Source organism: Geomonas oryzae, from assembly GCF_004117875.1.
Taxonomy (GTDB): Bacteria; Desulfobacterota; Desulfuromonadia; order Geobacterales; family Geobacteraceae; genus Geomonas; species Geomonas oryzae.
In genome coordinates this window covers 1-44,895 of sequence record NZ_RAHW01000012.1, presented here as the reverse complement: position 1 = coordinate 44,895, position 44,895 = coordinate 1, and the positions used below count along the sequence as shown (strand labels likewise).

Annotated in this window: 43 protein-coding genes and 2 rRNA genes; 10 read left to right on the top strand and 35 right to left on the bottom strand. The window is 61.7% G+C overall.

The genetic code is table 11. The annotated features are described in order from the left end of the window. Positions 1–525: 525 nt before the first annotated feature. The 17 genes from D6Z24_RS21230 to D6Z24_RS21150 form a co-directional block, all read right to left on the bottom strand. Positions 526–1,812, bottom strand: a complete 1,287-nt coding sequence (locus tag D6Z24_RS21230) for a homocysteine synthase (RefSeq protein ID WP_129128508.1) — start codon at positions 1,810–1,812, stop codon at positions 526–528. Positions 1,813–1,921: 109 nt separating this feature from the next. Next, the gene (malQ, locus tag D6Z24_RS21225; protein WP_129128507.1) at positions 1,922–3,409 is read right to left on the bottom strand and encodes a 4-alpha-glucanotransferase; all 1,488 of its coding nucleotides are present in this window, start codon (positions 3,407–3,409) and stop codon (positions 1,922–1,924) included. 293 nt (positions 3,410–3,702) lie between these two features. After that, on the bottom strand, positions 3,703–5,601 hold the full coding sequence (ftsH, locus tag D6Z24_RS21220; RefSeq protein ID WP_129128506.1) for an ATP-dependent zinc metalloprotease FtsH: 1,899 nt from the start codon (positions 5,599–5,601) through the stop codon (positions 3,703–3,705). Between the two features lie 144 nt (positions 5,602–5,745). Further along, on the bottom strand, positions 5,746–6,621 hold the full coding sequence (gene cas6 / locus D6Z24_RS21215) for a CRISPR system precrRNA processing endoribonuclease RAMP protein Cas6 (RefSeq protein ID WP_129128505.1): 876 nt from the start codon (positions 6,619–6,621) through the stop codon (positions 5,746–5,748). A gap of 8 nt (positions 6,622–6,629) precedes the next feature. Further along, on the bottom strand, positions 6,630–7,427 hold the full coding sequence (locus D6Z24_RS21210; RefSeq protein ID WP_129128504.1) for an HD domain-containing protein: 798 nt from the start codon (positions 7,425–7,427) through the stop codon (positions 6,630–6,632). Further along, positions 7,420–7,794 (bottom strand): PilZ domain-containing protein, encoded by a 375-nt coding sequence (locus D6Z24_RS21205; RefSeq protein ID WP_129128503.1) that lies wholly within the window; start codon positions 7,792–7,794, stop codon positions 7,420–7,422. Before D6Z24_RS21205 ends, D6Z24_RS21210 begins: the two co-directional genes overlap by 8 nt. A gap of 72 nt (positions 7,795–7,866) precedes the next feature. Further along, positions 7,867–9,150: a class II fructose-bisphosphate aldolase gene (locus tag D6Z24_RS21200; RefSeq protein ID WP_129128502.1), complete on the bottom strand. Its 1,284-nt coding sequence runs from the start codon at positions 9,148–9,150 to the stop codon at positions 7,867–7,869. A gap of 86 nt (positions 9,151–9,236) precedes the next feature. Continuing rightward, the gene (locus D6Z24_RS21195) at positions 9,237–10,166 is read right to left on the bottom strand and encodes a DUF4140 domain-containing protein (RefSeq protein WP_129128501.1); all 930 of its coding nucleotides are present in this window, start codon (positions 10,164–10,166) and stop codon (positions 9,237–9,239) included. 84 nt (positions 10,167–10,250) lie between these two features. Then, positions 10,251–10,721 (bottom strand): FKBP-type peptidyl-prolyl cis-trans isomerase, encoded by a 471-nt coding sequence (locus D6Z24_RS21190; protein ID WP_129128500.1) that lies wholly within the window; start codon positions 10,719–10,721, stop codon positions 10,251–10,253. 31 nt (positions 10,722–10,752) lie between these two features. Continuing rightward, positions 10,753–11,994 carry a DUF1015 domain-containing protein gene (locus D6Z24_RS21185; RefSeq protein WP_129128499.1) on the bottom strand — a complete coding sequence of 414 codons (1,242 nt, stop codon included), beginning with the start codon at positions 11,992–11,994 and terminating at the stop codon, positions 10,753–10,755. Positions 11,995–12,096: 102 nt separating this feature from the next. Next, positions 12,097–12,903 (bottom strand): NlpC/P60 family protein, encoded by an 807-nt coding sequence (locus D6Z24_RS21180; protein ID WP_129128498.1) that lies wholly within the window; start codon positions 12,901–12,903, stop codon positions 12,097–12,099. Between the two features lie 41 nt (positions 12,904–12,944). Beyond that, positions 12,945–14,061, bottom strand: a protein-coding gene (prfB, locus tag D6Z24_RS21175; RefSeq protein ID WP_129128497.1) for a peptide chain release factor 2 whose coding sequence is annotated in 2 segments (ribosomal slippage) — positions 12,945–13,991 and positions 13,993–14,061 — 1,116 coding nt in all. Because the reading frame shifts where the segments join, the coding sequence is not laid out codon by codon here. A 56-nt stretch (positions 14,062–14,117) separates the two neighbouring features. Next, on the bottom strand, positions 14,118–15,659 hold the full coding sequence (gene lnt / locus D6Z24_RS21170) for an apolipoprotein N-acyltransferase (RefSeq protein ID WP_129128496.1): 1,542 nt from the start codon (positions 15,657–15,659) through the stop codon (positions 14,118–14,120). After that, positions 15,656–16,513, bottom strand: a complete 858-nt coding sequence (locus D6Z24_RS21165; RefSeq protein WP_129128495.1) for a hemolysin family protein — start codon at positions 16,511–16,513, stop codon at positions 15,656–15,658. Before D6Z24_RS21165 ends, lnt begins: the two co-directional genes overlap by 4 nt. A gap of 42 nt (positions 16,514–16,555) precedes the next feature. Continuing rightward, complete coding sequence (locus tag D6Z24_RS21160; RefSeq protein WP_129128494.1) at positions 16,556–17,263, bottom strand: diacylglycerol kinase; 708 nt, start codon at positions 17,261–17,263, stop codon at positions 16,556–16,558. Between the two features lie 17 nt (positions 17,264–17,280). Next, complete coding sequence (gene ybeY / locus D6Z24_RS21155) at positions 17,281–17,679, bottom strand: rRNA maturation RNase YbeY (RefSeq protein WP_129128509.1); 399 nt, start codon at positions 17,677–17,679, stop codon at positions 17,281–17,283. Beyond that, complete coding sequence (locus tag D6Z24_RS21150; RefSeq protein ID WP_129128493.1) at positions 17,633–20,008, bottom strand: HD family phosphohydrolase; 2,376 nt, start codon at positions 20,006–20,008, stop codon at positions 17,633–17,635. Before D6Z24_RS21150 ends, ybeY begins: the two co-directional genes overlap by 47 nt. Positions 20,009–20,255: 247 nt before the next feature. On the opposite strand from D6Z24_RS21150, the gene eno reads away from it, so the two are divergent. Together eno and D6Z24_RS21140 are read left to right on the top strand one after the other, a co-directional pair. Next, positions 20,256–21,545: a phosphopyruvate hydratase gene (eno, locus tag D6Z24_RS21145; protein ID WP_129128492.1), complete on the top strand. Its 1,290-nt coding sequence runs from the start codon at positions 20,256–20,258 to the stop codon at positions 21,543–21,545. A gap of 152 nt (positions 21,546–21,697) precedes the next feature. After that, entirely contained in the window at positions 21,698–22,609 is a 912-nt protein-coding gene (locus tag D6Z24_RS21140; RefSeq protein ID WP_129128491.1) for an RluA family pseudouridine synthase, read from the top strand. On the opposite strand, the gene D6Z24_RS21135 is transcribed toward D6Z24_RS21140, so the two are convergent. Continuing rightward, positions 22,606–23,271, bottom strand: coding sequence for a protein-L-isoaspartate(D-aspartate) O-methyltransferase (locus D6Z24_RS21135; RefSeq protein ID WP_129128490.1), 666 nt, complete (start codon positions 23,269–23,271; stop codon positions 22,606–22,608). The two genes, D6Z24_RS21140 and D6Z24_RS21135, sit on opposite strands and share 4 nt — an antisense overlap. Positions 23,272–24,020: 749 nt before the next feature. Between D6Z24_RS21135 and D6Z24_RS21130 the strand changes: the two genes are divergently transcribed. Further along, the gene (locus D6Z24_RS21130; protein WP_129128489.1) at positions 24,021–24,515 is read left to right on the top strand and encodes a BCAM0308 family protein; all 495 of its coding nucleotides are present in this window, start codon (positions 24,021–24,023) and stop codon (positions 24,513–24,515) included. An 88-nt stretch (positions 24,516–24,603) separates the two neighbouring features. Here D6Z24_RS21130 and D6Z24_RS21125 read toward each other — a convergent pair whose 3' ends face one another. Continuing rightward, entirely contained in the window at positions 24,604–24,831 is a 228-nt protein-coding gene (locus D6Z24_RS21125; protein WP_129128488.1) for a DUF3820 family protein, read from the bottom strand. A 3-nt stretch (positions 24,832–24,834) separates the two neighbouring features. Beyond that, a complete protein-coding gene (gene rpsA, locus D6Z24_RS21120) occupies positions 24,835–26,037 on the bottom strand; it encodes a 30S ribosomal protein S1 (protein WP_129128487.1) in 1,203 nt (400 codons plus the stop codon). 248 nt (positions 26,038–26,285) lie between these two features. Between rpsA and D6Z24_RS21730 the strand changes: the two genes are divergently transcribed. The 3 genes from D6Z24_RS21730 (at position 26,286) to D6Z24_RS21110 (ending at position 28,477) form a co-directional block, all read left to right on the top strand. Further along, complete coding sequence (locus D6Z24_RS21730; protein ID WP_198419594.1) at positions 26,286–26,462, top strand: GSU3473 family protein; 177 nt, start codon at positions 26,286–26,288, stop codon at positions 26,460–26,462. A 112-nt stretch (positions 26,463–26,574) separates the two neighbouring features. Further along, the gene (locus D6Z24_RS21115) at positions 26,575–28,035 is read left to right on the top strand and encodes an RtcB family protein (protein ID WP_129128486.1); all 1,461 of its coding nucleotides are present in this window, start codon (positions 26,575–26,577) and stop codon (positions 28,033–28,035) included. Positions 28,036–28,045: 10 nt separating this feature from the next. Further along, a complete protein-coding gene (locus D6Z24_RS21110; RefSeq protein ID WP_129128485.1) occupies positions 28,046–28,477 on the top strand; it encodes an archease in 432 nt (143 codons plus the stop codon). On the opposite strand, the gene D6Z24_RS21105 is transcribed toward D6Z24_RS21110, so the two are convergent. From D6Z24_RS21105 to D6Z24_RS21085, 5 genes are all read right to left on the bottom strand, one after another. Beyond that, positions 28,474–28,797: a transcriptional regulator gene (locus tag D6Z24_RS21105; RefSeq protein WP_129128484.1), complete on the bottom strand. Its 324-nt coding sequence runs from the start codon at positions 28,795–28,797 to the stop codon at positions 28,474–28,476. The two genes, D6Z24_RS21110 and D6Z24_RS21105, sit on opposite strands and share 4 nt — an antisense overlap. Next, positions 28,794–29,522: a BON domain-containing protein gene (locus D6Z24_RS21100; protein ID WP_129128483.1), complete on the bottom strand. Its 729-nt coding sequence runs from the start codon at positions 29,520–29,522 to the stop codon at positions 28,794–28,796. Before D6Z24_RS21100 ends, D6Z24_RS21105 begins: the two co-directional genes overlap by 4 nt. A 198-nt stretch (positions 29,523–29,720) precedes the next feature. Then, a complete protein-coding gene (locus D6Z24_RS21095) occupies positions 29,721–30,500 on the bottom strand; it encodes an amino acid ABC transporter ATP-binding protein (protein ID WP_129128482.1) in 780 nt (259 codons plus the stop codon). Then, a complete protein-coding gene (locus tag D6Z24_RS21090; protein WP_129128481.1) occupies positions 30,487–31,506 on the bottom strand; it encodes an ABC transporter permease subunit in 1,020 nt (339 codons plus the stop codon). The genes D6Z24_RS21095 and D6Z24_RS21090 overlap by 14 nt, the downstream gene beginning before the upstream one ends. 63 nt (positions 31,507–31,569) lie before the next feature. Then, entirely contained in the window at positions 31,570–32,364 is a 795-nt protein-coding gene (locus D6Z24_RS21085; protein ID WP_129128480.1) for an amino acid ABC transporter substrate-binding protein, read from the bottom strand. 298 nt (positions 32,365–32,662) lie between these two features. On the opposite strand from D6Z24_RS21085, the gene D6Z24_RS21080 reads away from it, so the two are divergent. Beyond that, positions 32,663–33,757, top strand: a complete 1,095-nt coding sequence (locus D6Z24_RS21080) for an AAA family ATPase (RefSeq protein ID WP_129128479.1) — start codon at positions 32,663–32,665, stop codon at positions 33,755–33,757. Positions 33,758–33,839: 82 nt separating this feature from the next. On the opposite strand, the gene D6Z24_RS21075 is transcribed toward D6Z24_RS21080, so the two are convergent. The 4 genes from D6Z24_RS21075 to mutL form a co-directional block, all read right to left on the bottom strand. Further along, positions 33,840–35,138 carry a DUF512 domain-containing protein gene (locus D6Z24_RS21075; protein WP_129128478.1) on the bottom strand — a complete coding sequence of 433 codons (1,299 nt, stop codon included), beginning with the start codon at positions 35,136–35,138 and terminating at the stop codon, positions 33,840–33,842. Positions 35,139–35,405: 267 nt separating this feature from the next. Next, on the bottom strand, positions 35,406–35,630 hold the full coding sequence (gene hfq, locus D6Z24_RS21070) for an RNA chaperone Hfq (RefSeq protein ID WP_012529414.1): 225 nt from the start codon (positions 35,628–35,630) through the stop codon (positions 35,406–35,408). 12 nt (positions 35,631–35,642) lie between these two features. Then, positions 35,643–36,557, bottom strand: coding sequence for a tRNA (adenosine(37)-N6)-dimethylallyltransferase MiaA (gene miaA, locus D6Z24_RS21065; RefSeq protein WP_129128477.1), 915 nt, complete (start codon positions 36,555–36,557; stop codon positions 35,643–35,645). 15 nt (positions 36,558–36,572) lie between these two features. Next, complete coding sequence (mutL, locus tag D6Z24_RS21060; RefSeq protein WP_129128476.1) at positions 36,573–38,510, bottom strand: DNA mismatch repair endonuclease MutL; 1,938 nt, start codon at positions 38,508–38,510, stop codon at positions 36,573–36,575. A gap of 143 nt (positions 38,511–38,653) precedes the next feature. On the opposite strand from mutL, the gene D6Z24_RS21055 reads away from it, so the two are divergent. Together D6Z24_RS21055 and D6Z24_RS21050 are read left to right on the top strand one after the other, a co-directional pair. Next, positions 38,654–39,562 (top strand): D-alanyl-D-alanine carboxypeptidase family protein, encoded by a 909-nt coding sequence (locus D6Z24_RS21055; RefSeq protein WP_129128475.1) that lies wholly within the window; start codon positions 38,654–38,656, stop codon positions 39,560–39,562. After that, entirely contained in the window at positions 39,504–39,920 is a 417-nt protein-coding gene (locus D6Z24_RS21050; RefSeq protein WP_129128474.1) for a secondary thiamine-phosphate synthase enzyme YjbQ, read from the top strand. The genes D6Z24_RS21055 and D6Z24_RS21050 overlap by 59 nt, the downstream gene beginning before the upstream one ends. Positions 39,921–39,955: 35 nt before the next feature. Here the strand turns inward: D6Z24_RS21050 and D6Z24_RS21045 are convergent, their stop codons facing one another. After that, entirely contained in the window at positions 39,956–41,500 is a 1,545-nt protein-coding gene (locus D6Z24_RS21045; RefSeq protein WP_129128473.1) for a SpoIIE family protein phosphatase, read from the bottom strand. Continuing rightward, positions 41,497–41,955, bottom strand: a complete 459-nt coding sequence (locus D6Z24_RS21040) for a response regulator (protein ID WP_129128472.1) — start codon at positions 41,953–41,955, stop codon at positions 41,497–41,499. The genes D6Z24_RS21045 and D6Z24_RS21040 overlap by 4 nt, the downstream gene beginning before the upstream one ends. A 730-nt stretch (positions 41,956–42,685) precedes the next feature. On the opposite strand from D6Z24_RS21040, the gene D6Z24_RS21030 reads away from it, so the two are divergent. Next, positions 42,686–43,000, top strand: coding sequence for a cytochrome C (locus D6Z24_RS21030; RefSeq protein ID WP_129128470.1), 315 nt, complete (start codon positions 42,686–42,688; stop codon positions 42,998–43,000). 58 nt (positions 43,001–43,058) lie between these two features. Here D6Z24_RS21030 and D6Z24_RS21025 read toward each other — a convergent pair whose 3' ends face one another. From D6Z24_RS21025 to D6Z24_RS21010, 4 genes are all read right to left on the bottom strand, one after another. Further along, positions 43,059–43,943 (bottom strand): L,D-transpeptidase family protein, encoded by an 885-nt coding sequence (locus tag D6Z24_RS21025; RefSeq protein WP_129128469.1) that lies wholly within the window; start codon positions 43,941–43,943, stop codon positions 43,059–43,061. Between the two features lie 16 nt (positions 43,944–43,959). After that, the gene (locus tag D6Z24_RS21020; protein WP_129128468.1) at positions 43,960–44,316 is read right to left on the bottom strand and encodes a hypothetical protein; all 357 of its coding nucleotides are present in this window, start codon (positions 44,314–44,316) and stop codon (positions 43,960–43,962) included. Between the two features lie 217 nt (positions 44,317–44,533). Further along, positions 44,534–44,650, bottom strand: a 5S ribosomal RNA gene (rrf, locus tag D6Z24_RS21015). A gap of 161 nt (positions 44,651–44,811) precedes the next feature. After that, positions 44,812–44,895 (bottom strand): 23S ribosomal RNA (locus D6Z24_RS21010); the annotation flags it as partial.

Genomic DNA, 44,895 nt, shown 5'->3' with positions numbered 1-44,895 from the left:
CCGGAAAATCCGATTCTAGTTTGAAACAACTGACTTACTTAAAAACCTACATTACTGTTTCGTCTACTATTTAGTTTTCAAAGACCAAGCCGCCGTTTGCGACAGACTCAGCACCCTACCTGAACCGCTCCAACCTGTCAAGACTTTCTTTTCTTAAATCTTTCTCAGATTCGCCGCCGTCGCAACTTTCCTGCGGTGACTGCCGGCTCAAATATTCGGTTGAAGAGAACGTCGTTGCTGCGAAGTCCAACTTTATAGCAAAGGCCGTTTCGGCTGTCAATGCTTTTTTCGTCGGCCGCTGGCTCGAAAGTGTCTCGTGCGTCAGCGGAGGGTGGTTATAACAAATGCCCCCCTGCCCGTCAACGGGTTTGTTGTTAGTTTTTTCTCAACAGGCTTAAGCTATAACAATTGCTCGCGCGCAATCACCTTGTGGCCCTTGTGGACCGCGCCCCCCAAACGACCAAGGGCGATGCTTGCGCATCGCCCTTGGCTTTACTGCTATGGCTACTTATTATGCCTGCTTACTCAGGCTTGGGCAGCTTTGAGTGCCTGGTCCAGGTCGGCTATTATGTCCTTCACGTCTTCTATGCCGATGGAAAGCCTGATGAAGTCGGGGCTTACTCCTGTAGCCAACTGCTCGGCCGGGCTCAATTGCTGGTGCGTGGTGGATGCCGGGTGTATGACGAGGCTCTTTGCATCGCCGATATTGGCAAGATGGGACAAAAGCTTCACATTGTCGATGAACTTCGTGCCTGCATCCAACCCACCCTTGATACCGAAGCCTATGATGGCTCCCGTGCCATTGGGCAGATACTTCTTCGCATTCGCATGATCTTTGTGACTAGGCAACCCGGGGTAGTTGACCCAGCTCACCAGCGGGTTCTGTTCAAGCCACTCGGCTACCTTCTGGGCATTTTCTACGTGACGCGCCATCCTTACGTGCAGGGTCTCAAGCCCTTGCAGGATCTGGAAGGCGTTGAACGGCGAAAGGCATGCACCCATGTCACGCAGCAACTCAACCCTCATCTTGATGATGTATGAGATGTTCCCCAGCGCATCCCAGAATTTGAGACCGTGGTAGGAGGGATCAGGCTCGGTGAACTCGGGGAACTTGCCGTTGTTCCAAGGGAAGGTACCGCCATCGACTACACAACCGCCGATGCTGGTGCCATGGCCGCCCATGAACTTGGTCAGCGAATAAACGACTATGTCGGCACCGTGCTGCAGCGGCTTGAACACATACGGGGTCGCCGCGGTATTGTCCACGATGTAAGGAATCCCCGCATCATGGGCAACCTTGGCGATCGCCTCGAAGTCGTCGACGTTGTTCTTCGGGTTCCCTATCGCTTCGCTGTAAACAAGACGAGTGTTCTCATCGATGGTTTTGCGGATGTTCTCCGGATCCGAAGAGTCGACGAACTTTACGGTTATGCCGAGCTTCGGCAGGGTGTAGTGGAACAGGTTGTAGGTACCGCCATAGAGATAACTGGTAGAGATTATGTTCTGGCCGGCGCTCGCTATGTTGAGCACGGCGTAGGTGGTTGCTGCCTGACCGGATGCTACGGCGAGCGCTGCGACACCGCCATCCAGCTCGGCCACCCTTTTTTCGAGTACGTCAGTCGTCGGGTTCATCAGACGGGTGTAGATATTGCCGAATTCCTTAAGCCCGAAAAGGTTGGCCGCATGCTCGGAACTTTTGAACGCGTACGAAGAGGTCTGATAGATCGGGACGGCACGGGACAGGGTGGTGGGATCTACAGTCTGGCCGGCATGAAGCGCAAGGGTATCAAATCCGAATTCTTTTTCTGACATAATCTCTCCCGTCCTTTCTGAAGCTGTTTCGTAAAGAATATATAGTGCTTACTCTATAACGAAACTTCACCCTCTTTGTCAATAATTTTGGAATTAAAACTCCACCATTTCAGTCTGGTAGCCTTCCGTACAGCTCGGTAGCCCGCGAGAGCTTCGTAGCAAGCTTTCCGGTGAAGGCATCCGCCGGGCACCTCCAACTCCAGTTGCCTCCCGCGACACCCGGCACGTTCATCCTCCCGGTACTCGGCAACTCGAGCAGGTCCTGCATCGGTATGATGGCGTAATCTGCCACGGAAGCGAGCGCGCAGCGCACCATGTGCCACACGATGTCGGCGCCGTCCCGATCGAAATAGGCCAGCACGTTCTTTTGCTCCTTACCCTTCAAGGAGTGAAACCACCCCGTGGTGGTGTCGTTGTCGTGGGTGCCGGTGTAGACGACGCAGGAGCGAACGTGGTTGTGCGGCAGATACGGGTTCTCCGGGCCGGACCCGAAGGCGAACTGCAGAATCTTCATGCCCGGAAATCCGAACTGATCGCGCAACGCCTCCACTTCCGGCGTTATGATGCCGAGGTCTTCCGCGATGATGGGAAGGCTCCCCAGTGCGTTTCTCAGGGCATGGAAGAGCGCCTCGCCCGGTCCCTTGACCCAACGGCCGTTGATCGCGGTCTTCTCCCACATCGGGACCTCCCAAAAGGCCTCGAAACCGCGGAAGTGGTCGATGCGGACCATGTCGTACAGGGAGAGATCGTTACGCAGGCGTGCGATCCACCAGCCGAACCCCTCCTGGGCCATCCGGTCCCAGTTGTAGAGTGGGTTACCCCAGAGTTGGCCGGTCTTGCTGAAGTAATCAGGGGGGACACCGGCTACGACAATGGGAATCCCTTTCTCATCCAGATGGAATAGGTGCGGGTTGGCCCAGACATCGGCTGAGTCGTAGGCGACGAAGATGGGGAGATCCCCCACGATGGATATGCCGAGGACGTTGGCGTACGTTTTGAGCTGCTTCCACTGGCGCGCGAATTGCCATTGCTGGTATTTCTGTTCACCTATGGCAGTTCCTAGTTTTTCGCTCCAGGTGGAAAGGGCTTCCGGCTCCCGCTTTGCCAGTGCGTCAGGCCAATCCTTCCAACTCACCTCTTTGAACTGTTCTTTCAGTGCCATGAAAAGGGCATAGTCGTGCAGCCAGAAGGTGTTGTCGCAGAATTGCCAGAATTCCTCCTTGCGTTTTTGCGGTGCCTCGGCAAAGAAGCGTGCCGCAGCTTCCTTGAGCCTGGCCGACTTGTACAGTTCGGTCGCCCCGTAATCGACGCGGGTGAAATCCAGTTCCGGTCTTGCCTCTCCGGGGAGCAGGTCCCCCTCGTCCTCAAGAGCCTCGAGGTTTATGAGCAGAGGATTTCCGGCGAAGGCCGAGTAGCACGAATAGGGAGAGTTGCCGTACGCGGTAGGACCAAGTGGAAGGATCTGCCACAGGGACTGTCCTGCTTTGTGGAGAAAATCAACGAACCGCTTTGCCTCGTCACCGAAGGAGCCTATGCCACCCGGTCCAGGCAAAGACGTCGGGTGCAACAGTATCCCGCTTTTTCTCTTCCTCGCCATCCACACCTCCATTGCATTGAATAAACGCTCAGAATCCTTCTGAAATTTGAGCAGACACTACTATGACACAATTCACATGCAATGCAATCCTCCAAAGCCTTTACCGCACTTTCAACACATGATATAGTGCCGGCCATGGAAACTATAAAGACTGCATCGTTCGAATCTTTGATGGAGCTGGCTGTACCTGATGGTGAAGGCTACGTCTTTACCTTGGATGGCGAGACATTCCGGATCAAGGACACACTTGAGATATCCGCGATCGCTACCAGGAAGGGATACATCATCATTTATTAAGCCAGGGGCTTTTGTGACGGGCCAACCGTCAAGTCCCCGCTGAAGGCGTCTGCGGCCAGGATCTCATCCACACGTCGGCCATCGAGGGTCTCCTCATCCAGAAGGGCCAGCGCCAACGCGTCCAGTTTGCTGCGATTTGCCGTTACCAACTCCATCGACTTACCTTCAGCGGCACGAATCAATGCCGCGATCTCCTGATCGATAAGCCAGGCCATCTCTTCTGAAAAGGTCTTCTCCTCGGCCAGCTTCATCCCCAAAAACGGATGCTCCTCCCCGCGCGGGAAGGTCATCGCCCCGATCTTTTCGCTCATCCCCCATTGGCAGACCATCTTTTCCGCCAGCTCGGTCACGTGCTTCAGGTCGCTTTGCGCGCCGGACGAGACGTCGTGAAAGACGATCCGCTCGGCGACCCTCCCCCCCAAAGCGACGCAGAGCCGGTTCACCAGGTACGCGCGCGGGTAGTGGTACCGATCGTCCTCGGGGAGTTGCTGGGTGACGCCCAGAGCCCGCCCTCTCGGCAGGATGGTCACCTTGTGCACCGGATCCGTACTCGGCAGCAACCTGGCAACGAGGGCATGCCCTGCCTCGTGGTACGCTGTGATCCTTTTTTCCTCTTCAGAGATCACCATGCGCCGCTCCCCTCCCATCAGGATCTTATCCTTGGCGCGCTCGAGCTCCTCGAGCCCTACGACCTGTTTGTTGTCCCGTGCCGCCAGGATGGCGGCCTCGTTGACGAGCCCCTCAAGGTCGGCGCCGGTCATACCGGGGGTCCCCTTCGCGATGATGGCGAGATCGACGTCCGGGGTGAGCGGCACCTTCCGGGTGTGCACCTTCAGGATCTTCTCACGGTCGCGCCAGTCCGGACGTTCTATCACGACGTTGCGGTCGAAGCGCCCGGGGCGCAGCAGGGCCGGGTCGAGGACGTCGGGGCGGTTGGTGGCGGCGATCACCACGACCTCGGTGTGCGGGTCGAAACCGTCCATCTCCGACAAAAGCTGGTTCAGGGTCTGTTCACGCTCGTCGTGCCCGCCGCCGAAACCTGCGCCGCGGCTTCTGCCCACCGCGTCCAGTTCGTCGATGAAGATGATGCTGGGGAGCATCTTCCGTGCACCGGCGAAGAGGTCGCGCACGCGGCTTGCGCCCACGCCCACGAACATCTCGATGAAAGCCGAGGCGGATATGGAAAAGAAGGGAACCCCCGCCTCCCCCGCCACCGCCCGGGCAAGCAGGGTCTTCCCCGTCCCCGGAGGACCTACGAGCAGCACCCCCTTGGGCACCTTCCCGCCGATCTGCTGGAACTTCCGCGGGTCCTTCAGGTACTCGACCACCTCGCGCAACTCCTGCTTCGCCTCCTCCATGCCGGCCACGTCGGCGAAGGTCACGTCGATACGCTCCGAGGTGTAGGCCTTCGCTCCGGAGCGGGCAAAGCCTCCCATCATGCCGGTCGGCCCCTGTTTCCGCATCCCCCTCATGACGAAAAGCCAAACCCCGATGATGATCGCCCAGGGGAGCAGGTAGAGAATTATGGAGCCGAAGGCGGAGCTCTCGGTCGACACGACGTCCACGTCGACCCGCCGCGCGCTCAGCTCCGGAAGAAGGCTTGGGTCCTCCATGGAAGGGAGGGTGGTGCTGAAGGCCGCGGCACTGACCATCTTCCCCTTTTCCTCGACAGCGGTAGCCGGAACCGAGATGGGAGTGCGGAACTGCCCCTTAGCACTCCTCCCCCTGAGGGTCAGCTTCGTCACGTTGTTGGCGGAGAGTTCCTGCCTGAACCTGCTGTAGGTGATCTCGACCCCGCGCTCAGCCGTCTGCTTCACCATCGCCCCGTAAAAGAGGTCCAGCAAGAGCACGAACAGTGCGGTGATCAGCAGCGGTCTCCAAAAGGACTGGGCCATGACCGGCTCCTGTACTCAGGGGGGGGGTAAAACGGCACCAGGGTATTCTAGCCAAGCCGGCAGGCATTACAAGTTTTTAATCTTTCAGCGTGATGAGGAAAGGAAGAGCGGGTGCGTGACAGGAGTTGCAGGAGGCCGTCCGGGTTAGGGCTCCAGGCGATAGCTGCCGAAGCCGAACGGGGCGCCTTTTCCGAGGTGGGTGGCGACGCCAAGCTGCAGGAGAAGATGGAAGGGCTCCAGGTCCCCCTGAAACCGCGCCACCCCGACGATGCCGGCGGGACGGCCGTTCCACGAGACGAAGCGGCAGTCGGACGTGACGGTCCGGATGTCTTCGCTGCACCGGGAAAGCCACCGGTAGTCGAGATCGGGCTCGGTGCCCTCGTAGTGGTAGGCCAGGGAGGAGACCCTGCGCATGAGCGAGCGGGCGAGATGCGCGAAGGTGTAGTTTTTGAGCAGGCGGCCGTCCTGGACGAGCTTTAGCGGCGTCAGGAAGCGAAGGGAGAGTGCCTCGGTCGACAGCGGCCCGGCCATGTCCGGGTCGAGCGAGCCAAGTAGCGGCAGTTCGGGGTGATCCTGTACCGCCACCGCGCTGCGCGCCCCGCCGGGAGACTCGGCTTGCACCGAGGTCACGGTCGCACGCCTGGCCTCCATGAGAAAGCGGACCGCGGCAAGGTAGACGGCAAAATGCTGCACCGCACTCCCCACCAACGTAAGGGACAGCTCGCAGGCAGCACCCGCATTGGGGCGGGGGGGCAAAACCGGGAACCGGAAGATGAACGGAAGCGGCGGCTTCTGATGGCGACGCACCGCCTCCGGGTCCTTCGCTATCTCTTGCCCGAAGGTGGCCGGGAAGGCGCAGTGCGCAAGGGCGGCACACCCCCGGCAGTCCCCCCTTTTGCAGGAGAGGGCCCTGCGAAAGGCGTCTTCGAACTCGGCACGGCCGGCGAAAAAGGCGTAGGGATCGGCGATGTCGTCCCTGAGGACGAAGCTGAACCAGAGTCTCGCGTAGTGCAGTTCCAAGCGCCCCCCTACCCTTCCGCCTCGAGCCTGCGCTCAAGATGCTCCCGCACCTGCGCCAGGACCTCGCGGACCGGACGCTCATCCGGGAGCATGGCGGCAAAGTGGTCCAGGATGCCGCGCTCGCTGACCAGTCGCAGCGCCTTCAGGTAGTTGATGTCGTAGATCCAGGAGACCTGCAGCAGTTTGAAATCGTTGAGACTCTTCAGGGTGGAGAGCTGAACCATGTGCCCGGCCGTGACGGCGGCAAGCGGCTCGGGGGAGCAGCCTGGCAGGTCGGGAAAGCCGAGTCCCGCCGCCGAGGCGCGCTCTGCTTCGGGGGCGTCGAAGTATTCGACGAAGATGCCCCAGATATCCAGCTTGTCGGCGTCGCGCAGAAGCCTCAGCAGGGCGTCGGCCTCAGAATGGAGTCCCGTTGGGACATGAAAGGCGTTGTGCATGCGTACCGCGGTGTCGACGTGGGAGAACTCTTCAGCGGAAAGGAAATGCAGTGGTGCGTGCCGCTTCATGATCTGCGCGGAGAGGTGGGCGTGGTTCAGCGATTCGCTGTCCTTGAAGGTGCCGTAGTCACGGTACTGCGGGAAGCGCCCCAGGTCGTGGCACAGGGCGGCAACTTCGGCAAGAACCAGGAAACGCCGGGGCATCCCTTGCGCCACGATGAGGGCATCGCGGCAGACGTTGGCGGTGTGCTGCTGCTTCAGATCGTAGTTGCGCTGCACCGCGGGGTCGGCGGTGCGAAAGGAGTCACAGTAGGAGGTGAACCAGTCGCGCAGCGGCGCGAGGTCCGCAAGGGCCACCTCATCACTCATCGTGCATCTTCTTGACGATGTACTCCGAGAACTCAGCCATGACCTTGGATTCGTCCCCCCCCTGGTAGGAGATGATGCTGCGCAGGTGGGCGAAGGATTCGACGTCCATCTTGTCGAACGCACAGCCGATGCCGCCTGGAACGAGACGGGCAACGGTCCCCTTCACGTTGATGACGATCGGCTCGGCGGCCGAGGATAGATAGATGGTGACCTCAACGGGAGAACCGACCGGGATCTTCTCCTCGGTCTCCATGTACAGCCCGTGCAGGCTGATGTCGGTCACTTCGCCCTTTATGGCGACGCCTTCCGCCTGCAAGAGCGCCGAAACCCTGAAATCAACCCGCGAAAAGTTACGCCTGTCGTTCATCATGTTCCCCTTTCGGTCAGCCGGCGGAAAAAGGGGGCGCTTGGCCCCCTCTTTTTTGCCTGCTGTATGCTGCTAGTCCTCGAAGTTACCCTCGGGCCCCTTGTCGCGCGAGAGCCCCTTGGCCTGCTTGGGAAGCTGCTCCTTGGTCCACTCCGCCGGGTTCTCGATGCGCTTCCCTTTCGGGCCGAGATCGTAGGAACCGGCCTTGATGATGGCTTCGATGGCAAGCGGAGCGGTGTCGGCCGCATTGAAGACGTTGGCGATGAGGTTGTAGGCGAAGTCCTCCACCCTCTTGCACATCCGCTCGCGCACTTCCTTCGTCTGAGCCAGGAGCTTGTTCTCGAACGGGAGGTTCAGGTTCTTGTAGTCCCCCTTCTTCCACCCCTTGGACTCGGCGAAGGCGACCATCTCGGCCCAGAGCTCCTCGCTCATCCCCTCGCCCTTCACCTTGATGAAGTTGCCGTTCGCGTCGAGGTTGGCGTTGCCGTACTCGTTCACCTCGAGGCCCCAGGAAACGAACTGCAGCGCCGTGGCGACGTTGGCCTTGGTGGTGCGGGTGTTCTGTGCGATCTGGCGCAGCCTGTCGTAGCTGTTGCCCGAGGTGCCGTGCTGTGCGCCGTTCACGCCGTAGGCCTTGATCGCCTCGTGGATCTCGGCGGTAAGCTCGACCTGGATGCCGGCGTCGGATGCCTCGATGCCGTGCGTGGTGCCGTTGTTGAGCGCGATCCAGTCCGGGAAGATGTCATGGGCGTTCAGGCCGCGGATCAGGAAGAGCGCCTCGGGGACGGTGGAGAGCCCCTCCTTACCCTTGATCTCGCCTACCTCGGTCTCGAGACCGGCCCAGGCCGGGATCACGCCGTTCAGCTCGAGGTTGGCAAGGAGGTTCTCCTCGTCCGGCAGGTGCGAGGCGTCGATGGCGATGGAGGTGATGCCGGCGTCGAACATGCTCGGGATCTCGACCTTGGCGGACTTCACGTCCCCCTCCCCCTTGATGCCGTAGTGGTCGGCATGGATGGCGACCGGGATGGTGATGCCGAGCTCGTTGGCCACCGCGTCGACCTGACGCGCCATGTTCCAGTAGTTGACCGGGCAGTAGGCCTTCTGTCCGCCTTCGCTCTTGGCGATCTCGATGATGACGGCTGCGTTGGCCTTCTGGGCTGCTGCGAGCACGCCGCGGATGACGAAGTGGTTGCGGCCGTTGGCGGCCAGGGCCAGGGCGTGTCCCTTGGCGTTCATGGCGCGGTCGATGACCTTGCCGCTTACCAGCAGTGCTTTTGAATTGGGGAAGAGTTTCGCTACGTTGGGGGGACGCCCGACTTCAAGCGCTTTGACGAAATCTGAAGATGTTGCGGTCATATCTCCTCCTTTTGGTGGGAATATCAATTCATGGCAAAAAGCCGCTTCCTTATAGCATCTTAATCATGCAAAGGCAAGAGCCTTCGCTACCGGTCCAGGGTGAACTCGGTGCCCCCTCCCCCTGGGAACGGGGCACTACCCAAGTACTCGCCGCTCCAGTAGAGCGAGGCTTCCCCCGGGGGGAGGCCGGCCTCGACTGCGGCGAAGGTGAAGCGTGCCGTCGGCCTGTCGCCGGTCGCGGTGACAGCGAGCGGGTAACGTGCGAGGACCGGAAAGTCACCCCGCACCGTTTCCGCGGCCATCGGTTGCGCCGCACTGCCGCGCGACACGAAGCACTGCACCCCTTTCTCGCGCGGGGGGAGCTTCGCATGCATCAAAAGCTCGCCGCGTCCCTCGCCGGAAAGGCGGAGGTCGTAGCTTGGAGTCCAGCGCTCATCCCGCACAAGGTAGGAAACCCGCGCCCTGCTCCCGACCACCCAGATGCGCGCCGAGGCCACCCCCTTGCCGGCGGTCGCGATCTCCCGCTCCAGCGCGTCGAGGGCCGAGCGGCATTTGCGCTTGCTGCGCAAGACCGCCTCCATCTGGCTCAAGGCGAAGTCGGTACCCTGCTGCAGGGCGGCCACCGGATCGGGGTTCGCCTTGGTCCTGCGCGGCGCCTTGCCGCTTTGCGACTTCGCCGCTGCGCTGAAGATCTCCTCGCGCCGGTCCAGTGCGGCCATCCGGTCGAGCAGCTCGCCCCTGCGCTCCTTGAGCCGTGCCAGTTCTCCGGAGCGGCGCCGGTCCTTTTCGGCCGTCACCAGCTCGACCCGCAGTACCGTCCCGCCGGGGGCCTTCACCCTGAGCGAGCCGGGGGCAAAGCTCTCGGGAAGAGGCACCTCCGCGTAGCCGCCGGGGGCACCCACTTCCTGCTCCACCCGGGCTCCGTCGGTGAAGTAAGTGACGCTCTTCGTCCCGGCGAACGCCTGCCGGCAGAGCAGGGACGAAAGAAGGATAACGGCCAGGGGGAGAAGGCGCATGCGGCACCTCGCTGACGGCTTGGGATGAAAAGACAGAGGACAACTTTACAGTCCCACCCGAGCCATTGCAAGAAGCCGCGCCGCTTACTTCTCTACGTCCAGGAGCTCCACTTCAAAGATCAGGGTCGCGTTGGGGGGGATCACCCCGCCGGCGCCGTTCGCCCCGTAGCCCAGCTGCGGCGGGACGATGAGCTTCCTTTTGCCGCCGACCTTCATGGACATCACCCCTTCGTCCCACCCGGGGATCACCTCGCCGGCGCCGATCCGGAAGACGAAGGGCTGGCCGCGGTCGAGCGAGCTGTCGAACTTGGTGCCGTTCTCAAGCGTGCCTGTGTAATGGACGGTGACGCTCTTGCCCGAGGTGGGCGAAGCGCCGGTCCCTACCGCGAGGTCGGTGTAGGAAAGGCCGGAAGCGGTGGTCACCGCACCGGCTGCACTTTTCTTTTCCGTCTTTTCGGCTGCCGCCGGCTTGGTCGGTTCCTTCTGGGAGCAGGCGGGTATGGCCACCGCCGCCATGAGCAGCAGCAGCACGAGGAACTTCTCAACGTTACGCATCAATCTCCTCCGTCAGGTGTGATTAATCGTTTTAATCCAGCAGGTGGATAAAGAGACCGCTTCTTAGCTTCGGTTCGAACCAGGTCGACTTCGGGGGCATGATCTTGTCCTCGTCGGCAAGCGACATGAGCTCCTCGATCGAAGTCGGGAACAAGGAGAAGGCGACCATGTACTCGCCGGAATTCACCACCCGCTCCAGCTCCTCGACGCCGCGGATCCCCCCCACGAAGTGGATGCGCTGGTCGGTGCGCGGGTTGCGCACGCCGAGGACCGGGCTTAGGAGGTTGTCCTGCAGGATGGAGACGTCCATGGAAGCGACCGGATCGTTTTCAGGGAAGGAGTCCTCGCGCGGGACGAGCACGTACCATTTCCCTCCCAGGTACATGCCGAACTGGTGCCGCTCGGCGGGCTGCACCGCGCCGGAGACCGGGGTCGCCTCGAAACGCTCGCCGACGCGCGCCATGAACTCGGCGAAGCTGCGGCCGTTCAGGTCCTTCACCACCCGGTTGTATGGCATGATGGTCATCTCGTTGTCCGGGAAGATGACGGTGAGGAAGAAGTTGTATTCCTCGCTGCCGGTGTGCTTCGGGTTGGCGTCCTTTCTCAGGTCGCGCACCCGGCTCGCCGCAGCGCTGCGATGGTGGCCGTCGGCGACGTAGAGGGTCGGGATCGCGGCGAAGCTGGCGGTCAGGGAGTCGATGAGCGCCTGGTCGGCGATGTCCCACAGGGTGTGGGAGACGCCGTCGTCGGTGGTGAAGTCGTAAAGCGGCTCACCCTTGGTCACCTGGTCGATGGTCGCCGTGATGGCCGGCGCGTTGCGGTAGGTGTAGAAGACCGGCTCGTCGTTCGCGTTCAGAGCGTCGATATGCTTTACGCGATCCTCCTCCTTGTCCGCCCTGGTCAGCTCGTGCTTTTTGATAGTGCCGCTTTGGTAGTCGTCGACCCCGGCGCAGACCACGAGGCCGGTCTGGGTGATGTTGCCCATCTTCTGGCGGTACACGTAGTAGCGCTCGGTGTCGTCCTGCAGCAGCACCCCTTCCTTCATGAACTTCGCGAGGTTCTCGCGCCCCTGTACGTAAACCGGGTCGGAGTGCACGTCGATGTCTTCGGGCAGATCGATCTCCGGGCGGGAGATGTGCAGAAAGCTCGCCGGATTGCCGGCCGCCATCGCCATGGCCTCCTGCGTGTTCATCACGTCATAGGGAAGAGCGGCGACCTTCTCCGCCAGATCCTTTTCGGGGCGCACCGCCTTGAACGGCTTGATAAATGCCATAACTGCTCCTGTCTTTTAATTCTCGTTCTACGTTCTATGTTCTACGTTCTGCGTTATCCGTTTTTGTGTCCTGCACTCTCATCGGCTAAGACAAGCAAAGGCTTAAAAGTAACGCTTGGCACCGACGAAACGCTTCAAGAAGTAGGAGTCGTCCATGGAACTGACCTTGATGTCGTCGCCGCGACGGGGTGCATGCACGAAGCGCCCGTTGCCGACGAAGATGCCGACGTGGTTGATCTCGTCCGGGGAGGCCCCGAAGAAAACCAGATCGCCGTCCTTCAGTTCCTCGCGCCCCACGGCGTCACCCACCCGGTACTGCTCGCGGGAGGTGCGCGGGATGTTGACGCCGCACAGGTTGTAGACGGCGCGCACGAAACCGCTGCAGTCCATGCCGTCCACCACGGTGTCCCCGCCCCAACGGTACGGGATGCCGACGAAACGCTCGGCGGTCCGGGCGGCGATACCGCCCATGTCGCTGCGGTCGCGCTTCACCGGCTCTTCCTTCTTCTTCACGGGCTTCGCCGGCTTGGTGATCGAGGGGGCCGGCGCCTTCTCGATCACGGTCTCGCGCAGCGCGGCGCTACGCTCGGGCTGCGGCGCGGCGATGAAATAGGAGCCGATGGTCCTCTCCTTCACGAGCTTCTGCGCCGCTTTGCGCGCATCGTCGCGACGGGGGAAGTCCCCGAAGCGCACGGCGTAGATGCCGTTTTCCCTTTTGAAGTAGAAGGCCTCGATCCCCTGTTCCTGGAGTTTTTTGGTCAGCCGCTCGGCGTTTTTCACGTCGGAGAAGGCCCCCACCTGGATGGCGAAGCCGACGCTCGTAAGCCCCGCACGCTGGGCGGCGCAGCCGGTGGCCGCGGGGGCCAGCAGCAACAGATATATGACTAGAAGTCTTACCGTCTTAAGCATTAATAGTTCCTTGTCAGGGCTTTCGCCCCGAAAACCCGCCCCTAGATGTCGCTCGTCTCGCGGCGCACGCCCATGAGGTAGGGGACCACGAAGTCGTCGAGGGCGCCGTCCAGCACGTTGTCTGGGTTGCCGCTCTCGACGCCGGTGCGCAGGTCCTTCACCATCTTGTAGGGGTGCAAGACGTAGGAGCGGATCTGGCTACCCCAGCCGATTTCCTTCTTCTCCCCGGCGATGTCGGCCGCCTTGGCCTCGCGCTCCCTGAGCTCCATCTCGTAGAGCTTGGAGCGGAGCACCTTCATCGCGGTCGCCTTGTTCATGTGCTGGCTCCGCTCGCTCTGGCAGGCCACCACGGTCCCGGTGGGAAGGTGGGTGATCCTGATCGCGGAGTCGGTGGTGTTGACGTGCTGCCCCCCCGCCCCCGAGGAGCGGTAGGTGTCGACCCTCAGGTCGCTCTCCGATATCTTGATGTCGATGTCCTCTTCCTCCAGGATCGGGAAGACGAACACGGAGGCGAACGAGGTATGACGCCGGGCGGAACTGTCAAAGGGCGATATGCGCACCAGGCGGTGGATCCCCGCCTCCGCCTTCAGGTACCCGTAGGCGAACTCGCCGGTCGCCGCGAAGGTGACCCCCTTGACCCCTGCCCCGTCCCCTTCCTGGTAGTCGGTGATCTCGGTCTTCCACCCCTTCTTCTCGCTGTAACGCAGGTACATGCGCAGGAGCATCTCGGCCCAGTCCTGCGACTCCGTCCCGCCTGCACCGGAGTTGATGGAGACGAAGGCGCCCGAGGCGTCGTGCGGCCCGGAGAGCATGCGGCGGAATTCCGCCTGACTCACCCCGGTCTCCAGCTGCGCGTTCATGGCGCGCACCTCGGCGAGGGTCGCCTCGTCCTCTTCCTCGCTCCCCAGTTCGATCAGTTCCCTGATGTCGCCTGCCTGCCGCTCGAGCGATTCCCAGGTGGTGACGTCCTTCTCCATGGCCATCCTGGCCTTGAGGATCTTCTGGGCATTCTCGGCGTCGTTCCAAAAATCGGGGCGGGAGGTCACCTCTTCGAGTTCCTGCATCCGCTCCCTCTTGTCATCTACGTCAAAGAGACCCCCGGAGGTTGTTGATGCGCTCCACGAGCTCTTCTATCTTGGCTGTTTCCTCTCTGAACATCGGTACGGCTCCTCATGTCGCATCGCCTTCAGGCGATATGGGTTGTTGTCGAAAAATCAGTCCCGCCGTCTGCGACGGTAGCAGGCGACCGCCATCCCAGCGCTCCCGGACAGACAGAGCAGCGCGAAGAGATCGCCGAAACGGGTGTAGAAGGTCTCCCGCTGGCCGGTGCGGATCTCCCCGGCGAGGGTTCCCTCCTGGTAAAGCGGCGTCACCCCGCGGATGTGCCCCTTGCTGTCGATCACCGCGCTGATCCCGGTGTTGGCGGCACGCACCAGGGGAACCCGGTTCTCCACGGCCCGGAACACGGTCATGGAGAGATGCTGGTACGGAGCCGAGGTGCGCCCGAACCAGGCATCGTTGGTGATGTTCACCAGGAGCCCTCCCCCTTGCTCGACGTAGGCACGGGCGATCTCCGGGAAGATCCCCTCGAAGCAGACCAGCACGCCCAGCTTCCCAGCGGAAGAGGAGAGCACCTGGGCGCTTTTCCCCGGGGAGAAATCGCCGACGCCGGTAACCAGCCTGTTCACGAACGGCAAAAGCGGGGCAAGCGGCACGTACTCGCCGAAGGGGACCAGGTGCAGCTTGTCGCTTCGTCCGGCCGCGACGCCCTCTTCGGTGACGAGAAAGGCGCTGTTCAGGTAGCGTACCCTCCCCCCCTCCTGCTCGAAGGCGGGGCTCCCCACCACGATGGGGCTCTTAACTTCCCTGGCGAGGTTCTTCAGCCGCTCCGCGTACGCGGGCTCCTGCTGCAGGAAAAACGGCAGGGCGCTCTCGGGCCAGACCACGAGCGTCCCGGGCTCGCGGCACCCCTCGCGGGTCAGCCGCTCGTAGGTCTTCACGGTGGCATCCTGCATGGCCGGGGACCACTTGACCTCCTGCGGGATGTTCCCCTGCACCATGAGCACCCGCTGCGTAACGCCTTTCTCGGCACGGGTGAGCCGGGCTACACCGTACACCATGGTGGCGGCAAGCAGCAGCAACAGCATGATGAGCGCGCGCACCGGGTAGGGCTTTTTGTGCCGCATGGAAACCCAGATCCGGTAAAAGACGACGTTTGCGAAGGCGATCAGAAAGCTCACGCCGTAAACCCCGGTGAGGTCGCTGATCTGGATCAGCGGCAGGGTCCGGTATTGCGAGTACCCGAGGTTCGCCCACGGAAAGCCGGTGAACGCGTAGGAGCGGACCGCCTCCCCCGCGACCCACAGAAGCGGAAAGGAGCAAAGCAGCGGAATCCCGTTCTCCTCGCAGCGCCGCACCATCCACAAAACCGCGGCGGGGTAGAGTGCCAGGTAGCCTGCAAGCAGGAGAAAGAGCGTGCCGCTAACACTCCAGTGCAGCCTGCCGTACCCCGTCATCACCACGTTCAGCCAGTACAGAAGGGCCGCGTAGGCCGCGCTGCCGGCGACGAACCCGAGCCTGAAGCCGAACCTCGGGGAGACGCCGTCGGCGGCGACAAACAGCGGCACGAAGGCGATCCACGCGAGCACCGAGATGCCGGGAAGCGGAAAGGAAAGCGCGAGCAGCGCACCCGAGCAAAGCGCCGGCAGGTAGCGCCCTGCAGTCGCCGCGCCGGGGTTCACCGTCTTGCCGGTCACGACTCCTCGGACTCCCGCTCCAGCTCTTCTTTACGGGCGATGTGCACCTTGGCGATGCGCCTCTCATCCGCTTCGAGCACGGTGAGTACCAGGGTCTCGCTCTCGATCACCTCGCCCGCCAGCGGGATGCGGCCGGTCAGGTGGAAGATGAGCCCCCCCACCGTCTCGAAGTTGTCCTTCTCGATGGAGACGTGGAAATGCTCCTCCACCTCCTCGATGGTGAGCCTGCCGTCGGCGACGATGGAACCGTCCCCCTGCACCGAGAGGCGCTCGGTCTCCAGGTCGTACTCGTCCTGGATGTCCCCCACGATCTCCTCGAGCAGGTCCTCGATGGTGACGAGCCCCGCGGTGCCGCCGTACTCGTCGATGACCACCGCCATGTGGACGCGCCGCTTCTTGAAGTCGTGCAGCAGTTCCTCCAGGTTCTTGGTCTCGGGGACGAAGAAGGGTGCACGGATCAGCTTCCGCAGTTCGATGGCGTCGTCCGGCTCGCCCCAGTATTTAAGGAGGTCCTTCGCATAGATGAGGCCGATGACGTTGTCGATGGTCCCTTCGTAGACCGGCAGGCGCGAGTGGCCGGAGGCGATGATCGACTTCAGCACCTCGCTCACCTCGTCCTGGATGGAAACGCAGGACATCTCCATGCGCGGCAGCATGATCTCGCGCACCATGGAGTCACCCAGGGTGAGGATGGAGCGGATCATCGCGTTCTCCTCCTGGTTGATGACCCCTTCTTCCTCGCCGGCGTCCATGATCTCCTGGATCTCGGCCCCGGTGACCCTCTTTTTGCCGTACAAGAGCCGGGTCAGGGATTCGATGAGCCCCTGTCCCTTGCGTCCGTTACCCTCTTCCAAGGATGTTTCTCCTTACTGTTGCTGCGTTGTCGGTCAAGACTTTCACCCGAAGGCGCGAAACAGCAGATGCACCGCCACGGTGATCGCCACCCCGACGAGCCCCCCCGCCACGACTTCCCTCATACGGTGGATCCTCAAAAGAAGGCGCGAATGGCTCACCATGGCGGCGAGGATGAAGCAGAAAACCGCTATGAGCGGGTCCTGGGTGTGCAGCGCGACCGAGGTGGCGATGGAAAAGCCGACCGCCGAGTGGCCGCTCACGCCCCCCCCTTCGAGCGGGGTCCCTGTGCCGCCGCGTGCCTTCATGATCACCACGACGATGAGCACGAGGACCACCGAAACCACCATCCCCGTCCCCGATTCGGTACCGATCATCTCGAGCCCCGTTCTCTGCCAGGGGAGCACGTACCTGGCGAGCACCAGGTACCCCATGATGGCGGTGCCGAAGGCCGCCACGAGCACGGCGCCCGCGGCGACGTCTTTGGCGAGCTTCGCCATCGGGTGGTATTCGGGGGAAATCATGTCCACCACGATCTCGACCGCCGTGTTCATGAGTTCGGCGAAGAGGACGAAGCTGACCGCCAGGGCGAGCAGCATGAACTCCATGGAGGAGACCCGCAGCAAGAGGGCGGTGAAGAGCACGGCGAGCGCCGCCAGGAAGTGGTAGCGCATGTGCTTTTGCGTGCGCGTTGCGTGGAGGATCCCCTCGATCGCGCAGTTCACCGAGTCGATGAAGCGGGTCGGCTTCATGCTACGGCTTTCCCGGGCTAGACAAGCCCTTCCTCGACGAGCAGGGCGAAGATCTCACGCTCTTTCGCCTCCATGCGGGCGGCCTCGGCCTCCCCGCTTCTTTCGTGGTCGTAGCCGGTGATGTGCAGGATGCCGTGCATGAGCAGGAAGTACAGGCGGCGCAAAAAGGTGTCGCCGGACTCCTCGGCCTCGCGCGCCGCGGTGTCCACGGAGATCACCACGTCCCCCAGCACCTCCGGGTTGATGGCCCCGAACTCCCCTTCCTGCATGGCAAACGAGATCACGTTGGTCGCCTTGTCGCGCCCCAGGTACTCGCGGTTCAGGACCCGGATGGCCCGGTCGCCGACGATGCTCACCGACAGTTCCGCCTCAGGACATCCCAAGGCGTCTAAGATCCTCTGTGCCACCCTTCGCAGGTCCTTCTTCGCGACCGGTATCCGCCTTTGGCGGTTCGCTATCGATATCTTCTGGCTTCCTGGCAATCGTCTTCTCCTTGTAGGCAGGCTCGGGGTAATCGATACGCTGGTGGTAGATCCCCACGAGTATCTGGTTGAAGCTCTTGGCTATCTCGTGCAGGTTTTTGAGCGTCAGCTCGCACTCGTCCAGCTGCCCGTCGATGAAGATGTTGTTGATGATCTTCTGTACGAGCCCCTGGATCCTCGCCGGGGTCGGGTCGGCGAGCGTGCGCGAGGCGGCCTCGACGCAGTCCGCCAGGAGCACGAGCCCCGCCTCCCTGGTCTGAGGCTTCGGGCCCGGGTAGCGGAAGTCGCGTTCCTCCACCGGCGGGGTGCCCGGCGTCTCCAGCCCCTTCGCCTTCAGGTAGAAGTAATTGATGAGCGAGGTGCCGTGGGACTGACGGATGATCTCGATGATCGGCTGCCCCAGGCGGTGCTCCTTGGCGAGCTCGACACCGTCTTTCATGTGCGAGATCAGGATGAGCGCACTCATGCTCGGAGAGAGCTTGTCGTGGCGGTTCTCCCCGTCGCGGATGTTCTCGATGAAGTACTGCGGCTTCTTCAGCTTGCCGACGTCGTGGTAGTAAGCGGCGACGCGGGCAAGCAGCGGGTTCGCGCTGATCGCCTCGGCGCCGGCCTCGACCATGTTGCCGACGAGGACGCTGTGATGGTAGGTCCCGGGAGCCCGGATCATCAGCTCGCGCAGAAGCGGCGAGTTGAGGTTCGCAAGCTCCAGGAGCTTCACGTCGGTGGTGTACTGGAACACCGCCTCGATGAGCGGAATCATCCCGGATACGTAGGCGGCGTTGATGAAGCCGCCTAAAAAGGCGAAGACGATGCCGTAAACCGGCTGCAGCGAGATCGGGCTGTCGTTGTAGACGTGGAAGCAGAAGGCGAGCGCCATGTTCACCGCGCTGACCTTGAGCCCCGCGCTGTAGATGGTCCCCCGATCCTTGCACTGGCGCACGCCGTGCGCGCCGACGATGCCGCCCAAAAGGGCGTAGACGACGACCTGGAGCGAGTTGTTCAGCATGATCCCGGTAAGCGGCGCCGTGATGGTGCAGTAGACCAGGGCGACCTCGGAGTTCAGGATGATCCTGACCACGATGGCGGAGGCCGCGAAGGGGAAGAGGTAGAAGTAGTTCGCCGTGTCGATGGCGGGGAAGAGCCCCCCCATGGCGGTGGAAACGGTGGAGACCAGCTTCAGCACCCCGAAATTCACCACGGTGAGCAGCGACAGGAGCAGGATGTCCTTGTTGGTCGGGTTGAACTTCCTGATGTTCTTGCGTCCGAAGCGGAAGGGGGCGTAGCAGAGCACCAGGATGAGCCCGAAGATGCCGAGGCCGGTGAGGATCGGGGCGCTGTTGCGCGCGCTGAAGACGCGCTCTAGCTTCATCGCCTGCTCGGAGGTGACCCGCTCGCCGACACGCACCAGCATCTCGCCCCGCTTCATCTTGAAGAGTACCGGACGCACCGCTCCCCGCGCCTGGCTCTTCTTCTCGTCCGTGCCGTTGCGGTCGAAGGTGAGGTTCGGGGCGATCATGCGCAGCGCGAGCCCCTTCAGGATCTCGAGGTCGCGGGGGGCGGCCCCCTGGGTAAGGTTCATCCCCAAAAAGGCGCGGCGCGCCCCGGCGAGATCGAGGCTCGCGGAGTAGTCCCCTCCCGCCACGTCCTGCTTGGTCGTTTCGTCCACCACCACGATGCCGTGGCGCAGGTCCGCGGCGAAGTGCCCCTTGTCCGCCACGATGCGCTGCCGGTACAGGGGAGCGAGCTGCCGTCCGAGATCGGAGAGGAAGGCGCGCTGCTGCTTAACCCGCGAGAGCGCGGCCAGTTCCTGGGGCGAGACGTCCACGCCGACCGCCGCGATCACCGCCTTGCGCCTCGCCTCCCCGTGCAGGGACCCGTCGTCCATCAGCTCGAGGGCGTCCTCCAGACGGCGCACCAGGTCGATGTTGCCGTTGGGCGCGAGCGTATAGACGAAGGGGGCCGCAGCCTCGGCCTCGGCGCGCTTCTTCTCGGTGAGGAGCAGGTCCTCGATGAGGTAGTCCTGCGTGGCGCGGATGTCGGAGGTGGCGATATCCCCCTCCCGGTAGTGCACCGAGAGGAACTGCGGGCTCGGGATGATGAACAGGGTGAGGAATAAGGCGGTGAGGAAGAGCATGATGAAGCGGCTGCGCTTCTCATAACGGTCGCAGGTGAAACCTTGGGCGACCGCTTCCATCCAGCTGTCACACAACCGGATCAGCGAACTCTTCTGAATTGTCTGTTTGTCGCCGCTTTCAGTGGGCATTATTTCAATGTTTCCCGTGTCGTAAGGACAGAGACTGCAAGGCTAGCAGCAAGGGGACAATATATCCCTTTTATTCCAGCACTGTCAATCTAAACGAAAACTCGGGAACCGCTGTCACGACGGCATGTTAGCAAATTTTTACAAAAGTTCCTTCCCTTTGAGCACCGTTATGTTATATAACGGAACTCCATTAAGACGGGCGGTGCCGCCCGTTCACAATTCAAAATCCATTGCAGGGAGGGGAGAGATGAGCCAGATAACCGACGTTTACGCCAGAGAGATCCTTGATTCCAGGGGGAACCCGACACTCGAGGTCGAAGTGTTCCTGGATTCCGGTGCCATGGGTAGAGCCGCGGTTCCTTCCGGCGCATCTACCGGCGAGCGCGAGGCTTTGGAGCTGCGTGACGGCGACAAGGGGCGCTACCTCGGCAAGGGTGTCGAGAAGGCCGTCTCCAACGTCAACGACATCATCGCCGACGAGATCACCGGCATGGACGCCACCGACCAGGTCGGCATCGACAAGAAGATGCTCGAACTGGACGGCACCGAGTTTAAGAGCCGCCTGGGCGCCAACGCGATCCTCGGCGTTTCGCTCGCCGTGGCAAAGGCCGCAGCCGACGAGGTGGGTCTGCCGCTTTACCAGTACATCGGCGGCTCCAACGCCAAGGAACTGCCGCTGCCCATGATGAACATCATCAACGGCGGCGCGCACGCCGACAACAACGTCGATATCCAGGAATTCATGATCATGCCGGCGGGGGCCAAGAGCTTCAAGGAAGCGCTCCGCATGGGTGCCGAGATCTTCCACGCGCTGAAATCCGTCCTGAAGGCTAAGGGTTACAACACCGCGGTGGGCGACGAGGGCGGCTTCGCGCCGAACCTCAAATCCAACGAGGAGGCGCTCCAGGTGATCATGGAAGCGATCGTGAAGGCCGGCTACAAGCCGGGCGAGGAAGTGGTTCTCGCCCTCGACGTCGCCTCTTCCGAGCTCTTCGAAAACGGTGTGTACACCCTCGAGAACGAGACAGAGCAGAAGAAGACCGCCGACCAGATGGTCGACTTCTATGAGAACCTGGTCAACAAGTACCCGATCGTCTCCATCGAGGACGGCATGGCCGAGAACGACTGGGACGGCTGGAAAAAGCTCACCGACCGCCTCGGCAAGCGCATCCAGATCGTCGGCGACGACCTTTTCGTCACCAACCCCTCCATCCTCAAGGAAGGGATCAAGAAGGGGATCGCGAACTCCATCCTCATCAAGCTGAACCAGATCGGCACCCTGACCGAGACCCTCGACGCCATCGAGATGGCCAAGCGCGCCGGTTACACCTGCGTCATCTCGCACCGCTCCGGCGAGACCGAGGACGTGACCCTTGCCGACCTCGCCGTCGCGGTCAACGCGGGCCAGATCAAGACCGGTTCGCTCTGCCGCACCGACCGCGTCGCGAAATACAACCAGCTCCTGAGGATCGAGGACGAGCTCGACGAGGTCGCCATCTTCAGGGGACACGACGTGTTCTACAACGTGAAAAAGTAGGCGCGACCGATCCTTCGCCCGCTTCTTGTTGCATAAGGGCGCACCCTAACCGGTGCGCCCTTTCTATTTGTCCGTCCCCCTCTCCCCCCTTCCCCTCACCCCGCCGCCGGATTCCCTTGCGCCTTCATCCTCATGAAGGTATACTCCGTCGCATGTTAACCTACCAGATAGCGGCCAAAGACCACTTGCGGCGCGTGGACAGCTTCATGCGGAACCTGCTCCCAAGTGCCCAGTTCTCCTACATCAAGAAGCTCATCGCCTCCGGGCACCTAAAACTGAACGGCGCCCCCGCCGAGCCCGGCGAACTGCTCCGCCTGGGCGACCAGATCACCATCAAGGAGAGTTCCAAAACGGCGGCGCTCCTGGCCCGCCTCACCCCGGAACTCGACATCCTCTTCGAAGACACCTGGATCCTCTGCCTGAACAAGCCCGCCGGGATCGCGGTGCACCGTACCGACGACCCGGAGGAGATCACCCTGGTCGACCTCGCGGAGACCCTCCTCAAAAAGCGCGACGGCGCCGGGAAATTGCGCCCGGTGAACCGGCTCGACAAGGGTACTTCCGGCGCGATCATCCTGGCGAAGAGCGCGGTCGCCGCCGGCATGTTCGGCAAGATGGTGCAGGAGGAAGGGCTGGGAAAGCTGTATCTCGCGGTGGTGGAGGGGAAGCTGCAGAAGCAGGGGACCATCGATGCCGCCCTGGACGGCAAGGAATCACAGACGAGCTACGTGAGACTTCTGCAGGGAGGCGGGATCGCCTTGGTGGCGGTCTACCCGCTGACCGGGAGGATGCACCAGATAAGACAGCATTTCCGGATGATCGGGCACCCGATCCTCGGAGACAAACGCTACGGCGGCAGGAGCCTCACCGGCTTCGCCGGCCATGCGCTTCACTCCTTCCGCACCACCCTCATGCACCCCGCCACCGGGGAGGAGGTCGACGTCCCGGCGCCGCTTCCCGATCAGCTGCTGCGTCTCGCCTCCCGTTTCGGCTCCATGGGGGAGGAGGCCCTCCTGACGGCGCTCGGCGAGATTCCCGCAGCCGATGCAGCATCCCTTTCCTAGTCCTTCCAACCTTCGGCCCCGATGAGGGGAACGAAACGGACGCCGCAGAGCTCCTCGTAGCGGAGCTCTCCTCCCGCCAGGCGGCGCACCCGCACGAGCTCCTGCATGTGCTGGCTGCGCCCCACCGGAATCACGAGCCTTCCCCCCGGGGCAAGCTGCTCCAGGAGCGTCTCGGGCACCTCGGGCGCCCCGGCGGTCACCACGATGCCGTCGTATGGGGCGTGCTCCGGCCACCCCAGCGTCCCGTCGCCCAGGTGCACCGTCACGTTGCGGTAGCCCAGCTCACGAAGCCGTTGCTCCGCGCTGCGGGCAAGGTACGAAAGGCGCTCGACGGTGAACACGCGGGCGGCGCAAAGGCTCAGCACGGCGGCGGCATAGCCCGATCCGGTCCCGATCTCCAGCACCCTCTCGGTCCCTTTAAGTTCCAGGGCCTCGATCATGTAGGCGACGATGTACGGCTGGGAGATGGTCTGTCCCTCCTGGATCGGCAGCGGGCCGTCCTCGTAGGCGAGAAACTCCATCTCCGGCGGTAAAAACGACTCGCGCGGCACCTCGCGCATCGCCTGCAGCACGGCGCCGTCCCTGATGCCGCGCCCCGCCAGGTGTTCGGCCAGCATCCGCTCTTTCCTCGCCGTCAGTTCTCTCTTGAGGTCGCTTGTCATGGCATCCTCCCGAAGGCGCAATGTTACCACAGGGATCAATGGTCTCAACCGCGCGTCCCCGCACGTGCTTCGACTGGATCTGGTAACCGGGAACAGCGCACTGTCAAGTAGCAGCAAGCGCGGCACATGACATTAGCGAGTACCAATCGACAGCCGGAATGCCTCACACTCAACCTGTTGACTCCTATATAGGGCAGGCGTACACTTAAATCAGATGAAAGGCTCTTTGAAAATAGCTCTGGAGTACAGGTAGAGGTGGCGTGAGGTACCCTGATTATTCCACACTTATGGTTTCCCAGGTTTCAGACGTGGTGTGCAGTTCCCGATGCTTCTACGGAATTACCTAAAGCGTTTTCCGGGGAGATGCTTCACAAAAGAGCGTGGTCTCACATAAACCTTTACGGCACTTTGGAGCTAGTGACTGGCGCTTACGGAGATCAAGCCGATTGGCCTAAAATAATCTCATCCGCCATGCGCGTCAAAACCGCTTCAAAAAGGGGAAGGAACCCGGAGCAACGGGCAACACGGTCCCGCCGGAGCGCGTTCTCCGCCCCCGGCACCCACCTTCCACCGACGGATAGGGGTAAAGGATCTCATAAAGTGGCGCCAGTTACATTTTTTAAGGCCCGGTGCATCAAGCACCGGGCCTTTTTCGTGCCGCGATGCTGACCTCCCCCATGCAGCGCTGCAAGCGGGTGCTATAATGGGTGCGCGCTAATTATGGCGAATCTAAAAGGACGGAGGTTGCCATGCCACGCGGAGCCAGGATAACCATGGAGGAAAAGGGACAAATGACCACCCGCAGCCTTGAGCCTTACCTGCCCAAGCGCGGGCTGCCGGACGGAACCGTGTGCAAGGGGTGCGGCATCGTCTACCACAACAAACGCTGGCAGATCGTCGAGGGAAGCGTCCCGGCACAAAAGGGGGACGTCCTCTGCCCCGCCTGCCGGCGCATCGTCGGAGAAGACCCGGCGGGCGTGGTGACGCTCTCCGGGCCGTACCTGACGCAGCACCGTGAAGAGATCATGAACACGGTGAAGCAGCAGGAGTCTAAGCACCGGGAAAAAAACCCGCTCGGGCGCATCATGGAGATCAAGGAGGAAAACGGCGGCATCGTGGTGACGACGACCGAGGACAAGCTGGCGCAGAAGATCGGGCGCGAGCTGTACAAGTCCCAGCGCGGCGAGCTTCACTACAAGTGGAGCCACGACCAGCGCATGGTCCGGGTCGACTGGACGCGCTAGGAAGGCGCGCCGCGCGGAAAGAAAAAAGCCCCTCTCGCCAGGCGAGAGGGGCTTTTTTCGTGCGTAGGTTGCCGATGGATGTGACCTGCTACCCGCGTCGCAGCGGCTCGAACAGGTACTCGAGGCCGTTCGCCTTCACCTCGTACATGCATGCGAGCATCGCCCCGAGCTCCCCGCCGGGAAACCCCTTCTGCCTCATCCATACGAGGTAGGGTTCCGGAAGGTCGACGAGCAGAAAGCCGGCGTACTTCCCGTAGGGCATCCTGGTGCGGGCCAGCTGCAGCAGCCGGTCCGGATCAGGGAAAAGCTCCTCCACGGGCTACCCCTTCAGCTTTGCCTTGAGCAGATCGCCCAGGGTCCCCATCCCTTTGGGGGCCTCGGAAACGGTCTTCTTGTAGGCGTCCATGCTGGCGGTCTGCTCTTCCTGAGCGCGGCTCACGGAAGCAAGCGACAGGGAGATCTTCTTCGCCTCGCGGTCCACCGACTCTACCTTCACCTCGACCTCCTGCCCTTCGGCGAGGACCTCGCGGGGGTGCTGGATCCGCTTGCCCGCGCCGAGCTTCGAGATGTGGATGAGACCGTCCACGCCGGCTGCCAGGGTAACGAAGGCGCCGAACGGGGTGAGCCTTGCCACCTTGCCGTTTTGGTAGGAACCTTCCGGGAACGCGCTTGCCGCCTCTTCCCACGGGTCGGCCAGGGTGTCCTTCAGGGAGAAGGAGATGCGGTTCTTGTCCCAGTCGATCCCCTTGATCACCACCTCGACTTCCTGTCCGACCGAGAGCACATCGCTTACGTGGTTCACCCGCGCCCAGGCGACCTCGGAAACGGGCAGGAGCCCCTCCACCGCCCCGATGGAGACGAAGGCGCCGAAGTCGCGCAGCGAGGTGACGGTCCCCTTCACGCGGTCGCCGACCTTGAGGGTTTCCTTGAGCGCCTCTTTCTGCGCCTGCTGCTCCTCCTCGAGGAGGGCACGGTGCGACAGCACGATGTTGCGCCCCTTCTCGGAGTATTCGGTGATCTTGAACGACATGTGTTTGCCGAGAAGCGCCGCGGTGTCCTCGACCCTTCTCAGGGCGATCTGGGAGAACGGGCAGAAGGCGCGCGAGCCAGCCACCTTGACCTCGAAACCACCCTTCACTTCCTTCTCCACCACGCCCTCGACCGGGATGCCGGCCGCGAAGGCTTCCTCGAGCTGCGCGTTGCCGGCTGCTTGGCCGCTCCCCGCGCCGACCTTGGTGGTGAAACGCATCTCGTTGTTGCGCGAAGAGAGGAACCAGGCGGTGACCTTGTCGCCTACCTTGACGGTCACATTGCCGTCGGCGTCAAGGACTTCCTTGATGTCGAGGATCCCTTCGCCTTTACGGCCGGTATCCAGAAAGACCCAGTCTTTGGCGATCTGCAGTACGGTCGCCTCGACCTTGGCACCCGGCTCAAGGCGGCCGGCGTCCTTCTGACTCCGCTCGAACAGATCGGCAAAGCTCTCCTCTTCGGTTTCCATCTCTTCCCTGTGATCGATATCCATTTAAATACCTCTGAACGTTTTGTTGCGCTTTAGCACCCAAGGAGCATACAGGGGACCCCGTACCCTTGTCAACTACTTGAGCTGCTTTGAAAGATCTTTCTGGCGCTCCGCTATCGCTGACAGAGTGAGGGGATGAAAACCTGCGGTAGCGGAAAGAAAGAGACCGCCATGAAAAGTAGTTAAAGCCTTAACGTCCCCGTTCCGATAGGAACAAAAAATGGCCACTGTCACTAATGAAGGAGAGACCGATGGGCGTGCTTGTCTGCTACGACGATTTCACCTACGACGTCATCAACGATTACTACCTCGAACACCTGCTGGAAACGGGCTGCATCCTGGGCTATGACAGGTCGGAGCACTGGGTGAAACAGGAAGCGGCGCCTGCCGCGCCGCCTCTCCACTCAGTTGCATCCGGCTCGGCCTGAGAGGAAAGCCCGCCGTCTCTCTCCCCAAGCGCCTCCTAAGGCCCGGCAACCCCGAACAGGTGTGGTAACATCTCCAGGGTTAAGCGTCAGCCGAGCATAAGACGGAGGAACCATGAACGTACCAGCCGCGCTCAAGCGCATTTCCGACACGATCTGGGAGCTCCCGGTGAGCTACAAGACGGGGATGCTCGTCCCCGCAAGGATCGTGGCCAGCGAGAAACTCATCAACGAGATGGACGCCGGCGTCTTCGAGCAGGTGAGCAACGTCGCCACCCTACCCGGCATCCAACGCTACGCCTTTTGCATGCCCGACGGGCACTGGGGCTACGGCTTCCCCATCGGCGGGGTCGCCGCCATGGATCCCGGCTCGGGGGTGATCTCCCCGGGGGGGATCGGCTTCGACATCAACTGCGGCATGCGTCTCGTACTCACCACCCTCTCCGCCGAAGAAGTAAAGCCCAAGCTCCACCAGCTGGTCGACCGCCTCTTCGCCCGCATCCCGACCGGCGTGGGATGCCAGGGGTTCGTGAAACTGAAGCACGACGACTTCCGAACCGTGGTGCAGCAGGGGTCGCGCTGGTGCCTTAAAAACGGCTTCGCGACCCGGCACGACCTGGAGATGACCGAGGAGGGGGGCTGCTTTGCCGGTGCCGATCCATCGCACGTAAGCGAGAGGGCGATCGAGCGCGGCTACAACCAGCTAGGCACCCTGGGGAGCGGCAACCACTACTGCGAGATCCAGGTGGTGCGCCCGGAAAACATCATGGACCGCGAGCTTGCCGACGCCTTCGGGCTCACCGCCGTCCCGAACCAGGTCGTCATCATGTTCCACTGCGGCAGCCGGGGGTTCGGCCACCAGGTCGCCACCGATTACCTGAAGCTCTTCCTCTCCGTCATGGAAAGAAAGTACGGCATAAAAATCGTCGACCGGGAGCTTGCCTGCGCCCCCTTCCATTCTCCGGAGGGGCAGGCCTACTTCAGCGCCATGAAGTGCGCGGTCAACATGGCCTTTGCCAACCGTCAGGTGATCCTGCACCGGATCAGGGAGGTCTTCTCGGACGTCTTTCACGCCTCTCCGGACGAGCTCGGCCTGCGCATGGTCTACGACGTGGCGCACAACACGGCGAAGCTCGAGCGGCACGCCGTGCACGGTACGAAAAAGGAATTCCTGGTGCACCGCAAGGGATCGACGCGCGCCTGGCCTCCCGAAGGTGAAGGGCTGCCGGAATGCTACGAGAAGACCGGCCAGCCGGTGATCATCGGGGGGAGCATGGAGACCGGCTCCTACCTCCTCGCGGGCATGTCCAGCGGCGCCGACGCCTTTTTCACCACGGCGCACGGCAGCGGCAGGACCATGAGCCGGCACGAGGCGAAGAAGAGTTTCCGGGGGGACAAGCTGCAGCGCGACATGGAGCAGCGCGGCATCTACGTCCGTACCGACTCCTTCGGCGGGCTCGCCGAGGAGGCGGGCCCCGCCTACAAGAACATCGACGAGGTGGTGGCGGCGACCGAGCTGGCCGGGCTCAGCAAGCGCGTCGCGCGTCTCGTGCCGATCGGGAACATCAAGGGTTAACGGAGGGGATATGCCGTTTGAATACCGCGGGGACATAGCGCACGCCGACGTCGCCTTCGACGCCTGGGCGCCGACCCTGGAGGAGCTCTTCTGCGACGCGGCGCGTGCGACCATGCAGGTCATGGTGGAGAACCTCTCCGAGGTGCGTCCGGCGCAGACGCTAGAGGTGAAACTGGAAGAGGAAAACGAGGAGATGCTCCTTTTCGATTTTCTGAACGAGCTCATCTTCTACAAGGATGCCAGACGGTTGCTGCTGCTTCCCGCCGAGGTGAACGTCACCCCCTCGGACGGCGGTTTCGTGTTGCGGGCGAGGCTCTCCGGTGAGGAGATCGACGTCGTTCGGCATCAGATGAACACGGACGTGAAGGCGGTCACCATGCTCCGCTACAAGCTGGAACAGGTGGCCGATGGGTGGCGGGCGACGGTGGTGCTGGACGTCTAGCCCCCCGCCTCGACGGTGAAGGCGGGGTCCACGATACGTTCGCTGCGACAGACCGGGCAGCGCCCCGGCTTTTTCACACGCTCCCTTTTCTGAAAGGAAAAACCGCACTCCAGGCAACGGGACGGGGTTACCACCAGCCTGCCATGGAGTGCGGTTTTTATATGCTCGAGGTGCTCCAGCACCTCCTTCTCGGATATCCCCACCATGCCGGAGAGCTCCTTCGCGGTGAGCGTCTCCCCACGTAGCAGCGCAACCAGTTCCCGGCGCGTCGTCTCGTGGCGCCGCACCGGGACGAATGGCTGTTTCGGTCGTTCCTTCACCCGGTTACCACCAGGCGGTTCACCACCTCGTTCACGCCGAGCACGTACCAGACGTCCGACTCGGCGGCCCTCCTGTTGTTCGGCGTCGGCACCGTCCCCTCGAGGGTCACGACCCCTTCCCTGCTGCGCGCCGTGATCTGCGAGGCGTTCACCAGGGGATCCTTCTCCAGGACGATCCTGATCAGGTCGACCAGTTCCTCGTCGTTTTCCTCGGTGTCGGACCAGACCTCGATGCCGTTCACCACGTCCCTGCTGCCGGGGACCCACCAGGCGAGCACGCCGGCTAAGCGCTTGTGCGACACGCTCTCGGCCCGGCCGTTCAGGACGACGACACCGCCCGTGACCTCGACCTCGATCACCCGCTCGAGCCCTCTTTGTGCCGTGCCGCGCACCTCCTCCAGCTCCTGCTTCACCACCGCCTGGACGGCGTACTGCATGAAGGCCGGCTCGCTGGAAAGCGCGTTGCAGACGTGGTCCCGGATGGCACCGTCCTCCATCTCTTCGGAGGGCTCGACGCGCAGCCGGTCCACGACCCCGGTGACCGGCGCGGGGCTTGCGGCGATCTCGAGGGCGAGCTTCTTCGCGGCGATCCCGCCTACCTCGCCCGAGATGGTGACCACGCCGTCGGCGAAAGCAAGCTCGATGGGGTGCCCGTGCAGGTTCACCCGCGCTTCCCTCTCCAGGGCGGCACGGATGGTTCCGACAACCTCTTCCGCTCTAATCATGTTCTCCCCCTTTCCCGGCTGCCCGTGAAAGAGCACTGAACCGGGTCCCCATGTGACGCACTGCTTCGGTGCATTAATAATAGGCCAGGCGACAACGGGAAGATTGTAGCACGCGGCAGGGGGTTGTCGAACGGAAGGGGGGAGTGCGGAGAGGCAAAAAGGCCGGCGGCAGGGTCGCCGCCGCCGGCTTTTTGGATTTTAGAGGATGCGGTTCAGGAAGGATTTGATGCGGTCGTGTTCCATCTGGTTGGCGAAGAAGTCCTCGGGGGTCCCTTGGGCCACGAAGGAGCCCTTCTCCATGAAGATGACCCGGTCCGCCATCTCCTTGGCGAACCCCATCTGGTGCGTGACGATGATCATCGTCATTCCCTCTTTGCCGAGGTCGCGGATGGTGTCGAACACCTCGCCGATCAACTCCGGGTCGAGCGCGGAGGTCGGCTCGTCGAAGAGCATGAGCTTCGGTCGCATGGCGAGCGCCCGGGCGATGGCGACGCGCTGTTTCTGGCCGCCCGAGAGGGTCGCCGGGTAGACGTCGCGCTTGTCGGAGAGGCCGACCTTCGCCAGCATGTCGAGGGCGATCTCGCGCGCCTCCTCCGGGCTCTTCTTCTGCACGGTGAGCGGACCTTCCATCACGTTGCCGAGGACGGTCATGTGCGGGAAGAGGTTGAAGTGCTGGAACACCATGCCGATCTCGGAACGCAGCGCGCATATCTTGTGCGGCGCGTCCAGGTGCCGGCGCCCGTGCTTGCTGGTCACGTAACCGATCTCCTGCCCCTCGAAGAGGATGGTCCCTTCCTCGATCTCCTCCAGGAAGTTGACCGAGCGCAAAAGCGTCGATTTTCCGGAACCGGAGGGACCGATGATGACCACGATCTCCCCCGGGCAGACGTCCAGGTCGACGCCGTTCACGGCGGTGAGCGAGCCGAAGTGCTTGGTGATCCCCTTGAGGCTTAACAACGGTTGGTTAGCGGTTTTCATAGATGCCGGCCCGAATCTCGATCTTTTCGAAGATGAAGGTGAAGATGGTGGTGAAGAGCAGGTAGATGAGCGCCGCCAGGATCAACGCGGTCACGTTGAAGTAGGCGTTGAACATCTGGTCCGCGGAGCGCATCAGCTCGACCATCGCGATGGTGGAAACGAGGGCGGTGTCCTTTATGAGCGCGATGAACTCGTTGCCGATAGGGGGCATGAGGCGCTTGTAGGTCTGCGGGATGATCACCCGGCGCATCGCCTGCCAGTAGCTCATGCCGATCGCCTTCGCAGCCTCCATCTGCCCGTGCTCGATACTCTGGATCCCGCCGCGGATGATCTCGCCGAGATACGCGGAGTAGTTGAGCCCGAGGCCCAGGATGGCTGCGGTGAACGGCTTGAAGGTGATGCCGAGGGACGGAAGGCCGTAGTAGATGAAGAAGAGCTGCAGAAGAAGCGGCGTGCCGCGGAAGAGCCAGATGAAGAACCAGCAGAGGCCGGAGACCGGCTTGAAAGTGCTGATGCGCCCGAGCGCGATGAGGAGCCCCCCGAGAGGAGAGATCAGGATGATGCAGACCACCAGGGTGATCGTCATCACGGCTCCCTTCAGAAGCTGGGGCAGAAAGCGGAGGCAGTCCTCGATGAACACCTTGTAGCGGGGCTTTTGCTCCTGTTGCACCGAGGCCATGAAGTTGAGCGCCTCGCTGTTGTCGGGGTAGACGGCGAGCACCTCCTTGGCGGCGGCACTGGCGGCGTCCATGTCTTTGAGGGCGAACTGCAGGCGCGCGATCTGCATCCTGCTCCTGACGAAGGCGCCGCTTTCGTCCCCCTTCTCGAACTCCACCTTCTTCAGGATTTTGATGGCGGCGGGGAGGTCACCCTGAGCCATCGCGTCGTTGGCGTCGCTGAAAAGCTGGTCGTAATCCTTGGCGAAACAGATGGAGGCTGCGAAGAGCAGCACGCACGAAAAAAGCAGGATCGACCTTTTGGCAATCCTGCCGTTAAAAAATTTCATCGGCACACCTGACTGGGTTTATAACTCTTCCCCTCCCCGCGAGGGGGAGGGGAAAGCGGTTGACTATTTCCACTTCTTCGGGTTGGTGATGTCCTCACCGAACCACTTCTTGGAGATCTTCGCCATGGTGCCGTCTTTTACCATCTTGTCGAGGGTCTTCTGTACGGCTTCACGCAGTTCGACATCTTCCTTGCGGAAGGCGACGCCGAACGGCTCCTTGGTGATGTTGCCCGGCAGGATGCGGAACTTGCCGGGGCGCTTGGCGATGAAGTCACGGCCGGTTGCGTCGTCGATGATGACGGTGTCAAGACGGTCGGACTCGAGATCGAGCAGCGCTTTCGGGTTGTCCTCGTACTCGCGTACTTCGCCTGCGGCAGCGGGAAGCTTCTTGACCGCCTCGACGGCGGAGGAACCTTTCTGAACGCCCACTTTGGCGCCTTTGAGGTCGCCAAGTTTCTTGTGCTTCTTGTCGGCGAAGCGGACCACGGCTACCTGGCCGTCCATCTTGTACGGCTTGGTGAAGGCGACCTCTTTCTTGCGCTCATCGGTGATGGTCATGCCGTTCCAGATGCAGTCGAACTTCTTGGAGTTGAGAGCGTGGATGACGCCGTCCCATGCGGTCGGCTGCCAGTTGATCTTGATGCCCAGACGCTTGCCCACTTCCTCGGCGGCATCGATGTCGAAGCCTACCAACTGCCCCTTGTCGTTACGGTAGCCCATGGGGGGGAACGCGTCATCGAGCCCGATGGTCATGGCACCGGCGCTTTTCACCCTTTTGAAGGACCCGTCGCCGGCGAAGGCCGAGACGGCGCAGGCAAGGACGAGCAGAGACGACAGGATAACCCAGATCTTTTTCACGTTTACGCTCCTTTTCTTTGCTGTAGTCGGTGATGGTGAAGCTTAGAAAAATTTGATGTAAACAAACAGGCGTTTGGACCGGCGGATTATTGCAGAATCCTGTTCAACCGTCAAGAAGATAACGGGAAGCGGGAGTGGGTGAAGACGCTCCGGTCCTGACAGAGCGGCGTAGCAGGAGGGCTTGCGAAGAGAGGCGTGGCGGTACCGTATACCATGTTGCCCCCATTTTGCCAAATCAGTATAATCCGGGTGAATAGCTGAACTACGTCCGAGAGGACCGCAAAGAGGCTACAAACTGATGTGCAAGAAGATTTTCATAGCCGCGACCGGGCAGCATGTAGGGAAGACGACGATCAGTCTTTCGCTGCTGCACCTCGCGAAGAAGAAGTACGCCCGCGTAGGCTTCATAAAGCCGATCGGCCCGAAGGTATTCATGCTGGACGGCGTCGAGATGGACATGGACGCGGCCCTCATCGCCGCGGTCTACGGTCTGGAGGCCGACCGCAAGCTCATGTCGCCGGTCGTCGTCGGCAAGGGGTACACGAAGAAGTACCTCTCCGGCGAGATCGCGCCCGAAGCGCCGCTTGAGGCGATCAAAAAGGCGTGCCGCGAACTAGAGGCGAAGAACGATTTCCTCATCATCGAGGGTTCCGGACACGGCGGCGTGGGCTCGGTGGTCGGCATCAACAACGCCCAGGTGGCGAGAACGCTCGATGCGCCGGTGATCATGGTCGGCGCGGGCGGCATCGGCTGCGTGATCGACTCGGTGCAGTTGAACCTTTCCCTGTTCCAGCAGCAGGGCGCCGACGTGAAGCTCGTCCTCGTGAACAAGCTCCTCGCCGCCAAGCGCGAAGAGACCCTCGGGTTCCTGCGGACCTTCTTCGAAAGCCGCCAGCAACGCGTGGCCGGCGCCTTCGATTACTCCCCCACCCTGGCCAACCCGACCCTGCTCGACCTCTCCAAGCTTTTGAAGCTGCCGCTGCAGGGGGATCAGGAAGGGAAGAACCGGATCATCAACCACATCCAGCTCGGCGCCGCCTCCTCGCAGCGGGTCATCGACACCCTGCAGGACTCGACGCTCCTCATCACCACCAGTTCGCGCGACGAGCTCATCGTGACCGCATCGGCGCTGTACAACATACCGGCCTACCGGCGCAAGCTGGCGGGGATGGTCATCCCGGGCTCGGCCCCGGTATCCGCCATCACCCAGAAGATCCTGGACGACAGCAACATCCCGTACCTGCGCACCTCGCAGAACACGGCCGACGCCTTCCTCACCCTGACCGAGCACGTCTCGAAGATGACCGCGGACGACGTGGAGAAGATCAGCCTGATCCAGTCCACCGCGGAAAGCGTCTTCGATTTCGAGGCGATCGACGCGATGGCCCGCTAGAAAAAGAAGCCCGCAAGAGAAAAGCCGGAAGGGAATGGATCCCCTCCGGCTTTTTTATTGCCCTGCCACCGCCTGCCGTTACCTACCCGAGCCGCTCCACCAGCGCGTCGTAGATCCCGTAGGGGGTCGATTCGACGACCTGGACCGGGGCACCCAGCTGCTGTTCGACGTCATGCAGGCTGAGGTCGTCCAGGAAGACCCCCTCCCCCTCCTTGAGCATCACGTCGGGGACGAGTACCGCATCGCCAAGATCCACCCCCTGCAGGGCGGCCACCACGTCGGCGCCGCACACGAGCCCCGTCACGGTGACGGTGGGACCGAAGAGCCGGTTGCGTACCGGTACCGGATGCATGGCGACCCCCGTGGCGCCGGAGAGGCGCTCCAGGAACTCCGCGAGGAAGCGGTAAGGGGATTCGCCGGTCACCACGGTGAAACGCCCCGACTTCAGCTTTTCGGCATCCTGCAGCACCTGATCGGCCTCGGAGAGGAAAAGCGGTATCATCCCGACGCCGTTCTCCAACTGCGGCAGGTCGCCGTAGCTCGCCACGTCCGGGAAAGGGATCTCCCCCTTTATGTAGAATTCATCCGCCAGGAAGAGAAACGGCGCACCGAGGCGCTCCTCGAGGAGCTGCGACTGCGGGAACCACTTCCCCACAAAGGCGGCGGCGAACTCCTTGGTGACCGGCGCCAAGGGTGGAAGGTTCTGGCGGTGCTCGGTGAGACCGACCGGCACGACGGCAAGCGACGCCACCCACGGGTGCAGCGCCGCCAGGTCTTCTACGGTCTTCGCGAAGGCGTCGCCGTCGTTCCAACCGGGGCAGAGTACCACCTGGGTGTGCATGGTGATGCGCGCCTCGGCGAGCTCGCGGATCACGTCGAGGATGGACAGGATGCCGCTCTTGCCGAGGAGCTTCTCCCGCAGCGCCGGTTCCGTCGCATGCACCGAGATGTAGAGCGGCGAAAGGCGCTGCTCCTTGATCCGCTCCAACTCGGCCCGCCCGATGTTCGCCATGGTGACGTAGTTGCCGTAAAGAAAGGAAAGCCGGTAATCCTCATCCTTGACGTAGAGAGGACCGCGCAGCCCGCGGGGGAGCTGGTGCACGAAGCAGAACACGCAGTTGTTGCCGCAGCGCGCCGGAGCGGGCGCCTGGAACGAGAGCCCCAACGGCTCCCCCTCCTCGCGCTCGACCTCGAGTTCCCAAAGCTCCCCGTCCGCCTTCTCAACTTGCAGCTCGAGCTCGTCGTCCGCGGCGTAAAAGTTGTAGTCGATGACATCGCGCAGTTGATGACCGTTCACCGCGACGAGCCGGTCACCGGGCTGGAGCTCCAGCTCCTCCGCTATGCTTCCCGGTAAGATCCGGTCTATGGTAAGCCCTGACATGGGGTTCCTCCTGTGATGTGCATGCCTTGCAGCAGACGCAGGTATTTCCGGCTGCGGAAACTGCCGCTCTCTCGGCGCGGGGCGGAGCAGGCGGCGCGCATGCAGGTTTAATGATAGGAGGAGAAGGAGGTTTTTGGCAACAGATAAAAAACGAACCGGCCCTCACGGGCCGGCTGGGGATAGGACTTCGGTGAACCAGAGGGGACGCACCGATGGATCTAGGTCCGCGCCGAATGGTTCTTCTGTGGCTTTTCCCTGGGTATTGAACTACTGGTGCAGACGGAATACACCGTCTACCGAGGTGATGCTGCAGATCGCGTGCTTGTAGATGAGGATATCACCGTGCACTTCCATCAACACGGAGAAGTTGTCGAAGGATTTGATATGCCCTTCCAGCTTTTCGCCGGACATGAGCTGCACCAGGACCTTTACACGCTCCTTGCGGGACTGGTTTAGGTACTGGTCCTGAATGTTAAAAGGCGTTTTCGGCATGATTCCGCTCCTTTACCCAAAAAATTCAATCACATGACCAAGGATACTAGCAAAACCTGTAGGATATTCAAGCCAATAAATTTCATTTTCCCTGCCGAACCATGTCATCTGACGCTTGGCGTAACGCCTCGTGTCCCTCTTTATCAGCGTAACTGCTTCATCCAGCGTTATTTCCCCATCCAGATGGGCGCAGATCTCCTTGTAGCCGATGGAGCGCATGGCCTTCATCTCGCGGCGGTACCCTGAGGCGAGCAGACCTTTCACCTCGTCCACAAGTCCTGCGGCCATCATCCGCTCCACCCTGAGTTCGAGGCGTCGGTAGAGCTCCTGGCGCTCCACGGATATGGCCGCCTTGAACGCCTGGTAATGGTCTCCTGAAAAGCCGTGCTCGGCACGAAAGGCGGAGATGGGGCGACCGGTCTGGAGGTAGACCTCGAGGGCGCGGATCAGGCGGACCCGGTCGTTTGGGTGCAGCCGGGCCGCGGTCTCCGGGTCGGCCAGCATCAGGCGACGGTGCAACTCCTCCCCCGGAACATCGTCGAACTGGCGGCGCAACTCGGGATCGCCGGTCGGGGAGTCGAGCAGCCCCTCCAGGAGGGCACGCAGGTAAAGACCGGTCCCTCCGACGACGATCGCCTTCTTACCGCGCCGGTCGATCTCCTCGATGGCGGCGGAGGCGGCACTGCGGAATTCCGAGGCGGTGAAGTCCTCGTCCGGCGACACGATGTCGATCAGGTGGTGCGGCACGCGGGCGAGTTCCTCGGGGCTCGGCTTCGCGGTGCCGATGTCCATGCCCCGGTAGACCTGCATCGAGTCGGCGTTGACGATCTCCGCGCCGATCGCTTCCGCGAGCCTGAGGGCGAGATCGCTCTTCCCCGAGCCGGTCGGGCCGCCGATCACCAAAAGCTTGATTTTCTTCTTCACCATCTCCGTCACGTCCCGCTACACCCTCTTGAACATCTTCTCGACCTCGGAGAGGGTGAGCGTCTGCATCACGGGCCGGCCGTGCGGGCAGTTGCTGGAGAAGTCGGTCTCATCCATCTGCTTGAAAAGAGCCGCAATCTCCTGGGCGCTCAAAGAGCGCCGGCCACGCACCACGCTGTGGCAGGCGATACGCGCCAGCAGCTCTTCCTGCACGTCGGTGAAGGTGCGGCTGCGGCTAAGGCTCGCGAGTTCCTCCAGAATGTCGCGCACGGTACGCAGGTAGTCGCTCCCGGCCAAAAGCTGCGGCACGGCATTTAAAAGCCACGTGTTGCCGCCGAACTCCTCGAAGGAGAAGCCGAGTCGGCGCAACTCCTCCAGATGCTCCTTGAGCACCGCCGATTCCTTGAAGGAGAGTTCCAGCGTCTCCGGAAAGAGAAGCCCCTGGCTGTCCACCGCCCTCCCGGAAAACTCCCCCTTCAGCCTCTCGAACGCGACGCGCTCGTGCGCCGCATGCTGGTCGATGAGCACAAGGTCGGTGCCCCGCTGGCACAGGATGTAAGAGGCGTTGAACTGGCCGATCACGGCAAGTGAGGAGAAATAACCCGCCACGCCGCTTTCCGCCTCCTCTTCCTTGATCGGCTGCGGCACGACCGGGGGTTCGGGCTCCGGCTGCGGCTTTTCCGCCTGGGAGGGGAAGTGCAGCTGCTGCCGCAGGGGGGGCTGAGGCTTGGCCTGGTACCCGGTGAGCAGTTCGCGAATCTCCGCCACCTTGGTCTCGCTCACCGACGGCGCCGGTTGCTCCTGGGCGGGCGCCGCCGCGGGCACCTCGAAGCGCTCCTGCTTCGGCGGGAGAGCCTGGAGGGAAGGCGCCGCCTGCGTCCAGAGCGGCCTCGTCGCCGTGCTCGCCGCCGCGGCTCGCGTCTCCGTCGGGCGCGCAGCGTCCGTCGCGGCAGGACGTTTCAGCCACGGCGTCTGTTTCAGGACGCTTTCCACGGCGTACTGGATCGCGTCGTGCACCCGTCCCTGCTGCCTGAACCTCACCTCGTGCTTGGTCGGATGCACGTTCACGTCGACTTCGCCCGGGGGTATATCGATGAAGACGGCGACTACCGGATAGCGTCCACGCTCCATGAAGTTGCGGTAGGCCTGGAGCACGGCGTGCTGCACCACCTTGTCCTTGATGAAGCGGCCGTTTATGTAGGTATAGAGATGGCTTGCCGCGCTGCGGCTGCACTCGGGCGCCGCCACGAGGCCGCTTACCTTTACCCCCCCGTCCTCGTACGAGACGGGGTAGAGGAAGGAAGCGATGGAGCGGCCGAGAAGCGTCGCCACCCGCTCCTTAAGGTCGGCGTCCAGAGCACGGAAGACGACCTTGCCGTCGTTTTTGTAGGTGAAGCGGACGTCCGGGCGGGAGATGGCAAGCCGCGTCAAGAGCTCGCCCACGTGCCCCCCCTCGGTCTCCGCGCTCTTCATGAACTTGAGGCGCGCCGGCGTGTTGAAGAAGAGGTTGCGCACCTCGATCACCGTCCCCGAGGCCATGCCGCACTCCTTGACCTCCTTGATGCGTCCCCCCTCGACGTAGATCTCGGCGCCTTCCAGGGTTTCCGCGGTACGGGTGGCGATGGTGAGCCGCGACACCGAGGCGACCGACGGCAGCGCCTCGCCACGGAAACCAAGGGTGGTCAGGGAAAAGAGGTCGTCGTCGCTGGCGATTTTGCTCGTGGCGTGGCGTTCGAGGGCGAGGAGGGCGTCCTCGCGGGACATGCCGCTCCCCGAATCGGTGACCTTGATGAGCCGCCTGCCGCCGGACTCTATCTCCACCGTCACCTCTTTCGAACCCGCGTCCAGCGCGTTTTCCACCAGTTCCTTGACGACGGAGGCGGGGCGCTCCACTACCTCGCCGGCAGCGATCTTGTTGGTGAGATTTTCAGGAAGAATGCGGATCTTTGTAGCCAATGTGGTCCCTCACAGCAATCGCGATAATCGAGGGAGCAAAGATACCTTAACCGGCGACGGTTTGTAAATCCAAGATTGCTCAGTGAGGCGGGACGGTCCGCTCGCGCGTTGCGGCCCCTGCAAAGGATGCTATAACGTGCAGGATGAAAATTTTCTCATCAATAAAGCGAGGTCTCATCCTTTCCCTTTTGGTCTGCGCCCCCTTCCCCCACGCAGTCGCAGCGTCGAACTACCCGGCACCTACCTATCTGCTGAAGATCGACGGGCACATCTACCGCGAGCGCAACGCCTCTTTGAGGCGTGCACCGGCAAGCCTCACCAAGATGATGACCGCCCTCGTGGTGATGGAGCGCTGCGATCTGGACGACGTGGTGACCGTTTCCCGTGCGGCATCCCGCGAAACCGGGAGCAGGATAGGTCTGCGCGCCGGCCAGAGGTTCAGGGTGCGGGATCTCCTTGCCGCGACCCTTATCGCCTCGGCCAACGACGCATGCCGGGCGCTCGCCGATCACGCCTGTGGCAATCAGAAAAAATTCGTGCTACAGATGAACGCGCGCGCCCGGGCGCTGGGCCTCGAGGACACCCGTTTCAGCAACGCCTGCGGCCACGACAGTGCCGGGCTCTACTCGAGCGCCCACGACCTCGCACGCCTTGCCGAGGCGGGGATGCGGGTACCGTCTTTTGCTAGACTTGTCGCCAAACAGAGCATGCACATCTCGACCATCGACGGCAGGCGAAGCTTCTACTTCCGAAACAAGAACAGGCTGATCGGGCGCTACCCCGGAGCCGTCGGCGTGAAAACGGGCACCACTCCCAACGCCGGACAGTGCCTCGTGGCGATCGCCGAGCGCGAGGAGCGCAAGGTGCTCCTGGTCATCATGCATTCACCCAACCGCTGGAAGGCTGCTCCGGCCCTGCTCGACGCAGCCTTCGCCGCAGGCTCGCCGCCACGCGAGACCAAGCGGGCGGAGACTACACAAACAAGGAGTCCAGATGAAGCACCACCGGAAGGAACTGTGGTTCCAGATCAAGAGCAGACGGGGGTTCGTTAACATCACCCGCGACTTGGAGGCGGCCATCGCGGAAAGCGGCATAAGGGAAGGGCTGCTTCTTTGCAACGCCATGCACATCACCGCCAGTGTCTTTATAAACGACGACGAAAGCGGGCTGCACCATGACTTCGAGCAGTGGCTGGAAGAGCTCGCCCCGGAAAAACCGCACAGCCGTTACCGGCACAACGTCGGCGAGGATAACGGCGACGCTCATCTGAAGAGGACGATCATGGGGCGCGAGGTCGTCGTTGCGGTGACGGCGGGGAAGCTGGATCTAGGTCCCTGGGAGCAGGTCTTTTACGGGGAGTTCGACGGCATGCGGAGAAAGCGCGTGCTGGTAAAGATCATCGGCGAGTAGGAGAGTTAGAGCCGGTCGGCATCCGGCGGGGGGACTCACAGCGCTCGCAGCACCAGTACGGTGATGTCGTCCGGCTGCGGATCCGGCTTGTCGGTGAGGGCGATCAGGCTGTCCACCATCTCGAGGGCGCTCTCCTTGCCGGCCAGTTGCCGGGCGATCAGCTCGTAGGTCAGCTCCAGCTGGGGCTTCGCATCCACCAGGCCGTCGCTGTAAAGGACCATGACGTCCCCCCTCCCGAAGCGGATCCTCCCTTCCTGGTAGACCTCCTCCCCTTTCACGCCGAGAGGAAGCCCCCGCGGCGACAGCGTCTCCACCTTCCCGTTCGCGCGCCGGACGAAAACATAGCCGTGGCCGCAGTCGACAAAGGAGAGGGTCTTCGTGCCGGCGTCGAGCTGGGCGTGAAAGAGGGTAACGAAGCTCTCGGAATTCTCCAGGTCCTCGTTCAGCGCCTTCTCTGCAAGATGCACGGCCTGGGCGGGCTGGTTGTACAGGGTGACCGCGTGCAGCGCCGCCCGTACCGTCGCCATGAGCATGGCCGCTGCCATCCCCTTCCCCATCACGTCTCCCAGGGTTAGGTTGAACAGCGTCGGCGACACCTGCTGCCAGTCGTAGAAGTCCCCGCCAACCTGCTTGGCCGGAAGGCATCGGGCGGCCATCTCGAAGTGCGGGATCTGAGGGTAGCAGCGCGGCAAAAGCTTCGCCTGGATCTCGGCCGCGTACACGAGCTCCATCTGAAGTTGCATGCGGCGCAGCTCGCTCTCACGCAGGTCGGCTTCCGCCTTCTTGCGTTCGCTTATATCCCTGAAAATGGAGATGTTGCCGGTCACCTTGCCGAAGCGGTCCAGACGTTTCATCGCGAACAACTCGCCGATGAAAACCTCGCCGTGCTTTCTGCGGAAGTGCAGTTCTGACAGCGCTCCCTTCACCGGGGCCTGCACGTCGAACACCTCTTTACCGGTGCGTTCGTGGTCATGCTTGTCGGCATATAGAATTCTGCTGCTTTTGCCGACTACCTCTTCGGATTCATAACCGAAGATGTCGCGCAGGGCGGGCTGGTTTACATGCAGGATGGTCCGGTGGTGATCGGAGACCACGATCACGTCGCGGATGCTGTTGAAGAGGTTCCGGTAGTCCTCGGCCCTCTTCTCAATCTCGGCGTGGGCGACCTCCAGTTCCCGTTCGGTCTCCCGCTGCCTCGCCCGCTCCTTCGCCTCGGTGAGTGCGCGTTGCACCGCGGGAACCAGTCGAGACAGCCGACTTTTCAGCACGTAGTCCGTCGCTCCGCTTTTCAGGGACTCGATCGCCGCTTCTTCGCCCAGCTTGCCTGACACGAAAACAAAGGGGAGGTCGGGGAGTTTAACCCGCACCATGGCGAGGGCCGTCATCCCGTCAAACGCCGGAAGGGCGAAGTCGGCGAGGATGAGATCCATCCCGCCCCGTTCCAGAGCGCTTTGGAACTCCTCACGCCTTGATACCACCTCGACTTCACAATCCATCCCCTCCGCGCTGAGCGCCATCAAAACCAGCTCGGCATCCATCGGATCGTCTTCAAGATGTAATATGCGCAGGCGCTGCGTCATTTATTCAAACCTCGGGAAGACATCGGGGGTGGTTCATTGACGATGGCCCAGAAGGCACCGATTTCCTTGACGGCCGTGATGAATTCGGAAAAGTTCACCGGCTTGACGACGTAGGCGTTGACGCCGAGCCGGTAGCTCTCAACGACGTCTCTTTCTTCACGTGATGAGGTGAGAACTACCACCGGGATGAATCTCAGCTTCTCGTCAGCCTTAATAGCGCTCAACACCTCAAGGCCGTCGACTTTGGGTAGTTTCAGATCCAGAAGGATAACGGCCAGGTTGCCCGGTTCATACTCTGAGTATTTACCCCTCTGGTAGAGGTAATCCAGAGCTTCGGCACCGTCCCTGACAACATCGACTCCATTGGCGAGGTTGTGCTCTGCCAACGCCTCCAACGTGAGTTCGGCATCGTTTGCGTTATCCTCCACCAACAGAATGCGCTTTAGCTTTACCATTTCCCGCATCTCCGTGTCTGTCGTGTCAGATGGTTAGGAGCATCGGCCGGATAGGCTGTCCCGTGAACAGACAGATTTTACCACGTCTTCAAAGCGATGTACCAAGGAGCTGCCACTTCATTTCGGTAAAGGTTGTGCGACGCGCCTGAAAGGCAATCGACAAAGGAGACTCAGGAAGGCAGCTGGAGCCGTGCTGGAGTAAACGGTGCAGGAATGAAGAATTACCGACAGGCAGCCCTGCTGAATAACCCCGCCCCGCCAGGTACTCCGACAGGAATGAAGGCAACACGGTCACCCGGGCGAACCAAGTGGTCCAGCGGGTAAACCCTGTGGTTGATAAAAACTCCGTCAATCCGGTTGAGGGGCAGTTCCAGCGCTTCCGCTATCGCGCTGGCAGTACAACCGTCAGCCGGGATGTCAACATCGACTACAGAAGGTAACCCGCGGTCCCTTCTGATACCATGCAGGGCTCCGAACATCCTCACAGTAGTTGCTGCTTGCACTGCCATAACGGCCTCCTAAAAAGAGAATTATGGTCTCAGGCCAGCACTGTCACCTTTTCTCAATCCCCGGCAGTGAGCAGATGCTAACGAGCGGCGCATTTCGGATAATAGACCTCTCACATTTGCTGTCAAGAGCAAGTAAATGGGAAGCAGACAGAGCAATTCACGGAAAACCTGATATATGTTGAGTCATATCAGTTCAAAACACCCGTGACAAAGGAGTTGCAATGAGACATGTGATTGCATTGGGAGCTGCTGCGACACTCATTTACACCGGTACTGTGCCTGCTGCACAATTCCCCTCGTCAGGTAAGGACCTGGGCGCGGTGACCGGCGGGACTTTCAAGGAAGCGCACCTGGTAATAGACAAGAAATGCGTCTCATGCCATACCGCAGAGCGCATCGAGAGCGCCATTGCCGCAGGCAAGGACATGCAAAAGATCCAGCACAGGATGGAACTCAAAGGGGTGAAGCTCACCGCTGACGAACAGAGCGTTCTCGGGATTTTCTACAAGCAAAGCCCGCTGAAACCAAAGAAGTAATTTCTGCCACGGACCTTTCCGATGGAGGTGTGCCACCCTCCATCGGAAAGACCAATCATCACCGGATCAAGGTCACCTCAACCGGATATCCCCTCTTCTCGGAAACCGCCCTGACCGCCAGGCTGATGTCAATCTTAGCCAGGAGCCCGAGCCGCGCCATCTGGTGCAGCACCTCGCCGGGCTCTGCCTGGTAATTCCCGTCTCCGTGTACCTCCAGGAAGACCTTGCCCTCTTTTAGGCCAACCTTGACAGGGCGGTTCACGATAAGCACCTGGGTCCCCCTTCCCACACATGCGAACAGCCGCACCATGTCTTCCGGATAGAGTCTGATGCACCCGTGGCTCGAACGCCTGCCTATCCCCCAGGGGCGGTTTGTGCCATGAATCAGGATGTCGTTGCCGGAGAGATGCAGGGCTCGGGTTCCCAGTGGGTTATCCGGGCCGGGAGGAACAACGGGTGGGAGATCTTCTCTTTGTTGCCGTATGGAGGCAGGTACATGCCATGAAGGGTCAAGGGACTTTCGATCCACGGTATAAAGGCCGAGCGGCGTGTCGGTCCCTTCATCTCCGATACCGATCGGGAAGGAAAGGAGTGGGTCGGCTGGGTCCTTCGGGAAAAAGTACAAGCGCAGTTCCGCCAGATTGACCACGATCGAGGGGCGTGGAGATGACTCGGGCGGGATCCACGCAGTCGGGATGGTGATTAAAGTGCCGGGAAGAGGCAGATAGGGGTCGACGCCTGCGTTGGCGGCGGTTACTTCGTTGAAGCCGAGATCAAAACGGCGACCAATCTCCAAAAGCGATTCCCCTTCGCGCACCCGGTACGTGAAGACTTTTCCGAGGTGGCCGCCGTAGTAGACCGCATCGACAGGCGCCTGCGCCGCTGTCGTTGCAAGGGCCACAAGACCAGGTGAAGCAATTACCGTGGCGAGGCTGCGAAGCATCTGAGTTTGGCGCAGCTTATTTCTTCTGCCCTAGCTCGAAGATCTTTTGAGCCCGTTCCGCCGACTGTGCTGCCGAAGATGCGGCTGATTCCGCCCTCTGGGCGCTGTCGGCTGCCTTTGCGGTAGCTTCATCCAGCATTGCCTTGTTGGCAAGCTGTGCCTGGCTTACCTGCCCCTCGATGGTGGCAAGCCGGGTTTCCAGTGCGTTGAGGCGCTGCTCGTCAGAGGCACTCCTGGTCTCCGCTGCACCCATTTTGGACTCGAGGACATCCACCCTGCACGACACGGGATCGATCTGTCTTTCTACATAGCCTTTGCTGGCGCAACCAGCCAGGAGCACTGCCAACGGGATTACGCACAACAAGTTTCCCATGAGACACCTCCCTTAAAATTAGCCAGCCCACATTCTAACCAGTACGCGAAGAAATGCAATTACACGCGAAAGAAGAAAGGGGTTTGATCTACGATAGAGGAAGAGGTCAGGGACGAGAACCCTGTTATGCGGGGAAGATGATATGGCAGGTGACAAAGCCAAACTGGAGAAAAGCGAAAAGCCCCACCGGGATTCCGGTGGGGCTTCTCTATTAAATTCCCTGCGGCGACCTACTCTCCCACACCGTTACCAGTGCAGTACCATCGGCCCAGAGAGGCTTAACTTCCGTGTTCGGGATGGGAACGGGTGTGACCCTCTCGGCATTGCCACAGAGAAACTTTTACGCGCTTGGCGCGAAGCTCTCTATTGTCGGACGTCGGACCAGTCGGACTGGTCAGACTAGTCTGACAGTTTCACAATTGCATTTCGTGATCGTAGGATTCGGCAGTATATGATCGGGGGGTGGAGGTCCACCCCCCTCTCGAGTAATTTTTTATGGTCAAGCCTCACGGCCGATTAGTACCGGTAAGCTGAATGCATTGCTGCACTTACACACCCGGCCTATCAACGTTGTGGTCT

Coding starts and splice junctions, on each gene's coding strand:
- D6Z24_RS21230 (WP_129128508.1), bottom strand. CDS start 1,812: ATGTCAGAAAAAGAATTCGGATTTGATACCCTTGCGCTTCATGCCGGC.
- malQ (WP_129128507.1), bottom strand. CDS start 3,409: ATGGCGAGGAAGAGAAAAAGCGGGATACTGTTGCACCCGACGTCTTTG.
- ftsH (WP_129128506.1), bottom strand. CDS start 5,601: ATGGCCCAGTCCTTTTGGAGACCGCTGCTGATCACCGCACTGTTCGTG.
- D6Z24_RS21210 (WP_129128504.1), bottom strand. CDS start 7,427: ATGAGTGATGAGGTGGCCCTTGCGGACCTCGCGCCGCTGCGCGACTGG.
- D6Z24_RS21205 (WP_129128503.1), bottom strand. CDS start 7,794: ATGAACGACAGGCGTAACTTTTCGCGGGTTGATTTCAGGGTTTCGGCG.
- D6Z24_RS21200 (WP_129128502.1), bottom strand. CDS start 9,150: ATGACCGCAACATCTTCAGATTTCGTCAAAGCGCTTGAAGTCGGGCGT.
- D6Z24_RS21195 (WP_129128501.1), bottom strand. CDS start 10,166: ATGCGCCTTCTCCCCCTGGCCGTTATCCTTCTTTCGTCCCTGCTCTGC.
- D6Z24_RS21190 (WP_129128500.1), bottom strand. CDS start 10,721: ATGCGTAACGTTGAGAAGTTCCTCGTGCTGCTGCTGCTCATGGCGGCG.
- D6Z24_RS21185 (WP_129128499.1), bottom strand. CDS start 11,994: ATGGCATTTATCAAGCCGTTCAAGGCGGTGCGCCCCGAAAAGGATCTG.
- D6Z24_RS21180 (WP_129128498.1), bottom strand. CDS start 12,903: ATGCTTAAGACGGTAAGACTTCTAGTCATATATCTGTTGCTGCTGGCC.
- D6Z24_RS21160 (WP_129128494.1), bottom strand. CDS start 17,263: ATGAAGCCGACCCGCTTCATCGACTCGGTGAACTGCGCGATCGAGGGG.
- D6Z24_RS21150 (WP_129128493.1), bottom strand. CDS start 20,008: ATGCCCACTGAAAGCGGCGACAAACAGACAATTCAGAAGAGTTCGCTG.
- eno (WP_129128492.1), top strand. CDS start 20,256: ATGAGCCAGATAACCGACGTTTACGCCAGAGAGATCCTTGATTCCAGG.
- D6Z24_RS21140 (WP_129128491.1), top strand. CDS start 21,698: ATGTTAACCTACCAGATAGCGGCCAAAGACCACTTGCGGCGCGTGGAC.
- D6Z24_RS21135 (WP_129128490.1), bottom strand. CDS start 23,271: ATGACAAGCGACCTCAAGAGAGAACTGACGGCGAGGAAAGAGCGGATG.
- D6Z24_RS21130 (WP_129128489.1), top strand. CDS start 24,021: ATGCCACGCGGAGCCAGGATAACCATGGAGGAAAAGGGACAAATGACC.
- rpsA (WP_129128487.1), bottom strand. CDS start 26,037: ATGGATATCGATCACAGGGAAGAGATGGAAACCGAAGAGGAGAGCTTT.
- D6Z24_RS21730 (WP_198419594.1), top strand. CDS start 26,286: ATGGGCGTGCTTGTCTGCTACGACGATTTCACCTACGACGTCATCAAC.
- D6Z24_RS21115 (WP_129128486.1), top strand. CDS start 26,575: ATGAACGTACCAGCCGCGCTCAAGCGCATTTCCGACACGATCTGGGAG.
- D6Z24_RS21110 (WP_129128485.1), top strand. CDS start 28,046: ATGCCGTTTGAATACCGCGGGGACATAGCGCACGCCGACGTCGCCTTC.
- D6Z24_RS21100 (WP_129128483.1), bottom strand. CDS start 29,522: ATGATTAGAGCGGAAGAGGTTGTCGGAACCATCCGTGCCGCCCTGGAG.
- D6Z24_RS21095 (WP_129128482.1), bottom strand. CDS start 30,500: ATGAAAACCGCTAACCAACCGTTGTTAAGCCTCAAGGGGATCACCAAG.
- D6Z24_RS21090 (WP_129128481.1), bottom strand. CDS start 31,506: ATGAAATTTTTTAACGGCAGGATTGCCAAAAGGTCGATCCTGCTTTTT.
- D6Z24_RS21080 (WP_129128479.1), top strand. CDS start 32,663: ATGTGCAAGAAGATTTTCATAGCCGCGACCGGGCAGCATGTAGGGAAG.
- D6Z24_RS21075 (WP_129128478.1), bottom strand. CDS start 35,138: ATGTCAGGGCTTACCATAGACCGGATCTTACCGGGAAGCATAGCGGAG.
- hfq (WP_012529414.1), bottom strand. CDS start 35,630: ATGCCGAAAACGCCTTTTAACATTCAGGACCAGTACCTAAACCAGTCC.
- miaA (WP_129128477.1), bottom strand. CDS start 36,557: ATGGTGAAGAAGAAAATCAAGCTTTTGGTGATCGGCGGCCCGACCGGC.
- D6Z24_RS21055 (WP_129128475.1), top strand. CDS start 38,654: ATGAAAATTTTCTCATCAATAAAGCGAGGTCTCATCCTTTCCCTTTTG.
- D6Z24_RS21050 (WP_129128474.1), top strand. CDS start 39,504: ATGAAGCACCACCGGAAGGAACTGTGGTTCCAGATCAAGAGCAGACGG.
- D6Z24_RS21045 (WP_129128473.1), bottom strand. CDS start 41,500: ATGACGCAGCGCCTGCGCATATTACATCTTGAAGACGATCCGATGGAT.
- D6Z24_RS21040 (WP_129128472.1), bottom strand. CDS start 41,955: ATGGTAAAGCTAAAGCGCATTCTGTTGGTGGAGGATAACGCAAACGAT.
- D6Z24_RS21030 (WP_129128470.1), top strand. CDS start 42,686: ATGAGACATGTGATTGCATTGGGAGCTGCTGCGACACTCATTTACACC.
- D6Z24_RS21025 (WP_129128469.1), bottom strand. CDS start 43,943: ATGCTTCGCAGCCTCGCCACGGTAATTGCTTCACCTGGTCTTGTGGCC.
- D6Z24_RS21020 (WP_129128468.1), bottom strand. CDS start 44,316: ATGGGAAACTTGTTGTGCGTAATCCCGTTGGCAGTGCTCCTGGCTGGT.